Origin of the sequence: Glycomyces sp. YM15, from assembly GCF_016918015.1 — a bacterium.
Taxonomy (GTDB): Bacteria; Actinomycetota; Actinomycetes; order Mycobacteriales; family Micromonosporaceae; genus Glycomyces.
Window position 1 is genome coordinate 58,963 of the sequence record NZ_JAERMK010000018.1, and the last position, 57,671, is coordinate 116,633.

General features: G+C 70.2%; 48 protein-coding genes and 1 pseudogene (1 of these 49 running past the window's edge). 36 read left to right on the forward strand and 13 right to left on the reverse strand.

The features are described from left to right. Positions 1-78: 78 nt before the first annotated feature. Positions 79-1,770 carry an extracellular solute-binding protein gene (locus tag JHY01_RS19085; protein ID WP_205327268.1) on the reverse strand — a complete coding sequence of 564 codons (1,692 nt, stop codon included), beginning with the start codon at positions 1,768-1,770 and terminating at the stop codon, positions 79-81. 236 nt (positions 1,771-2,006) lie between these two features. Continuing rightward, the gene (locus tag JHY01_RS27855; RefSeq protein ID WP_205327269.1) at positions 2,007-4,073 is read right to left on the reverse strand and encodes a glycoside hydrolase family 36 protein; all 2,067 of its coding nucleotides are present in this window, start codon (positions 4,071-4,073) and stop codon (positions 2,007-2,009) included. Positions 4,074-4,512: 439 nt separating this feature from the next. Here JHY01_RS27855 and JHY01_RS19095 point away from each other — a divergent pair, with 439 nt between their 5' ends. Then, positions 4,513-6,201 (forward strand): cellulase family glycosylhydrolase, encoded by a 1,689-nt coding sequence (locus JHY01_RS19095; protein WP_205327270.1) that lies wholly within the window; start codon positions 4,513-4,515, stop codon positions 6,199-6,201. A 219-nt stretch (positions 6,202-6,420) separates the two neighbouring features. Next, positions 6,421-6,576, forward strand: a pseudogene (locus tag JHY01_RS28175) (endo-1,4-beta-xylanase); the annotation flags it as partial. Positions 6,577-6,628: 52 nt separating this feature from the next. Here JHY01_RS28175 and JHY01_RS19105 read toward each other — a convergent pair. Further along, on the reverse strand, positions 6,629-7,321 hold the full coding sequence (locus JHY01_RS19105; RefSeq protein WP_205327272.1) for a hypothetical protein: 693 nt from the start codon (positions 7,319-7,321) through the stop codon (positions 6,629-6,631). Positions 7,322-7,536: 215 nt separating this feature from the next. Between JHY01_RS19105 and JHY01_RS19110 the strand changes: the two genes are divergently transcribed. Then, on the forward strand, positions 7,537-9,339 hold the full coding sequence (locus JHY01_RS19110; RefSeq protein ID WP_205327273.1) for an RICIN domain-containing protein: 1,803 nt from the start codon (positions 7,537-7,539) through the stop codon (positions 9,337-9,339). On the opposite strand, the gene JHY01_RS19115 is transcribed toward JHY01_RS19110, so the two are convergent. Further along, on the reverse strand, positions 9,340-10,407 hold the full coding sequence (locus JHY01_RS19115; RefSeq protein ID WP_205327274.1) for a LacI family DNA-binding transcriptional regulator: 1,068 nt from the start codon (positions 10,405-10,407) through the stop codon (positions 9,340-9,342). A gap of 197 nt (positions 10,408-10,604) precedes the next feature. On the opposite strand from JHY01_RS19115, the gene JHY01_RS19120 reads away from it, so the two are divergent. The 3 genes from JHY01_RS19120 to JHY01_RS19130 all read left to right on the forward strand — a co-directional run bounded on the left by JHY01_RS19120 (position 10,605) and on the right by JHY01_RS19130 (position 13,960). Then, positions 10,605-11,243 carry an RICIN domain-containing protein gene (locus JHY01_RS19120; RefSeq protein ID WP_205327275.1) on the forward strand — a complete coding sequence of 213 codons (639 nt, stop codon included), beginning with the start codon at positions 10,605-10,607 and terminating at the stop codon, positions 11,241-11,243. A gap of 161 nt (positions 11,244-11,404) precedes the next feature. Beyond that, positions 11,405-13,030, forward strand: coding sequence for a glycoside hydrolase 43 family protein (locus JHY01_RS19125; protein ID WP_205327276.1), 1,626 nt, complete (start codon positions 11,405-11,407; stop codon positions 13,028-13,030). A gap of 114 nt (positions 13,031-13,144) precedes the next feature. After that, positions 13,145-13,960, forward strand: a complete 816-nt coding sequence (locus JHY01_RS19130) for an alpha/beta fold hydrolase (protein WP_307814500.1) — start codon at positions 13,145-13,147, stop codon at positions 13,958-13,960. 46 nt (positions 13,961-14,006) lie between these two features. Here JHY01_RS19130 and JHY01_RS19135 read toward each other — a convergent pair whose 3' ends face one another. Then, entirely contained in the window at positions 14,007-14,402 is a 396-nt protein-coding gene (locus JHY01_RS19135) for a RidA family protein (RefSeq protein WP_205327278.1), read from the reverse strand. 110 nt (positions 14,403-14,512) lie between these two features. Here JHY01_RS19135 and JHY01_RS19140 point away from each other — a divergent pair, with 110 nt between their 5' ends. Next, on the forward strand, positions 14,513-15,475 hold the full coding sequence (locus JHY01_RS19140) for a YafY family protein (RefSeq protein ID WP_205327279.1): 963 nt from the start codon (positions 14,513-14,515) through the stop codon (positions 15,473-15,475). A gap of 5 nt (positions 15,476-15,480) precedes the next feature. Here the strand turns inward: JHY01_RS19140 and JHY01_RS19145 are convergent, their stop codons facing one another. After that, positions 15,481-16,467 (reverse strand): NAD(P)-dependent oxidoreductase, encoded by a 987-nt coding sequence (locus JHY01_RS19145; protein ID WP_205327280.1) that lies wholly within the window; start codon positions 16,465-16,467, stop codon positions 15,481-15,483. A 67-nt stretch (positions 16,468-16,534) separates the two neighbouring features. After that, the gene (locus JHY01_RS19150) at positions 16,535-17,668 is read right to left on the reverse strand and encodes a PLP-dependent aspartate aminotransferase family protein (RefSeq protein WP_205327281.1); all 1,134 of its coding nucleotides are present in this window, start codon (positions 17,666-17,668) and stop codon (positions 16,535-16,537) included. Positions 17,669-17,808: 140 nt separating this feature from the next. Between JHY01_RS19150 and JHY01_RS19155 the strand changes: the two genes are divergently transcribed. The 9 genes from JHY01_RS19155 to JHY01_RS19195 all read left to right on the forward strand — a co-directional run bounded on the left by JHY01_RS19155 (position 17,809) and on the right by JHY01_RS19195 (position 26,618). After that, positions 17,809-19,530 (forward strand): dihydroxyacetone kinase family protein, encoded by a 1,722-nt coding sequence (locus JHY01_RS19155; protein ID WP_205327282.1) that lies wholly within the window; start codon positions 17,809-17,811, stop codon positions 19,528-19,530. Further along, entirely contained in the window at positions 19,527-19,982 is a 456-nt protein-coding gene (locus tag JHY01_RS19160; protein WP_205327283.1) for a ribose-5-phosphate isomerase, read from the forward strand. Before JHY01_RS19155 ends, JHY01_RS19160 begins: the two co-directional genes overlap by 4 nt. Before the next feature lies 1 nt (position 19,983). Next, positions 19,984-20,742 (forward strand): triose-phosphate isomerase family protein, encoded by a 759-nt coding sequence (locus JHY01_RS19165; RefSeq protein ID WP_205327284.1) that lies wholly within the window; start codon positions 19,984-19,986, stop codon positions 20,740-20,742. Positions 20,743-20,752: 10 nt separating this feature from the next. Beyond that, positions 20,753-21,463: a GntR family transcriptional regulator gene (locus JHY01_RS19170; RefSeq protein WP_205327285.1), complete on the forward strand. Its 711-nt coding sequence runs from the start codon at positions 20,753-20,755 to the stop codon at positions 21,461-21,463. 137 nt (positions 21,464-21,600) lie between these two features. Further along, positions 21,601-22,602, forward strand: coding sequence for a 4-hydroxythreonine-4-phosphate dehydrogenase PdxA (locus JHY01_RS19175; RefSeq protein ID WP_205327286.1), 1,002 nt, complete (start codon positions 21,601-21,603; stop codon positions 22,600-22,602). 44 nt (positions 22,603-22,646) lie between these two features. Next, positions 22,647-23,606: a tripartite tricarboxylate transporter substrate binding protein gene (locus JHY01_RS19180; RefSeq protein ID WP_205327287.1), complete on the forward strand. Its 960-nt coding sequence runs from the start codon at positions 22,647-22,649 to the stop codon at positions 23,604-23,606. Beyond that, on the forward strand, positions 23,603-24,172 hold the full coding sequence (locus JHY01_RS19185) for a tripartite tricarboxylate transporter TctB family protein (protein ID WP_205327288.1): 570 nt from the start codon (positions 23,603-23,605) through the stop codon (positions 24,170-24,172). Before JHY01_RS19180 ends, JHY01_RS19185 begins: the two co-directional genes overlap by 4 nt. After that, positions 24,172-25,677, forward strand: coding sequence for a tripartite tricarboxylate transporter permease (locus tag JHY01_RS19190; RefSeq protein WP_205327289.1), 1,506 nt, complete (start codon positions 24,172-24,174; stop codon positions 25,675-25,677). Before JHY01_RS19185 ends, JHY01_RS19190 begins: the two co-directional genes overlap by 1 nt. Further along, complete coding sequence (locus tag JHY01_RS19195) at positions 25,674-26,618, forward strand: sugar phosphate isomerase/epimerase (protein WP_205327290.1); 945 nt, start codon at positions 25,674-25,676, stop codon at positions 26,616-26,618. Before JHY01_RS19190 ends, JHY01_RS19195 begins: the two co-directional genes overlap by 4 nt. A 5-nt stretch (positions 26,619-26,623) precedes the next feature. Here the strand turns inward: JHY01_RS19195 and JHY01_RS19200 are convergent, their stop codons facing one another. Together JHY01_RS19200 and JHY01_RS19205 are read right to left on the reverse strand one after the other, a co-directional pair. Further along, positions 26,624-27,805, reverse strand: coding sequence for an ROK family transcriptional regulator (locus tag JHY01_RS19200; RefSeq protein WP_205327291.1), 1,182 nt, complete (start codon positions 27,803-27,805; stop codon positions 26,624-26,626). Between the two features lie 97 nt (positions 27,806-27,902). Next, a complete protein-coding gene (locus JHY01_RS19205) occupies positions 27,903-29,123 on the reverse strand; it encodes an ROK family transcriptional regulator (RefSeq protein ID WP_205327292.1) in 1,221 nt (406 codons plus the stop codon). Between the two features lie 147 nt (positions 29,124-29,270). Here JHY01_RS19205 and JHY01_RS19210 point away from each other — a divergent pair, with 147 nt between their 5' ends. The 7 genes from JHY01_RS19210 to JHY01_RS19240 are packed head-to-tail and all read left to right on the forward strand — an operon-like array spanning position 29,271 to position 39,424. After that, on the forward strand, positions 29,271-30,947 hold the full coding sequence (locus JHY01_RS19210) for an ABC transporter substrate-binding protein (protein ID WP_205327293.1): 1,677 nt from the start codon (positions 29,271-29,273) through the stop codon (positions 30,945-30,947). 31 nt (positions 30,948-30,978) lie between these two features. Next, the gene (locus JHY01_RS19215; RefSeq protein ID WP_205327294.1) at positions 30,979-31,968 is read left to right on the forward strand and encodes an ABC transporter permease; all 990 of its coding nucleotides are present in this window, start codon (positions 30,979-30,981) and stop codon (positions 31,966-31,968) included. Positions 31,969-31,981: 13 nt separating this feature from the next. Further along, positions 31,982-33,028: an ABC transporter permease gene (locus JHY01_RS19220; RefSeq protein ID WP_205327295.1), complete on the forward strand. Its 1,047-nt coding sequence runs from the start codon at positions 31,982-31,984 to the stop codon at positions 33,026-33,028. After that, complete coding sequence (locus JHY01_RS19225) at positions 33,025-33,912, forward strand: ABC transporter ATP-binding protein (protein WP_205327296.1); 888 nt, start codon at positions 33,025-33,027, stop codon at positions 33,910-33,912. The genes JHY01_RS19220 and JHY01_RS19225 overlap by 4 nt, the downstream gene beginning before the upstream one ends. Further along, positions 33,909-34,814 (forward strand): ABC transporter ATP-binding protein, encoded by a 906-nt coding sequence (locus tag JHY01_RS19230; protein ID WP_205327297.1) that lies wholly within the window; start codon positions 33,909-33,911, stop codon positions 34,812-34,814. The genes JHY01_RS19225 and JHY01_RS19230 overlap by 4 nt, the downstream gene beginning before the upstream one ends. Beyond that, positions 34,811-36,883, forward strand: coding sequence for a beta-galactosidase (locus JHY01_RS19235; protein ID WP_205327298.1), 2,073 nt, complete (start codon positions 34,811-34,813; stop codon positions 36,881-36,883). Before JHY01_RS19230 ends, JHY01_RS19235 begins: the two co-directional genes overlap by 4 nt. A gap of 24 nt (positions 36,884-36,907) precedes the next feature. After that, the gene (locus JHY01_RS19240) at positions 36,908-39,424 is read left to right on the forward strand and encodes a glycoside hydrolase family 2 protein (protein ID WP_205327299.1); all 2,517 of its coding nucleotides are present in this window, start codon (positions 36,908-36,910) and stop codon (positions 39,422-39,424) included. A gap of 232 nt (positions 39,425-39,656) precedes the next feature. On the opposite strand, the gene JHY01_RS19245 is transcribed toward JHY01_RS19240, so the two are convergent. Then, positions 39,657-40,871, reverse strand: coding sequence for a PLP-dependent aspartate aminotransferase family protein (locus tag JHY01_RS19245; RefSeq protein ID WP_205327300.1), 1,215 nt, complete (start codon positions 40,869-40,871; stop codon positions 39,657-39,659). A gap of 98 nt (positions 40,872-40,969) precedes the next feature. On the opposite strand from JHY01_RS19245, the gene JHY01_RS19250 reads away from it, so the two are divergent. Then, positions 40,970-41,536, forward strand: a complete 567-nt coding sequence (locus JHY01_RS19250) for an Lrp/AsnC family transcriptional regulator (RefSeq protein ID WP_205327301.1) — start codon at positions 40,970-40,972, stop codon at positions 41,534-41,536. Continuing rightward, positions 41,524-42,132, forward strand: a complete 609-nt coding sequence (locus tag JHY01_RS19255) for a dihydrofolate reductase family protein (protein WP_205327302.1) — start codon at positions 41,524-41,526, stop codon at positions 42,130-42,132. The genes JHY01_RS19250 and JHY01_RS19255 overlap by 13 nt, the downstream gene beginning before the upstream one ends. A 63-nt stretch (positions 42,133-42,195) precedes the next feature. On the opposite strand, the gene JHY01_RS19260 is transcribed toward JHY01_RS19255, so the two are convergent. The 3 genes from JHY01_RS19260 to JHY01_RS19270 form a co-directional block, all read right to left on the reverse strand. Continuing rightward, complete coding sequence (locus JHY01_RS19260; RefSeq protein ID WP_205327303.1) at positions 42,196-43,434, reverse strand: ROK family transcriptional regulator; 1,239 nt, start codon at positions 43,432-43,434, stop codon at positions 42,196-42,198. A 148-nt stretch (positions 43,435-43,582) separates the two neighbouring features. After that, positions 43,583-44,512 (reverse strand): serine/threonine dehydratase, encoded by a 930-nt coding sequence (locus JHY01_RS19265; protein ID WP_205327304.1) that lies wholly within the window; start codon positions 44,510-44,512, stop codon positions 43,583-43,585. A gap of 180 nt (positions 44,513-44,692) precedes the next feature. After that, positions 44,693-45,319 (reverse strand): histidine phosphatase family protein, encoded by a 627-nt coding sequence (locus JHY01_RS19270; RefSeq protein ID WP_205327305.1) that lies wholly within the window; start codon positions 45,317-45,319, stop codon positions 44,693-44,695. Between the two features lie 97 nt (positions 45,320-45,416). Between JHY01_RS19270 and JHY01_RS19275 the strand changes: the two genes are divergently transcribed. The 11 genes from JHY01_RS19275 to JHY01_RS19325 all read left to right on the forward strand — a co-directional run. Continuing rightward, positions 45,417-46,433 (forward strand): LacI family DNA-binding transcriptional regulator, encoded by a 1,017-nt coding sequence (locus JHY01_RS19275; protein ID WP_205327306.1) that lies wholly within the window; start codon positions 45,417-45,419, stop codon positions 46,431-46,433. 122 nt (positions 46,434-46,555) lie between these two features. Then, on the forward strand, positions 46,556-47,431 hold the full coding sequence (locus JHY01_RS19280) for an ROK family protein (RefSeq protein ID WP_205327307.1): 876 nt from the start codon (positions 46,556-46,558) through the stop codon (positions 47,429-47,431). Between the two features lie 10 nt (positions 47,432-47,441). Then, positions 47,442-49,259 carry a class I mannose-6-phosphate isomerase gene (locus JHY01_RS19285; protein ID WP_205327308.1) on the forward strand — a complete coding sequence of 606 codons (1,818 nt, stop codon included), beginning with the start codon at positions 47,442-47,444 and terminating at the stop codon, positions 49,257-49,259. 58 nt (positions 49,260-49,317) lie between these two features. Further along, positions 49,318-50,574, forward strand: coding sequence for an extracellular solute-binding protein (locus JHY01_RS19290; RefSeq protein WP_205327322.1), 1,257 nt, complete (start codon positions 49,318-49,320; stop codon positions 50,572-50,574). 12 nt (positions 50,575-50,586) lie between these two features. Then, a complete protein-coding gene (locus tag JHY01_RS19295; RefSeq protein ID WP_240192981.1) occupies positions 50,587-51,537 on the forward strand; it encodes a carbohydrate ABC transporter permease in 951 nt (316 codons plus the stop codon). A gap of 1 nt (position 51,538) precedes the next feature. Then, a complete protein-coding gene (locus JHY01_RS19300) occupies positions 51,539-52,351 on the forward strand; it encodes a carbohydrate ABC transporter permease (protein WP_205327309.1) in 813 nt (270 codons plus the stop codon). An 8-nt stretch (positions 52,352-52,359) separates the two neighbouring features. After that, the gene (locus tag JHY01_RS19305; RefSeq protein WP_205327310.1) at positions 52,360-54,480 is read left to right on the forward strand and encodes a hypothetical protein; all 2,121 of its coding nucleotides are present in this window, start codon (positions 52,360-52,362) and stop codon (positions 54,478-54,480) included. Beyond that, entirely contained in the window at positions 54,477-55,628 is a 1,152-nt protein-coding gene (locus tag JHY01_RS19310; protein WP_205327311.1) for a GDSL-type esterase/lipase family protein, read from the forward strand. The genes JHY01_RS19305 and JHY01_RS19310 overlap by 4 nt, the downstream gene beginning before the upstream one ends. A gap of 40 nt (positions 55,629-55,668) precedes the next feature. Next, a complete protein-coding gene (locus JHY01_RS19315; RefSeq protein WP_205327312.1) occupies positions 55,669-56,775 on the forward strand; it encodes a DUF4185 domain-containing protein in 1,107 nt (368 codons plus the stop codon). Between the two features lie 115 nt (positions 56,776-56,890). Next, positions 56,891-57,367: an SRPBCC family protein gene (locus JHY01_RS19320; RefSeq protein WP_205327313.1), complete on the forward strand. Its 477-nt coding sequence runs from the start codon at positions 56,891-56,893 to the stop codon at positions 57,365-57,367. A 66-nt stretch (positions 57,368-57,433) separates the two neighbouring features. Continuing rightward, a protein-coding gene (locus JHY01_RS19325) for a dihydrofolate reductase family protein (protein ID WP_205327314.1) crosses the window boundary here: on the forward strand, positions 57,434-57,671 show its beginning. It continues 392 nt past the right edge of the window; 238 of the gene's 630 nt are visible here — the first part of the coding sequence; its start codon is at positions 57,434-57,436; its stop codon lies beyond the right edge, outside the window.

A 57,671-nucleotide genomic window follows, 5' to 3' on the forward strand; every position in this document is an offset into this window, starting at 1 on the left:
TGGTAATTCCCGTCTTTGGGCGGGGGTGTGGGGGGGGGCGCGGCGGGGCCGCCCGCGTTGCGGGCGGCCCGGCACCCGTCACTTCTCGTTGAGGCTCTTGTAGACCTCGGTGTAGAACCCGCGGGCCTCTTCGCCGCCGTTCGCCATGAACGTCGCGACGATGTCCGGGACGGTGGAGAGCTCGGCGCGGCCGTAGGCGATGTCGTTCTGCTGGTCGTTCAGGACCTGGGCGGCGGACTTGGCCGCGGCCGGGGCTTCGATGCGGACCCCTTCGAAGAGGCTCGGCACGACGTACTCCTTGGCCATCTCGTTGAATTCGAAGTGTGCCTGGACGACTTCGGGGTCACCGGTGAGGAACTTCTGGACCTTGCCGGAGAACTGCTTGAGGTTGACCGGTGCCTGGACGATCTTGCTGCCGTGCTCGGTGTAGACCGGGTTCCCGGAGGCGTCGTACTCGAAGTGATCGCCCTCGACCCCGTACTCCATGAGCTCGTTCTCTCTGGTGCCGAAGGGAGCGGAGCACCAGTTGGCGACGTCGAGGATCTCCTCGACCTGTTCTTTGGAGAGGTCCTTGTTCAGGAAGGTCCAACCGTCGACCGTGGTGCTGGCCTTGAGGGTGGGCTTGCGCCCCTTCGCGCCGAGCGGCGGGAGCGGCGCGATCGCGCCTTCGGCCTTGCCGTCCTTGACCAGGGCGGCGTACTCGTACCAGCGGACCGGGTTCTCCTGGGAGAACAGCGTCGTCCCGGCCACCTGGAGCGCGTGGCCGTCCAGAGTCCCGGTCGGGGCGTCGGGGTGGATGAGCTTCTCGTCCCACAGGGTGCGGCGGAATTCCATCATCTCGGTGAACTCGGGCTTCTCGCAGTCATGGATGAGCTTGCCCTGCTCTTCGTCCCAGGACCAGCCGTCGTCGCCCATGAGACCGAACAGCTGCGGCACGATCCAGTCGACGCCGGCGAAGGCCCACTTGCCGTTCGCGTCGTCGGACCAGGTCCGGCAGGCCTCCAGGAGTTCTTCGACCGTGGTCGGCATCGCGATGCCCGCGGCCTCCATCAGGTCGATGCGCGTGAAGAGGGCGTTGCCCGTTCCACCGCTCATGGTGGAGGGGATGCCGTAGAGACGCGCGCTCTTGGCGTCCGCCGGATCCTCGGACCAGACCGACTGCGCCCACGACTGGGTGGGAAGCCCGGCCAGAAGCGGCCAGCGCTCCGAGATGTCGCCCTTGAGGATGTCCGTCAAGTCGTAGAAGGAATTGACGACGGTCTCGGGGAAACTGGTGTGCGAGCCGAGCATCCAGCCGAAGAGCAGGATGCCGTCGCCGTACTCGTTGGCGTTGAGCCACTGGACCGAGGTGTCGGCGTACGTGTTGCCGTCGGCCTGGCGGAGGTTCATGGTCGTGCCGCCCCAGGCGTCGCGGAGCGCCGCGAAGTAGGTGTCGTCGTTCGACGGGGCCTCGCCCCAGAACGGGACGGTGATCTCATAGGTGCCGGTGCCGGCGGGCACCTCCGTGATGCCCTCGACCGGTTCGGGGTACGAGGTGAATGCGGACGGACTGGCCGGGGGCTCGCCGACCAGGTCGGGCTCGGCCGGGAGGGGCCATTCCTTGTATTCGGGAAGGAAGTCGAAGCCCTCGGTGGCTTGGGTCGAGCCCTCGCCGGTCTTGAGGTCTGAGCAGGCGGCTGCGAAGGGCAGTCCGACGGCGCCGACGGCGCCGAGACCGGCGACCTTGAAGAGGGAGCGGCGCTGCATCGGTGCGGAGGAGGAGTCGGGCATCGTTGGCCTTTCGGTCGTGCTGCCGCGAGGGATGGCCCGGCAGCAAAGGGATCTCTAAATTTGGATATGCCTTCAAACAAACGTTAATGAGGTGAGGGGCCCAAGGCAAGACCCCGGGGTCATAAAGATCAGATGAATCCCAAGCAATATTGGATTGATGCCGATTCGTGACATTACAGGAACTGGGGAAACGCTTCCACACGTGCACCACCACGGAGGAGACATCGGATGCATCGTCACACCACGGTGAAGATCCGGGCGGCAGGGCCAGCGGGCACCTCGACCACCGGCGAACCGTCTTCGGCGCGGACCGTCCACTGCGACGACGCGACCGGGTAGACCTGCTCCACGGTCCGCCCGCGCAGCTCCGGCAGCGCGATCTCGGCCGCCTTGCCCCGCGACCACAGCGCCAGCAGCGACTCGTCGCCCGTGTCCAGGCGCAGCGCGATCACCTCGTCCTCCCAACCGGGAAGCCCGAGCGGCCACGACGGCGTCGAAGCGGCGATCCGGTGCCGCCAGTCCTTGTGGAGCGCAACGGCCTCACACACCAGCGCGGACTGCTCCCCGTTCAGCTCGTTCAGGAACCCCGAGAGGTACAGCCGACCCATGACGCCCGCCGTCATCGCGAACGCCGTCTCCTCCAAACCCATCGACGCGGCCGGATACGCCCAGTTCCCCGCCTGCTCGGGAAGCACGCTCGCCGGCGCCGCCGCCGCGATCGGCGCGTACTTCCGGCAGTCCTGCTGGTCGCTCGTCGACTGCAGGTGCGCCACGGCGAGGATGTTGTAGTCCATGCGCATCGCGCCCGAACCGCAGTTCTCGAACAGCACGTTCGGATGCCGCGCCTGCGCGTCGCTCAACCAGTCGCGGAAGGCCCGCGTATGCCCCAGGAGCCCCGCCCCCGGCGCGGTCGCGTCCACATCGGTGCCCACACCGGAGTTCCTGTTGTAGTCGAGTTTGAAGAACCCGAGCCCGAACTCGTCCACCAGCCGATCCACCGTCCCGTCCAGGTGGGCGCGCGCCGCCGGATGCCGCAGATCGAGCTGGAAGTTCCCCGCCTCGACCACTCGCTCACCGAACCGCCGGAAGAACGCCTCCTCCGGCAACCGCTGCGCCATCGCCGACTCGACCCCCACGGCCTCCGGCTCCAACCACAGTCCCGGCCGCATCCCGTTGGCGCGGATGACATCGATGACCGACAAGAGACCCCCGGCGAACCGCTCGGGAGCCTCGAGCCACTCGCCCGCACTGGTCCACCAGTGGCCGTCCAACGCGGCGAACCAACCCGCGTCGATGCAGAAGTACTCCGCTCCCGTCTCGGCCGCCGACTCGATGAGCGGCAGCAGCCGCTCCGTCGTCGGCCGGCCCATGAGCGTGTTCATGAAGTCGTTGTAGACCACCGGAAGCCGCGCATCGACCGTCCGCAGCTCCCGGATCGCGCGCCGGTACCCGGTGAGCGCCGAGAAGGCCGCATCCCTGCCGCCATCGGCGACGCAGAGACCGGCCGTCACCGAGGTGAACTCCTCGCCCGGAGCCAGCCGCGCGGCGAACTGGTGGTACATGTCGGTCGCGCCGTGCACGCCCACCGTCACCGTGCTCCCGGTCTGCGCCACCTCCCAGTGCCAGCCCGCACTCGTCTCGACCTGCCACGCGATGGAGGGCCCGCCCTCGGCCGCGAGCATGCCCGTCGGAAGGAACGAACCGGTCGACCAGCTTCCGTGGCTCGTCAGCGAGAAGAGCCCGCGCGAGTACTGGCCCCCGTGCATCGCCGGATCGATATCGGGCAGCAGCTCGGCCAGCGGGCGCTGCCGCCAGCGTCCCTCGGCCAGCCATTCGCTCTCGCCCCAGAGAAGATCCTGCGCGCCGTCGGCGGGCACGGCCACGAGCGCGGAGCTCACCGAGAGCAGCACCAGGTCCCGCCCCGACGCGTTGCGCACGGTGTGCCGGATCTGGAGGCCCGGTCCCGCGACGCGGAAGACGCTGATGACCTCGAGGCCGGACTCCGGTGCGCTCTGGCGGATCCGCAGCTCGGTGTCGTCCGATTCGTGACCGGCGTAGCGGAGCCGCTGCCCGGTCCCGGAGTTCATGAGGGTCTGGTGGTTGCGGGCGCGATGCTCGCCGCCGGCGGTGATGACGTCGACGATCGCCCAGGGTGCGGCCGCTGACGGCGCCTCTGGTCCGGTCGCCAGGCGTACGAGCCGCACGGGCCGGTCATCGCGGTGGTCGAACTTCAGGTGGAGCCCGGGGAGGGACCACTCGAAGGCCGGATCCTCGTCGCGATGCAGCGGGGCGGTCGATCCCACTTGTTGCTCCACTCTGGATAAATGTTGATTGATGCGTCAACGAATCAAGCTAGCCGCATGACCGGATGATCACAAGGGGTGAGCACGGAAAAGGCAGATGAATCTGTCCGGCGAGGTGCCGCACCGCAAAGGTCTCAATGCAAAATGTACGGATAAAGCGGAAATATCGGACATACTTTGGCACGCGATTGCCATGAGAGATCCGATGTATCAACGGTTCTCGGGCAGTCGACCAAAGGTCACAGATGAATAAATTAAGTTGTAACGGTTGCCCAAACATTTGACAACCTCCACTGAGATATAGCAGTCTTTCCATATCTCGCTCTCCGGCGACGACACGGAGGCGAGCCGGCATCTACCCACCCCGCACCTACCCGCGGCGCGACCGCGGACCGTCCCAGGTGCGCTGAAAGGGGAACTTCCTTTGATACGCAAGACCATGAGATTGCTCTTGGCGGCCCCGCTCGCCCTCTCCCCGCTGGCCCTCCCGGCCACCTCCCAGGCCCAAGACGCCGAGCCGCAGACCGCCGAGGAGATCGTCGCGGCCATGCAGCCCGGCTGGAACCTCGGCAACTCCTTCGACTCCATGTGCTGCGGCGACGAAGACGCCGACGAGACCACCTGGGGCAACCCCCGGCCCGACGAGCGCTTCTTCGAGTCGCTTCGGGCCGAAGGCTTCAATTCGATCCGCATGCCCGTCAGCTGGAACACCCACACCGGCCCGGCACCCGACTACGAGATCGACCCTAAGGTCATGGCCCGCGTCCAAGAGGTCGTCGACCTGGCGCTCGCCGAGGGCTTCTACGTCATGATCAATACGCACCACGACTCGTGGCAGTACCTCCACAAGCTCTCCGACCCCGAGCAGCACGACGCGGTCATGGCCCAGTTCGACGCCACCTGGGTGCAGATCTCGGAGACCTTCGAGGACTACCCGCAGCAGCTCGTGTTCGAGGCCATGAACGAGGTCGGCTGGGGCGACACCGCCACCACTGAACAGAGCCACGTCCTCATGGCCGAGCTGAACCGCTCGTTCCACGAGATCGTGCGCGGCTCGGGTGGCGGCAACGACGACCGCCTCCTCGTCCTGGAGACGATCTACACCTCCGCCGACCAGGTCCACCTGGACGCCCTCGCCGCCGAGATCGAGGCGCTGGACGACCCGATGCTGGCCGCGACCACGCACAATTACGGCTACTGGCCCTTCAGCGTCAACATCGCCGGAGGCACCAAGTACACCGAGGAGTACCAGGGCTACCTGGAGGAGAACTTCCAGACCCAGGTGGACACCTTCGTCTCCCGAGGCATCCCGGTCATCATCGGCGAGTACGGCCTCCTCGACGGATACGGCCGCAGCGTGGAGCGCGGCGAGTACCTGAAGTTCTTCGAGCACTTCGGCTACCTCGCCCGCACCAGCGGCATCACCACCATGTGGTGGGACAACGGCACGCACTACGACCGTTTCAAGCGCGAATGGCGCGACCAGGAGCAGTTCGACTACATCTCGAGCAGCTGGACCACCCGCTCGGGCACGGCCTCGTCGGACCTCGTGTTCGTCGATTCCACCGACAAGGTCACCGACAAGTCCGTGACCCTGAACCGCAACGGTCTCGACTTCACCGGCCTGTACTTCGGCAACATCGAGCTGAAGGAGGGCAAGGACTTCACGCTGGAGGGCGACACGCTGACCGTCAAGGCGAAGGTCCTCAAATACATCCTCGGCGACCGGGCGGTCGGGACCAAGGCGCAGCTGCAGGTCCGCTTCTCCGCGGGCATGCCGTGGAAGCTCAACGTGATCAGCTACGAGAACCCGGTGCAGGAGGACGCGACCGGCACCGCCGAGTCGGTGCTGATCCCCACCCGGTTCAACGGCGACCAGCTGGCCACGATGGAGGCCGTCTACGCCGACGGCACCGCCGCCGGGCCCCATGACTGGACCACCTACAAGGCGTTCTGGGAGGCCTTCCGGCCGAACTACAAGAACAACACGATCCAGCTGACCAAGGCGCTGCTGGACGAGTTCGACGAGGGCGCCCCCGTGACCCTGAGGTTCCACTTCTGGAGCGGCGCGGTCCTCGAGTACACCGTGACCAAGAACGGTGACGTCGTCACCGGCACCGTCGCGTAACCGCAGTGAACGGACAGGGGCGGCGCTCTCGCGCCGCCCCTGGGCCACGACGAGTACATCTGGGGCGACGCGAACCCCGACGCCACAGTGGCGACCTATCTGGACTGGATGCGCCGGAGCCTGCACGGCGACAACGCCGCCCGCGACCGCTGCCGCCGGTCTGGCCGCGACGGGGGCGATGCTGTTCGCCGGCAACGCAGGCGGAGGTCTTCCGGACGAGCGTGCCTGAACGTCGACCGCTGCATCGGCATCACCGTCTGGGGCATCACCGACAAGTACTCGTGGCGCGGCGAGGAGACCCCGCTGCTCTTCGACGGGAACTACCAGAAGAAGGAGGCCTACCAGGCCGTCCTCGACGCACTCAACGCCGCCTGACCACGCAAGACCCAGGGGCGCAGTTTATCCCGGGCTGCGTCCCCTGTGGCGTTCAAACCTTCGGCTCCCACGGCACGGCGGCGCTGAAGGACGTGCCGAGGAGGCGGGTCAGGTTCCAGTAGTCGTCGTCCGCGGCCGCGTGCTCGCCGAGGAGCAGGTGCGCCGGTGGGAAGGGCCGCCGGGCCCGCAGCTGGGCGATCTCGATGAGGTTGGCGCGCTCCGATTCCGGGTCGACAACGGCCTCCATGGAGGCCAGTGCGCTGCGGAGCGCGGGCTGGAAGGCGTGCTCCTCCCAGAGTCCTTCGATCTCGTCGAGTTCGATCGTGACGAACCCGCCCGGCGCGTCCTCGACGGCTCGCCGCAGCATCGCGGCGTGGTCGTCAAGGGGCCCTTCCGAGGCGAAGAGCCGGTTGAGCATCGGCAGGGCGGCGTCGAGCTGGGCGAGCGCCCGGTCCTTGGCGACCAGCGGTGCGACGGCCTCCACGATCTCGTCCTCTTCGTCGCCCGGCACTTCGACGAAGTCGCCCGTCTCCTCGTCGAACTCGGCGTAGACGGCGTCCGGGTCGGCCTCGATGAGAATCGTCTGGGTGCTGAGGTCGGCCGGGCGGAATAGGGCGAGCCAGAGCAGCGGCACACAGCTGGCGTCGCAGGCGACGACGTCGGTCGCGGGGGCGAAGCCCTCCACCGTGGTCGAGGGGTAGAGGGAGTCCCGGTCGGCGGTGCAGAGGTATGAGGAGTTCGGCATGGCCGGAGCGTATCCGGTGGGTCCGACGCCGCGGCTTGACCTGATATCGACAACTGTCTATGGTGAGTGGAGCGAAACGATCGTCCTCAGTGTCGAAAATTTCGCAACGGGTGCGGTCCGGTCCCCGCCGCGCCCACGCGCCGCCGCCTGCCGTCGCGGCGCGTCCCGGCTCCGGCCGCTCCCTCCATCCGTGAAAACCCGAATCTGGAGTTCGCATGAGACTGAGAGCGCTCACATCCCGAGGTCGCGGCGCCGCCGCGCTCCTCCTCGCCTTCCTGATGGTCCTTTCCGCCCAGCTTCTCGCCCCGCAAGCGGCCCAGGCGCAGACGGGGCTCACCGTGAACCTCGCCTCGAACGCCGGACCCTCCACCGGCGTGGGGCTCGGCTTCCTTTACGGCGTCAACGCGGACGGGTCGCAGCCGCCCGCCTCGCTGCTCGATCCCCTTCGCATGAACGCCTTCCGCGGCGGCGGCCACGTCTCGCGCGGTTGGATCGAGGACGGCTACCACGACGGCCAGGCCACCCAGGCCGTGCTCTCCTCGATCACGTCCCAGGCGCGGCGCTTCACCGCCGCCCCGTACAACGCCCAGTACCAGGCGATTCTCAGCGACATGTACGGCGCTTACGGCGGCCAGGGCGCGAACACCATGTACCCCTGCGACAACGGCGACTGCTCGAACTGGGTGACCTTCCTCGAGACCGTCGTCGGACAGCTCCGCGACACCGGCCTGCCGATCAGCTACGACATCTGGAACGAGCCCGACATCGACATCTTCTGGACGCGCGGGGTCAACAGCCCGCAGTACTTCCAGATGTGGGACACCGCGGTGCGCACCATCCAGCGCGTCGACCCCGACGCCGAGATCGTCGGACCGTCCTTCGCGTACACGCCCGACCGCCGCCCTGAGCAGTGGCAGACCTTCCTCTCCCACGTCAAGGCCGCCGGGACCCTGCCGGACATGATCGCCAATCACACCCTCGGCAACATCGACGACCCGGTGACCGTGGGGCAGTCCACCCTCGCCGCGCTGTCCGCCAACGGCATCCCGGCGCTTCCGATGTCCGCCAACGAATACCAGCCGCAGAACATGCAGACCGCCAACGTCACCGCCTGGTACCTGGCCCGATTCGCCCAGTCCGACTACGACAACGCGATCCGCGGCAACTGGTTCTGCTGCCTCACCCCGAACCTGACCGGGCTGCTGACGCAGACCGGGGGCACCTGGTCGCCCACCGGCAACTGGTGGGTGATGAAGTCCTATGCGGACATGACCGGCACCCTCGTCCAGACCTCCGGCCAGGTGAACGGCACCGCCGTCTCCGCTTCGAAGGACGAGGCCGCCCGCCGGGCGGTGGCCGTCCTGGGGAACATCAACGGCGCCACGGGATCCACTTCGGTCACCTTCAACGGTTTGGCCTCCGTGCCGTGGCTCACCGAGGGCGGGAACGTCCACGTCACCGTCAACCGCATCCCCGAGGCGGCCCCGCTGAGCGCGCCGCAGGTCGTGTACAGCCAGGACGTCAGCACCGCGAGCGGCTCCGTCACCGTGCCGCTCACGATCCAGGACGCCCGCGACGCGTACTCGGTCTACCTCACCCCCGCGACCGGCGGCGGTGGCGGCGACACCGGGCAGCTCCGCTCGGCGGACTCGGGCCGGTGCCTCGACGTGCCGAACTCGACGACCACCGCCGGGACCCAGGTCCAGATCTGGGACTGCCACAGCGGCACGAACCAGCAGTGGACGCTCAGCGACTCCGGTGAACTCTCCGTCTACAGCGGAACGTCGCGGCGGTGCCTGGACGCGTATGAGAACCAGACCACCGCGGGCACGCCGGTGATCATCTGGTCCTGCCACGGCGGCGCGAACCAGCGCTGGTCGCTCCAAGCCGACGGCACGGTCAGGAACTCGCTGTCGGGCCTGTGCCTCGACGTGAACGGCGCGGCCACGGCCAACGGGACGCAAGCGGTGCTGTGGACCTGCCACGGCCGATCCAACCAGCAGTGGACCCTCGGCTGATCAGGCGCTCCGCCCGCCCGCGATGCCGCGGGCGGGCGGAGCGGTGCTGTCGCGCAGGACGAGCTCGGTGGCGATCTCGACGCGGCGCTTGGCCGGCGGGCGGCCCGCCGCCATGTCGAGGAGCGTTGCGGCGGCGGTGGCGGCCATGTCGTGCAGCGGCTGGCGGACCGAGGTGAGCGGCGGGATCATCCACTTCGCCTTCGGCAGGTCGTCGAAGCCGACCACGCTGAGCGCCTCGGGCACGCGGACGCCGAGTTCGGCGGCGGCGTGGTAGACGCCGAGCGCCGATCCGTCGTTGCACGCGAAGATCGCCGTGGGCGGGTCGGGGAGTCGCAGCAGGGTCTTGGCGTGGTCGCGGCCGTCCTCGATCTGGAAGTCGCCCACGCACACCAGGGCCGGGTCGACGGGTACGCCGGCGAGGTCCATCGCGGCGCGGAAGCCGTCGAGCCGGGCACGTCCGGCGAGGACCCGTTCGGGGCCGGTGATGACGGCGATGCGGCGGTGCCCGAGTTCGAGGAGGTGCCGGGTGGCCTCCAGGCCGCCGTTCCAGTTGCTGGTGCCCACCGACGGGTCGTCGTGCCCGGGCTCGCCGGTGGGGTCGACGGCGACGATCGGGATGTCCCTGGCGCGCAAGCGCTCCCGCTGGTCTTCGGTGACGCCGCAGAAGACGGGGATGACACCGACCGGTCGCCGGGCCAGGACGTCCTCGACCCAGCCGCGGCCGGGCACATGGCTGCCGCCGAGTTCGGAGACCACGACGCCGAGGCCGTTCGCTCGCGCGACGGCGCTGACGCCGTTGATGACCTCGACCGGGTAGAGCCCGCGGACCTCGTGGAAGACCAGCTCGATGAGCGGGGCGGGGCGCGAGGCGCGCTTCTGGCGGCGGTATCCGTACTGGCGGATGAGGGTCTCGACGAGTTCCCGGGTCTCGGGCGCGACGTCGAGGCGCCCGTTCACGACCTTGGAGACGGTGGCCACGGAGACACCGGCGCGCGCGGCGAGCTGCGCGATCGTGAACGGCTCGTCGTGCGGCGCCGGGTCGGCGGGAGTGTCGGGGGAGGAGGTCATTCGAGGATTCTAGCTGCGATGGGGCCGAATACTCCGAGTCGTTCCCCGTTCCACTCTTGACAGACATTGAGGGTTATCGATAACTTGTATTCGGAAGTTTCGATTCATCGATCGAAAGTTTCGTCCCTCGGATCGAGCCCCGGCAAGCGAGTGCCCGCCGCGCAGCGGCGGCCCTCAGTACTCGAACAGGAAATCCAATGACGCTGAAATCCGCGCGCCGCCTCATGGCCACCTCCGAATCCCCCGACCTCGCGGTCCTCACCCGGTGGTCCCGCATGCTGACCGCCCTCGCGGTCGCGGTCGTGCTCGCCACGGCCGGGCTGATCGGTCTCGGCGCCGACCGCGCCGAAGCCCAGCCGACCGCCAGCGACTGGTACACCGTGCAGTCGCGCCACTCCGGTCTCGTCCTCGACATCGAGGGCGCCTCGACCGCGACCGGCGCGATCCTCACCCAGTACACCGACTGGAACGGCACGAACCAGCAGTTCCGGTTCATCGACGTCGGCAACGGCTACTACAAGATCCAGGTGCGGAATTCCGGTCTGGTGCTCGACGTCTGGAACTTCAGCACCGCCGACGGCGCCACGATCGCCCAGTACACCGATGTCGGCGGCACCAACCAGCAGTGGCGGGTCACCAGGGACTCGGCGGGCTACTACTCGATCGTCAGCCGCCACTCCGGCAAAGCGCTCGACGTCTACAACTGGTCGACCAGCGCGGGATCCCCGATCGTGCAGTACACCCCGACCGGCGCCACCAACCAGCAGTGGTCGCTGAACCCCGTCGGCTCCACCTGCGGCGCCGACACCGTCCTCGCCGACATCGCCGAGGCCTGAAGCCGATCCCCATGGGGCGGTCGGCGCCGACGAGCGATACCGACCGACCGCCCCGCCCTTCTGCGACGGAAATCTGCGCAGCGCAGCACCACCGGCCTCGCCGCCGACACCTCCGGCGGCGGCATCGCCCGGGAAGCCGACCTCGACTGAGGAGTACCACCGTGAACTGGATCGACGACGCCCTCGAACACCAAGCCAACCGGCGCCGCCTGCTCATCGCGGGCGCTGGACTCGCCGCCGGAGCCGCAGCCGCCGTGTACGCGCCCTACACCCTCGGCCAGGCCGAGGCCCAGCAGACCAGCTACGCGAACCCCGTAGTGTGGCAGGACTTCGCCGACGTCGAGGTCATCCGCGTCGGCGCCGACTTCTACATGACCGCCTCCACGATGCACTACTCTCCCGGAGCGCCCGTCCTGCACTCAAAGGACCTGGTGAACTGGGAGTTCATCGGGCATTCGGTGCCCTCGCTCGACTTCGGGTCGAAGTACGACCTGAGCGGCGGCCGCGGCTACGTGCGCGGCATCTGGGCCTCCACCCTCAGCCACCGCCCCAGCGAGAACCGCTTCTACTGGCTCGGGCAGATCGACTTCGCCCGCTCCTACATGTACACCGCGACCAACCCGGCCGGACCCTGGACCCGCCACGCCGAACTGAGCCGCGCCTACTACGACGCCGGGATGCTCGTCGACTCCGACAACACGATGTACGTCGCCTACGGCAACACCCAGATCTCCGTCGCCCAGCTCTCCGCCGACGGCAGGACCGAGGTCCGCAACCAGCAGGTCTTCTCCACGCCCTCGAACATCGGCACCCTCGAAGGCGCCCGCTTCTACAAGATCAACGGCTCCTACTACATCTTCCTCACCCGCCCGGCCAACGGACAGTACATCCTCAAAGCCTCGTCCCCTTGGGGCCCTTACACACTCCGGCAGGTCCTGCTCGACATGCCCGGCCCCATCGCGGGCGGCGGCGTCCCCCACCAGGGCGGTCTCGTCTCCACGCCCGGCGGCGCCTGGTACTACATGGCCTTCGTCGACGCCTACCCCGGCGGCCGGATGCCCGCCCTCGCGCCCATCACCTGGACCTCCGACGGCTGGCCGCAGGTCCAGACGGTGAACGGCGCCTGGGGGAGCACCTATCCGTTCCCGAGCCTCACCCCGCACCCGGTCCCGCCGCTCACCGGCACCGACACCTTCACCGCCGCGACCCTGGCGGCGAAGTGGGAATGGAACCACAACCCCGACAACACGAAATGGACCACCGGCAACGGCCTCCGCCTCCAGACCGCGACCGTCACCAACGACCTCTACTCGGCCCGCAACACCCTCACCCACCGCATCCAGGGACCGAGCTCCACCGCCACCGTCGAACTCGACCTCGCGTCCATGAGGGACGGCGACCGTACCGGCCTGGCGATGCTGCGCGACGCCTCCGCCTGGATCGGCGTCCGCCGCGACAACGGCGTCCTCCGGGCGGTCATGTGGGACGGCCTGACCATGGACTCGAACTGGAACACCACCGGCACCGGCACCGAACGCGCCACCGCCGACCTCTGCGACACCCGGATCTGGCTGCGCGTCAAAGCCGACATCCGGCCCGGCTCGGGCCGACAAGCCCAGTTCTCGTACAGCACCGACGGCGCCGACTTCGTTCCCCTCGGTTCGAACTTCACGCTGGGCAGCAGCTGGACCTTCTTCATGGGCTACCGCTTCGCCGTCTTCAACCACGCCACCCAGGCCCTCGGCGGCGCCGTCACCGTCAAACGCTTCGAGGTCGCGACGCCCTGATACGCGCGGCGCCGCAGCCGCCGTCGCACCCGGCATCGGCGGCGAACCCCGCCCGGTCGCACATGCTCGAAGCCGCACGCGGCACCGGGCGGGGTTCGCCGTGCCCACGTCACCGTGAGCGCTCACATTTCGGGAGGGCCGTCGACCGAGGAAGCGATCCCATCGCAGCCTGTTACGTTGCGATGCATGGAACCCCTGAACGTTCACCACGAAGGCCGCACCCTCCGCGGCACCCTGCACCTCCCGCAGTCGGGCCCGGCCCCCGCGGTCGTGCTGTGCCACGGCTTCTCCGGCACCCGCACCGAATTCGGGCACATGTTCGTGCGCCTCGGCAAGCGACTGGCCGAACGCGGCATCGCCGCCTACCGCTTCGACTTCGCCGGCGGCGGCGAATCCGACGGCGACTACGCCGACATCACCGTCTCCGACCAGGTCGCCCAGGCGCTGGCCGCGCTCGACGCGGTCGGCCGACACCCGGGCGTCGACCCCGAGCGGCTCTCCCTGCTGGGCATGAGCCTCGGCGGCCTCACCGCCTCGCTCGCCGCCGCGAAGCGCCCGGTCCGCTCCCTCGCCCTCTGGGCCCCCGCCGCCGTCGCGGTCGACGCCGAGGTCAACCGGCGCCGCCAGGCGATCATCGCCGAGCACGGCTACGACGACTTCGGCGGCACGCCGATCTTCAAGCGCTACGCCGATGACGCCGAGACCATCGACGCCTTCGCCGACGCCAAGGGCCACACCGGTCCCGTGCTCCTCGCCGCCGGCACGGAGGACCACGTCTTCGGCGACCACGTCTTCGACGGCTACCAGGACCTCTACGCCGACCGGCTCGAATACCACCGCCTCGACGGTGTCGGCCACGGCTTCGAGACCGTCCCGGCCCGCGAACACCTGCTCGACCTGACCGAGTCCTTCCTCCTCCGCCACGCGTGAACCCGTTCCTCGTGCCGGGTGCGCCCGGCACGAGGAACGGCGGCCGTCACGCGACGGCAGTGCCCTCGAGCTCGACCATCTGGCCCGAGACCGCCAACCGCGCCACCCCGAGCATCGTCGTCGCGGGCGACACCCGCGCGGCACCGAGCCGCGCCGCCAGCACCCCGTAATGCGGGAACAGCAGGTCCACATCCGTCGTGTACACGTTGAGCCGCACCAGGTTCGCCAGCGACATCCCCGCCGCCGCGAGCACCGCCTCCAGATTGTCGAGGCTCAACGCGAGCTGCCCCGCCATGTCGCACTCGTGCCGCGGCTTGCCGTCCGCGTCCATCGCGGTCTGCCCCGAGCAGTACAGGGTCCGGGTGTGCCCGGACACGAGCTCGCCCTGGTTGAACCCCAGCTCGAGCGACCAGTCCACCGGGTTGACCGCGGTTCGTTCCATCGCCACAACGGCTCCATTCCATGCGCATCGGGCGGCCCCTTGCCGCCACCGGAACGAGCTTCGCAGCGAATCACGACATCCTGTGTCAGATATTCCCGTAGAGTCTCCCCATGCGCGCCGACCGACTGGTCTCCCTCGTCCTCCTCCTGCGCCAGCGCGGCCGGATGACCGCTGAAACCCTCGCCCGCGAGTTGGAGGTCTCCACCCGCACCGTGCTGCGCGACATCGAAGCGCTCGCTTCCGCGGGCGTCCCCGTCTACGCCGAACGCGGCCGCCACGGCGGTTTCGCGCTCCTGCCCGGCTTCCGGACCGAGCTCACCGGGCTCAACCACGAAGAGGTCCTTGCGCTCCTGACGGCCGGGTCGGGGCGCGGCGAGCGGGCGTTCGGCCTCGGCCCGGCGCTGGCCTCGGCGCTGCGGAAGGTGGTGGACGCCTTGCCCGAGAGTCACCAGGCGAGCGTGGGCGATGCGGCGAGCCGGTTCCTCGTTGAGCCGGAGACGGATCTGCTCTCGCGGCGGCCGTCCACGGAGGCGGTGCCCGAGGCCGTGATGCACGAGGTCAGGCGGGCGGTGCTCGCCGGGCGGCGGCTCCGCCTCCATTACGCGGCCGCCGGTGAGGCGCCTGAATGGCGCATTGTGGACCCGCTCGGCCTGGTCACCGTACGGGACCGCGCCTACCTGCTGGCCACGCGCTCAGGCGAGGACCGCACCTACCGGCTCTCGCGTTGCCTCGCGGCAGCGGTGCTTCCTGAACCGGCCGAGCGGCCCGACCGGGTCGATCTGGACCGGATCTGGCAGGAGCGGTGCGCGGGTTTCCTGTCCGAGGGCCATCTCATCGTGCAGGTCCGCGTGTCCTCAGAGCGCCGGGACGATCTCTTGAATGCCGCGGTGGCCGTCCGCGCGGAGACGCCGGAGCCGGACGGTCGACTACGGCTGGAGGTCACCTATCAGGACGCGGAGCACGCCGAATGGGCGCTGTGGCAGCTCGGCGCGGACGCGGAGGCCCTTGCCCCGCAGTCTTTGCGCGCCGCACTGCACACCCGTGCGGCGGCTCTCGCGGCCCGGTACCGGTGATCGGGTCATCGAGGCGGAGCGGGCATCGGGACGGGCAGGTCGAGCTCGCCGTTGTCGACGAGCCAGCGGAGCGATTCGAGGACGGCCTGCTCCGGTTCGTACGCGGGGGCGTAGCCCAAGCGGGACTTGGCCTTCTCGATGGTGAAGCACTGGCTGCGGTCGAGGTGGCCCCATGAGGCGTCGGCGTGCCCGGGCTCGGTGCTCGCGCGGAACTCGTCCCAGGTCACGGATTCGAGGGTCGCGGTCTGGCCGAACCAGGCGGCGGCGATGCCTGCGTAGCCGCGGACGCTGAGGGCGGTGGGGGCGACGATGTTGAAGTCCTCGCCCGCGGCCGCGTCGCGGTTCGCGATGGCCAGTTCGAAGGCCTGGGCGAGGTCGTCGGCGTGGACGTGGTGCATCATCTCGGTGCCGCTGCCGGGCACGCGGAGGGTCTGCCCGTTCGCGATGGCGGTCCAGACGGCCGGGTCGAGGTTGCCGAGCGGGCCGATCGGGTGCCAGCCGGGGCCGACGATGTGCCCGGGGTGGATGGTGGTGGTGACCAGGCCGCCCGAGGCGGTCTCCTGCTTGAGCATCCGCGCGATGCGGTCCTTCTCGACGCCGTACTCGTCGAGGGGCGGTTCGGTGGAGTCGGCGCCTTCGGCGATGGGGAGCTTGCGGCTCCTGCCGTACCGCCAGATGGAGCCGCAGTGGAGGAGGTGCGCGACGCGGCCGCGCAGCGCCTCGACGAGCGCGGTCGCGGATTCGAGGGTGAAGCAGACGAGGTCGACGACGACGTCCGGTTCGAGGTCGAGGACCGTGGCGCCGAAGGCGCCTTCCGCGTCCTGCCGCTCGCGGTCGGCGACGACCTGCCGGACCTGTTGCCATTCGGGCGCGTCGACGTAGGCGCTGCTGGTGCCGCGGCTGATGTTGACGACTTCGTGCCCGGCGCGCACGAGGCGCGGTACGAGGAAGGTGCCGATGTGGCCGGAGCCGCCGATGACGACGATGCGCATGCTGTGGTTCTCCTATCGGGTCGCGACGCGGCGAAGTGTACCGGCGACGCGAGAGCCCTGCCAGGTTCTAGTCGCCGAGCGCCTGCGCGAAGTCCGCGACCAGGTCTTCGGCCGCTTCGATACCGGCCGAGAACCTGATGTCGGCCTCGGACGGGCCCGGCTCGCCGAGCGGGGCATGGCCGGCCGCCGCCGGGCGGGTGACGAGCGATTCGACGCCGCCGAGGCTCGATGCCGCGTACGGCAGCCGCAGCGATTTGACGAGCACCTCGGCCGCCGCGGCGCCGCCGTGTGGACGGAACGACAGCACCGAACCGTACCCGTCGAACCACGCGGCGGCACGCTCGTGGTCGGGGTGCGACGCCAGCCCGGGGTAGCTGACCTGCGCGATCCTGTCATGCGCCGCGAGGTATTCGGCGACGGCCATGGCGTTGGCGTTCTGCTGGCGGACCCGCAGCGCGAGTGTCTTGAGCCCGCGCGAGAGCAGGAACGCCGCGTGGGGGTCGAGGGCGGACCCGTAGGCGTTGAGCACCGAGGCGACGCGCTCGATTCGTGCGCGCGACCCGGTCACGGCCCCGGCGGAGAGGTCGGAATGCCCGTTGAGGGCCTTGGTCGCCGAGTGGCAGACGAGGTCGAAGCCGATCGTGTGCGGCTGGAAGACCACCGGTGTCGCGAGCGTGTTGTCGATGATCGAGGTCAGGCCGTGCTCGCGCGCGAAGCCCGCCGCGCCCGCGAGGTCGCCGACCCTGATGTCCGGGTTGGTGATGGTCTCGGTGAGGAACGCCTTCGTATTGGGGCGCAGGACTTCCCGCCACGCGTCGGCGTCGCCGGGGTCGACGAGGTCGAAGGCCCAGCCGAGCCGTTCGGTGTGCTCGGCGAGGAACTGCCGAGTGCCGCCGTAGAAGGCCCCGGCGGCGATGAGGTGGTCGCCGGCGCCGAGCGCACTGTGGAGCGCCGCGGTGATCGCGGCCATCCCCGACGCGGTGGCGACCGCGGCCTCCGCGCCCTCGAGCGCCGCGAGCCTGCCGTGCAGGTGCCGCTGCGAAGGGTTGGTGCCGAGCCGGATGTACGGCATCCCGCCGCTGGTATCGGCCTCGAACACCGTCCCCTGGTAGATCGGGAAGACCACCGAGCCGCCGCGGCCCGGCCGCGGTTCACCGCCGTGCACCGCGAGGGTCTCGAACCGGGTTCGCCTGTCGCTCATAGGGCTGACGCTACGGTGGCGCCCAAGCGCGATCAACGAAATGTCCTTAACTTTCGCTTACGTTCCGCCCAGCGACCGGACCCGAGGAAATCTGCGATAGCATGTATAATATATTAAATATTGAAACTCGAGGAGGCGCGATGACGCGACTGTTCAACGACCCGGCGGTGTTCGCCGACGAGATGATCGAGGGGTTCGCCGCCGCCGCGGCCGCCTGGGTCCAGCCCGTGCCCGGCGGGGTGGTCCGATCCACCCGCGCGGCAACGCCTTCCGTCGCCGTCGTGATCGGCGGCGGTTCCGGCCACTACCCGGCGTTCGGCGGGCTCGTCGGCTCGGGGCTGGCGCACGGCGCCGCCATGGGCAACCTCTTCGCCTCCCCGTCCGCCCAGCAGGTCCACTCGGTCGCGAAGGCCGCCGACCAGGGCCGCGGCATCCTGCTGGCCTACGGCAACTACGCGGGCGACGTGCTCAACTTCGATGAGGCCGAGGCGCGGCTCACCGCCGAAGGACACGACGTGCGCACCGTCGTCGTCACCGACGACATCTGGAGCGCCCCGAGCGAACGCAGACACCAGCGCCGCGGCATCGCCGGCGACCTCGCGGTCTTCAAGATCGCCGGAGCCGCCGCCGAGGCAGGATACGACCTCGACGAGGTCGAACGGGTCGCGACGCTCGCGAACGAGCGCACCCGCTCCTTCGGCGTCGCCTTTTCCGGCTGCACCCTCCCCGGCGCGAGCGCACCGCTTTTCACCGTGCCGCAGGGAAAGATGGCCGTGGGGCTCGGCATCCACGGCGAACCCGGCATCGACGAGATCCCCGTGCCCACTGCGGACGAACTCGCCGCCATGTTCGTCGCACGGCTCCTCGAAGAGACGCCCGAAGGCGCCGGCACCCGCGTGGTCCCGCTCCTCAACGGCCTCGGCGGCGTCAAGTACGAAGAGCTCTTCGTCGTCTACCGCGCGGTGAACCGCCTCCTCGCCGAGCGGGGCCTGCACGTCCTCGAACCCGAGGTCGGCGAGCTCTGCACCAGCTTCGATATGGCCGGATGCTCGCTCACCCTGCTGTGGCCCGACGTCGAACTCGAACGCCTCTGGACCGCACCCGCCGACGCCCCCGCCTACCGCAAAGGCATAGCGCCGCAACACGAACGCGTCATCGTGCCGACCCATGCCGCCGACCCCGACGCCATCCCCGTGGGCAGCCCCGAATCCCAGCGCACCGCCGCCATCGTAGGCGCCGCCCTCGACGCCATGGCCGAGGCGATCGACGCCGCCGCCGACGAACTCGGCCGCCTCGACTCGGTCGCCGGGGACGGCGACCACGGCATCGGGATGCGGCGCGGCGTGAACGCCGGCCGCGACGCCGCCCGGGCCGCCATCGCCGCCGGAGCGGGAGCGGGCACCGCCCTCACCCGCTGCGCCGACGCCTGGAGCGCCCGCGCGGGCGGCACCTCCGGTGCGATCTGGGCCGCCATGCTCCGCGAACTCGGCGGGAGCCTCGGCGACGACACCGCCCCCACCCGCACCGACGTCGCCGCGGGCTGCTCCCGTGCCCGCGATGCCGTCATGGCCTTCGGCAAGGCGCGCGTAGGGGACAAGACCATGGTCGACGCCATCGTGCCCTTCGCTGAAACCCTCAACGCCGCCGTCGCCGACGGCCGCCCCCTCGCCGACGCCTGGTCGCACGCCGCCCGGGCGGCCCAGACCGCCGCCGACCGCACCGCCGATCTGGCCGCTTCGCTCGGCCGCGCCCGCTCGCACGGCGAGCGGTCCATCGGCACCCCCGACCCGGGCGCGATCTCCTTCGCGCTGCTCACCCGGACCGTCCACACGGTCCTCGCCGAACCCCAGGAGGAACAATGACGTGGCGCTTGATCGTCGGCAGCGACGACGCCGGCTTCGAATTCAAGGAGGCCGTCAAACACGACCTCGGACAGAACGGCCTCGTCTCGAGCGTCCTCGACGTCGGCGTCGTCTCGGACGACCACACACCTTACCCGCAGGTCGCCGTCGAAGCCGCCGAACGCGTGGCCCGCGGCGAAGCCGACCGCGCGATCCTCTTCTGCGGCACCGGACTCGGCGTCGCCATCGCCGCCAACAAGGTCCCCGGCATCCGCGCCGTCACCGCCCACGACTCCTTTTCGGTCGAGCGATCGATTCTCTCCAACGACGCCCAGATCCTCTGCATGGGCCAGCGCGTCGTCGGCATTGAGCTCGCCCGCCGCCTCGCCCGCGAATGGCTCACCTACACCTTCGACGAGACCAGCCACTCCAAGGCCAAGGTCGACCGCATCCGCGCCTACGAGAGCCGCTGACGTGCCCCTCCTCATCGGTACCAGCCTCAAGCTCTACTTCGGACGCGAACGCACCAGGGAGTGGAGCTGCGCCGTGATCGAGGCCTGCCGGACCCACCCGGCCGTCGTCGCCGAATGCGTGGAGCCGTTCATCGTGCCGAGTTTCCTGTCGATCCCCGAGGTCGCGGCGCTGGCCGAGGGCACGCCGGTGCGCGTGGGCGCGCAGGACGTGCACTGGGAGGAAGGCCCCTATACCGGCGAGGTGTCGGCCCCGCAGCTGCGGGACTTCGGCGTCGAGCTGGTGGAGATCGGCCACGCCGAGCGCCGCCGCCTCTTCGGCGAAACCGACGAGACGGTCGCGAAGAAGGTGCGGGCCGTGCTCGCCGAGGGCCTGGTGCCGCTGCTGTGCATCGGCGAGGCCGAGCGCTGCTCGGCGGCCGAGGCGGCGCTCCGATGCGTCTCGCAGCTCAAGGCCTCGCTCGGCCCGGCGCTGAGGGAGGGGTTGCGGGGCCGCGTGGTCGTGGCGTACGAGCCGGTGTGGGCGATCGGCGCGGCCGAGCCCGCGCCAGAGGCGCACATCAGGGCGGTCTGCACGGCGCTGCGAATCGAGCTCGACCGGTCGGGGCCCGCCCCCGACTCGGCCGTGATCTACGGCGGCAGCGCGGGCCCGGGCCTGCTCGGTCGGATCGTTCCTGCGGCCCAAGGCCTCTTCCTGGGCCGCTCGGCACATGACCCGCGGGCGATGGGCCGTATCCTCGATGAAGCACTGGAACTGACATAGGAGGCCGTACGTGACGAGTCTGCCGCTCGGACGCGTCGTCGAGCGCGAACGGCGCGCCCTGCGCGACCGGGTCTACGACCGCATCCTCGAGATGCTCCTCAAGGGAGAGGTCGAATCCGGGACGCGGCTCTCGCCCGAGTCCATGGCCAAGCTGCTCGACGTCTCGCCGACGCCGGTGCGCGAGGCGATGGTGCAGCTCGAACGCACCGGACTGGTCACGCGCGAGGCGCTGCGCGGCTACCGCGTCGCCCCGCCGCTCGACGAGCGGCAGCTCGCGGAGCTCTACGAGGCCCGGATCATGCTGGAGACGGCGGCGACGCGCGGCGCGGCCGCCGAGGCCGCGAAGGTCGTGCCGGCGCTGAGACGGGCCCATGAGCGGCACCGCCTCGCTAGCGAGGCGGTGGTCGAGGCGCACGGGTACGGCGACGTGCCGATCGAGCTGACGCACGACTACTTCCGGGCCGACACGGATTTCCACCTGGTTCCCTTGGAACACTTGGGGAACCGCTACATTCGCGGGATGTACGACGATCTCGGCGCGCTCACCCACCGGATGCGGCAGCTGGCGCTGCGCGGCCCGGACGACGTGCACGAGGCCGTGGCCGAGCACGCCGCGATCCTCGCGGCGTTCGAGAGCGGTGACGAGGAGGCGTGCGTCCACGCGATGCGCGCCCATATCGAGAACGCGCGGGACCGTTCCCTGCGCCACGGCACCGACTGAAACAGAAGCCTCGCCCGTTACGAAATCGTTTCGAGCAAGGTTTGTCTTCACTCACTATAGAATATATTATCTTTGTTATCGCATACGATGGCTTCCGGCACAACGACGTGGCCCACCTGGGCAGAGAGCAGGAAATCATGCCTGATCCGCTACCCCGGATCGCACTCACACTCGGCGATCCCGGCGGCATCGGACCCGAGCTCGTCGCGCGACAGCTCGCTCGGCCCGACACTACCTCCCGGGCCGAGATCTACCTCGTCGGCGACGAGCGGGAGCTCCGCGACGCCCAGGCCGACGCCGGCGTCGCGTTCGACTGGACCACCGACCCCGGCCGGGGTCTCCCTGTCCTCGTCGACAACGGCGCCGCCCGCCCCGCCGAAGCGTTCGAGCGCAAGGCCGCGACCCGCGAAGGCGGGCAGTGGGCGATGGCGAACCTGCGCCGCGCGCTCGAACTCTCCAAGCAGGGCACGGTCGACGCGATCGTCTTCGCGCCGCTCAACAAGGCCTCGCTCCACCTCGCCGGGATGACCGAGAATGACGAGATGAGCTGGTTCGAGACCGTCCTCGACGACGGCACCCGCGCCACCGAGCTCAACATCCTCCCCGAACTCACCACCGGCCGCGTCACCTCCCACTGCCCGCTGTCCGAGGTCGCCGCCGGGATCACGCGCGAACTGATCCTCGAGCGCTACCGGCTCCTCGAAGGGGTCCTGCGGGCCCGCGGCATCGAGCACCCGAGGATCGGCGTCTGCGCCCTCAACCCGCACGCTGGGGAGAACGGCGCATTCGGCCGCGAGGAGATTGACGTCATCCGGCCCGCCGTCGCCGAACTCAAAGCCGCCGGGCATGCCGCCGAAGGGCCCTTCCCGAGCGACACCATCTTCGTGCTGGCCCGCCGCGGCGATTTCGACGGCGTCCTCACGATGTACCACGACCAAGGCCAGATCGCCATGAAGCTCATGGGCTTCGACCGGGGCGTGACGATGGCGGGCGGCCTCTCCGTCCCCGTCTGCACGCCCGCGCACGGCACCGCGTTCGACCTCGTCGGCACCCGGTCCGCCAACACCGGCGCGTACGAGCACGCCTTCGACGCCGCCGTCGGCGTCGGCGCCCAGGCCCGGGCCGCGGCCCTCGCCTGACCCGCGCAACCCCATCAGATCCCCTCCGCATGAAGGAAATGACAATGAAGTCGAGCAAGATCCTCGCCGCGTCCCTCGCCGGCGTCGCCGCACTCTCCCTCGCCGCCTGCTCGGAAACGAGCGCCAGCGGCGGCTCGTTCCGCGCCGCCAATACGACCATGGTCGTCCCGTTCGCCGCCGGGGGCGGCTCCGACGTCTCCGGCCGCACCGTCGCCCAGGGCCTCGAGGCCGCCACGGGCGTCAACATCACCGCCGAGAACCGCGAAGGCGGCAACGGCGCAGTCGGCTACTCATATTTCCTCGGCCAGCAGGGCAACGGCAACACCCTCCTGGCCGCCGAGACTTCGCTCCTGACGCTCCCCATCGCGCAGGACGTCGAGTTCGACTACACCTCGTTCACTCCGATCATGAAGCTCGGCGACGACTACACGCTCATGGTCGTCCGCGCCGACTCGCCGTACACCACTTGCGACCAGGTCGTCGAGGCCGCGCGCACCGAACGCGTCGTCGCGGCCGTCTCCGGCGCGGTGAGCCTCGACGAGGTCGTGTTCTCCTTGGTCGAGCAGGACCAGGGCGTCGAATTCGACCGCGTCCCCTACGAAAGCGGCGGCGAGGTCGTCGCAGGCCTGCTCGGCGAGCAGGTCGACATCGCCTCGCTCAACCCGAGCGAAGTGGTCGGCCAGCTCGAATCCGGGGACATGCGCGCCCTGTGCGCCTTCTCCGAAGAGCGCTACGCCTACGAAGAACTCGCCGATATCCCCACCGCGGGCGAGCAGGGCATCAACGTGGCCTTCGCCCAGTTCCGCGGCTTCATCGCCCCCGGCGGCATCCCCGAGGACGCGACGACCTTCTGGATCGACGCGGCCGAGGACTTCGCCGAATCCGAGGAGTACAAGGCCTACATCGAGGACAACTACATGCAGCCCAACGTCGCGTACGGCGACGAGTTCGCCGACTACCTCGGCACCGCGTCCACCGAGCTCGAAGCGGTGTTCGCCAAGTGACCCGCACCCTTCGCAACGCCAGGATCGCGGCCTCCGCGGTCCTGGCGGCCCTCGGCGCCGCCGCCTGCGTCGGCGGCCTCGGCTACGGCCTCGAAAACGAGGACGGCGCGGTCGGCACGGGCCTCCTGCCCGCCGCCTCCGGCGCGCTCATCGCCGTCCTCGCCCTCGTCGACCTCGCACAGCAGCTGCTCGCGGCCCGCCGCGCCCCTGCTTCGGCCGATGCAGACATCAACGCCGCCAACGGGTCCGGCGTCGCTCTGCTCATCGCCGACGGCGAGACCGGCGGTCCGACCGACGGCATCGACGTCCTCGGCCGCACGCCCCGCCAGCGCAACCGCAACCTCGTGGTCGTCCTGGCGCTCGTGTTCGCCGCCGCACTGCTCGTGCCCTTCTCCGGCCTCCTCATCGCCATGGGCCTGCTGATACTCGCGATCACGATCGGCGTGGAGCGGATGCGGCCCCTGTCGGCCGTCGCCGTCACCGCCGTGGCGCTGGCGTGCGTGTGGCTGGTCTTCGCCCAAGGGCTCCGGGTGCCCTTCCCGACCGGAATGCTGGGGCTCATCTGATGCTCGACAACCTCCTCCTCGGCTTCCAGACCGCGATGACCTGGGAGAACCTCGTCTGGTGCCTTGTCGGCGTGCTGCTCGGGACGGTGATCGGCCTGCTGCCCGGCCTCGGTTCGACCACCGGTGTGGCGGTGCTGCTGCCGCTGACGTTCACGTTCGAGCCCGTCACGGCGCTCATCATGCTCGCGGGCATCTACTACGGCGCGCAGTACGGCGGCACGATCACCTCGGTGCTCATCGCGACGCCAGGTGAGGCCGCCAGCGTGGTGACCACACTGGACGGCTACCAGATGGCGAAGCAGGGCAGAGCCGGTGCGGCCCTGGCCATCGCCGCCATCGGCTCGTTCATCGCCGCGATCATCTCGCTCGCCCTGCTCATGGGCCTGGCGCCGCCACTCGCGGGCCTCGCCCTGGAGTTCGGTCCGGCCGAGAACCTGGCGATCATGATCCTCGGCCTGGTCATCGTGGTGTCCTTCCAGGGCGGCGCGTTCGTGCGCGGCGCCCTCATGGCCGCGGCCGGCCTGCTGCTCGCCACTGTGGGCATCGCCGCCGGCTCCGGCGAGGCGCGCTTCACCTTCGGCAACGTGGACCTGCTCTCGGGCATCCCGTTCGTGGAGGTCATGATCGGCCTGTTCGCATTGGGCGAGGTGTTCCACCAGATCCGCATGGGCGCGGAGAAGCCCATCCGGGCGCGCTTCAAGGACATGGTCATCCGGCCCCGCGAGGTCGCCAAGAGCATGCCCTCGATCCTGCGCGGATCCGGCATCGGGTTCTTCCTCGGGATGCTGCCGGGTGCTGGATCCACATTGGCCTCGTTCATTTCCTACGGCATCGAGCGCCGCGTGAGCCGCAACCGCGATAACTTCGGCAAGGGCGCCATCGAAGGCGTCGCGAGCCCGGAATCGGCAAACAACGCGGCGGCGAACGCCAACTTCGTGCCGACCCTCGCGCTCGGCATCCCCGGCGGCGCGACCACCGCGGTCCTGCTGGGCGCCTTCACGATCTACGGCCTCCAGCCCGGCCCGCTCCTGTTCGAGCAGCAGCCGGACCTGGTGTGGGGCCTCCTGGTGTCGTTCTTCGTAGGCAATGTGCTGCTCCTGGTCCTCAACCTGCCGCTCGCGCCGGTGTTCGCCCAGATGCTGCGCATCCCATACGGCTACCTGTACCCGCTCATCATCCTCACCTCGTGCATCGGCGCGTATTCGGTGAGCAACAACATGTTCAGCGTCTGGGTGGTGCTCATCTTCGGCGTCATCGGGTTCGTCCTCAAGGAACTCGACCTGCCGATCGCGCCGCTCGTGCTCGGCCTGGTGCTGGGCCCGCTGTTCGAGAAGGCGCTGGTGCAGACGAGTGCGGTCGGCGACGGCAGCCTCGCCGTCCTGTTCACCCGCCCGATCGCGCTCGGCATCCTGGTGTGCGCCGCCGCGCTGATCGCGGTGCCCCGCATCACCGGGGCCCTCCTCAAGGGCCGCAAGGAGAACCAGAAGGAAAGCGTGACGCAGTGACCCACCAAGCGGCCCCGCGCTACCTCGCGGACACCTGGCCGATCGCCACCTGCATGCACGGCTTCCCCGTCGCGGGCCCGGACGGCATCGCGTTCCAGGACGCGCCCGCCGAGGTCTGGGACGACGTCTTCGCGCAGATCGCCGACGTCGGCTTCACTCTCGCCGAGATCCCGGACGACCGGATCCGCCCCGCGGAGCTCGACCCGTCCCGCCGCGACGAGTTCCTGGCGATCGCGGCCTCGCACGGGGTGCGCATCCCGAGCGTCCACGTGCAGCGCCGCAGCGTCATCTGGCCCGGTCGCGGGGAGGAGAACCTCGCATACGCGCACAAAACGATCGACGCGGCGGCCGAGTGGGGCGTCGAGGTCTTCTCGACCGGCCTGCACCGGCCCTTCACCGAGGCGCAGCGCAACGCCCTGTGGTTCTGGACGGCCCAGGGCCCGAAGGACCCCGACGACCCGGAGGTGTGGCGGACCGCCGTCGAGCGCCTGCGCGACCTCGGCCGCCACGCCGCCGAGGTAGGGCTGCAGATGTCCCTGGAGATGTACGAGGACACGTACCTCGGAACGGCCGACAGTGCGGTGCGCCTGATCGAGGAGATCGGGCTCGACAACGTGGGCCTCAATCCCGACGTCGGCAACCTGGTGCGCCTGCACCGCCCGGTCGAGGACTGGCGCGAGCTGTACGCGAAGACGCTGCCGTACACCAACTACTGGCACGTCAAGAACTACACGCGCGACGAGTCGGCCGACGGGGCCTTCCACAGCGCCGTGCCCACCTCGCTCGAACTCGGCCTCATCAACTACCGCCAGGTAGTGCGCGACGCCGTCCGGCAGGGTTTCCGCGGCATCTTCCTCATGGAGCACTACGGCGGCGACTCGCTCGGCGTCTGCGCCACGAACCAGCGCTACCTGCGGACCCTCCTCCCCAAGCGGCGCTGAGGGTCTCACCCGGCGTCGCGGTCCCGCAGGCCCGAGGATTCGAGGAAGTTCCGCAGGACCATCGCCGCGCCGCCGATGGCCGGGGCCTGGGAGACGTCGGCGGCGAGTTCGACGCGGACGCTGTGGACCTGCCGCATGAACACGGACCGGTCGAGCACCTCCTGGATCGCGTCCCGGTAGCGCGGGCCGAGGTCCTCGAAGGCCCGCCCGGCGAGCACGACGCGGCCGACGTCGAACATGTTCACCAGCGAGACGGTGGCGACGGCGAGCATCTGCGCCGAGTCGTCGATGAGCGCCGCGGCGTCAGGGTCGCCCGCGAGCGCCGCCCGGCCGAGGAGCATGAACGCGTCGAGCTGGTCGCCTCCAAGGTCGAGCCGCCCGCTCAGCTCCGGGTGCTCTTTCGCATTGCGCACCACCGCGTTCGGGCCGCCGACGATCTCCAGGCAACCGCGGTTGCCGCAGCCGCAGACCTCGCCGAGGGCGTCCACCGAGATGTGCCCGAGCTCGACGCCGTTCGAGGTCACGCCCCGGTAGGGGAACCCGTCGAGGATGACGCCGGAGCCGATGCCGCCGGACATGAACACGACCGCGAAGCTCGACGCCGCGCCGTCCTGCGCCTGCACGCCGAGCCCGGCGGCGGTGGCGTCGTTCTCGATCCGCACCGGCAGGCCCGCGGCCGCCGAGAGCTCGGCCGCGAGCGGGTAGCCGCGCCACGCGGGCGCCGGGTACTCGGTCAGCAGCACGCCCGCGTCCCGGTCCTGCGGCCCGTGGGTGGCGACCCCGATGCCGAGCACGCCCTCGCGCGGCACCCCCGAATCCTCAAGCAGCGCTTCGATCCTCGCGGCGTAGTCGGCGATCACGGCCCCCGGGTCGCGGTCGCCGGAACCCGGCATCGCCCGCTGCGCCACGACATGCCCGGCGAGGTCGACGACGACGCCGAGCGCCGTGTACCGGTCGAACTGGAGGCCGACCATGTGGCGGGCGTCGGGCTGGAGCTCGAGGAGCCGCCGCGGCGTGCCCCGGGCCGAGCGGGCCGTGCCCACTTCGTGCACCATGCCGAGCGCGATCAGCCGGCGCACCGCGTGCGTCATGGTCGCCTGCGTCAGGCCGGTGGCCTCGGCGAGCTCCACGCGGCTGACGGTGGTGCGCTCCCGGATGAGGTCGAGCACCACGGACAGCGTGGACATCCGCGTGTCCGAGCCGAACGACCTCAATGCGACCTCCTGAGCCTGGCCCGGCCTCCTGCACGAGACCGATCCGCACCACCATACTTGCCCCGCCTGCTCACCCCGATCCGATGACCGCCGGGGTCCGGCGCACGTCCCACGGCATGGTGCGCAGCACGTGGAGCGCCCCGCCGATGGCCGCGGCGGTCTCCACATCGGCGGCGAGGTGCACGGCGGGGCGGCTCAGCGCCCTGGTGAGCGCGCGCCGCTCCAGCTCGGCGGCCACCTGCCGCCGGTACAGCGGCCCGGAGGTGGCGAACGCGGGTCCGGCGAGCACGACCGTGTCGAGGTCGAAGAGGTTGACGAGGGTGACCGCGGCCCGACCGATCCAGCCCGCGGACCGCTCCAGCAGGGCCGCGGCCTCCCGGTCGCCGGTGCGCCAGGCGCGGGCGAGCCGTTCGAAGTCGGCGAGGGTGTCCTCCGGGTCGCCCCGGATGCCGAGCCGCGCCGTGAGCGCGGTGTCGGCGAGGGCCTGCGCGACCACGGCCCCCGGGCTCGCCTCGGCCTGGGCGCAGCCGTTGTTGCCGCAGAGGCAGGGAGCGCGGCCCCCGCCGAGCGCGACGTGCCCGATCTCGACGGCGTTCGAGGTCCGGCCCCGGTAGCTCTCGCCGTCGACGATCACGCCGCCGCCGATGCCGGAGGCCATGTAGATCAGCCCGAACGTGTCGGCCGGGACGGCCCCGGCCCACTGCTCGCCGAACGCCGCCGCCGTGGCGTCGTTCTCCAGCAGGACCGGGATGCCGAGTCCCTCGGCGAGCGTGCGGGTGAGCGGGAATTCGAGCCAGGCCGGGTCGGGTTGCGCGGTGAGCAGCATCCCGCGCTCGCGGTCCTGCGGCCCGTGCGTCACCAGCCCGGCGCCCAGCACCCGCTCGGGCGCGATGCCGCTGTGCCGCAGCAGTTCCGTGACGTGCTCGACGAGGGCGGCGATGGTCGTCTCGGGGCTCTCGCCCCCTGAGCCGCGGAGGCTGGCATCGGCGACGCGGGTTCCGGCGAAGTCGAGTACCACGATCGTGGTGGTGGTGCGGTCGACCTGGATGCCGACGGCGTGCCAGGCGTTCGGGTCGAGTTCGAGGAGGCGCCGGGGCTGGCCTCGCCCGCTCTGGTGCCCGCGGCCGATCTCGTGGACGAGCCCGGCGTCGATGAGGCGGCGCACGGTGTTGGTGATCGTCGCCGGGGTCAGGCCGGTCCGCTCGGCGAGCTCGACGCGGCTCAAGGTGCCCTGCGTGCGCAGCAGGTCGAGCATGCGTCCGGCTGTGGCGGCGCGGCCGGTGGCGGCCATGCGGTGCTCCCTCCGGGCCCGTTCACTGAACCGAAACTTCTTCTTGACACGTTTAATTTAACGCGTTAATAATAAACACGGCGCCCGGAGCGGACGCCACCCCTCCCGTCCCGTGGGAGATCCCCCCACGGTCCTGAAAGGACAATGATGTCTCTCAACATCCGAAGGCGAAGTGCCGCGGCGCTGCTCGCGGGCGCGGCCGCGATCGGCCTGCTCGCGACGGGCTGCTCCTCAGGCGGCTCCGGCGGCAGCGGCGACCCGGCCACCCTCATCGCCTACACCGGCCAGGCCGGTGACTACCAGATCAACTTCAACCCCTTCTCGCCCTCCCGGATCGGCGCCCTCGGCACGATCTACGAGCCGCTCTTCTTCCACAACAAGGCCGAGGTCTCCGACCCCGTGCCGCTGCTGGGCACCGAGTCGGCGTGGAACGAGGACGGCACCGTGCTCTCGGTGACGCTGCGCGAAGGCGTCGAGTGGAGCGACGGCGAGGCGTTCACCGCCGAGGACGTGGCGTTCACGTTCGACATGATCAAAGCGAACCCCGCCATCAACACGGGCGGTTTCGACGGCGAGGTCGCGGCCGTCGACGACACCCACGTCACCCTCACGTTCGCCGAGCCCGCGTTCGTGCGCGGACCGGACCTGCTGAGCACGCCGATCGTGCCCGAGCACCTCTGGAAGGACGTCAACCCCGCTGAGGACGTGATGGAGGAGCCCGTCGGCACCGGCGCGTACCTCCTCGACGACTTCAAGCCGCAGGCGTTCACCTACAAGGCCAACCCCGACTACTGGGGCGGCGAGCCGAAGGTGCAGCAGATCCGCTTCCTCGCGCTCTCGGGCAACCAGGCGGGCGCCGACGCGATCGCCGCGGGCACCATCGACTGGCAGACCGGCCCGATCCCGGACATCCAGAACACGCACGAGAACTTCCCGAACTACGACGCCTACACGCAGGCGCAGAACCAGATGGTCCTCGCCTCGTGCTCGAGCGCGGACATGGGCTGCGAAGGGCCGCAGACCGACCCGGCCGTGCGCCAGGCGCTCTACTACGCGATGGACCGCGCGCAGATCAACAGCCTCGCGTTCATGGACACCGCCAGCGACATGTCGCCGACCTTCGCGCTGACCCCGAGCCAGGACTCCTTCGTCTCGGCCGCCGTCACCGAGAAGACCGTGCCGACCGAGCCCGACACCGCGAAGGCCGCCCAGCTCCTCGAAGGCGCCGGCTGGACCAAGGGCGACGACGGCATCTACGAGCAGGACGGCGAGCGGCTCTCGCTGACCATCGAGGTCGTCACCGGCTGGACCGACTACATCACCGCCGTGGACACGATCGCCTCGCAGGCCGCCGCGGCCGGCATCGAGGTCAAGGCCGCGCAGTCCTCCTGGAACGAGTGGACCGACAAGAAGGGCAAGGGCAACTTCCAGCTCGCCATCGACTCGCTGTGGCAGGGCCCCACGGCCGACCCGTACTACCTCTACAACTACTTCTTCGACTCCAGTTCGGGAGCGGCAGTGGGCGAGGCCGCGGGCAACAACTACTCGCGCTACAGCAACCCCGCGGTCGACGAGGCGATGGACGCCCTCGTGCAGATGCCGCTCGACGACGCGGCCGCCCGGCAGCCGTACTTCGACACCATCCAGGGCGAGATCGTGCGCGACATGCCGTACATCCCGATCCTGACCGGTGGCACGACGAGCGTCTGGAACACCTCGAAGTTCTCCGGCTGGCCCTCCGACGACGACCTGTACGCCTTCCCGGCGGTCTGGTCGGCGTTCGACGCCGCCGAGATCTTCAAGCACCTCGAGCCGCAGGGCTGACGCGCCCCCGTCGCCCCCGAAGGAGAACCGCATGAGCTACTTCCTGCGCAAGATCGGCTTCTACGCCGTCGCCCTGTGGGCCGCGCTGACGCTGAACTTCGCGATCCCCCGCATGCTCCCGGGCAACCCGGTCGACATTCTGCTGGCGAAGCTCCAGCAGCGCGGCGGCACGGTCACGCCCGAGACCAGGGAGGCCTATGCGCTGCTCCTCGGGGGCGACGACTCCCTGCCGCTGTGGCGGCAGTACATCGACTACCTCGGCAACCTGTTCCAAGGCGACCTCGGCGTCTCGGTGAGCTACTACCCGGCGCCGGTGAGCGAGGTGATCGCCCAGTCGCTGCCGTGGACCGTCGTCCTCGTCGGCCTGGCGACGGTCATCGCCGCCGTGCTCGGCGTGGCCCTCGGCGCCTTCGTCGGCTGGAAACCGGGCACCTGGCTCGACTCGCTCATCCCCGCGACCACATTGCTCGCGGCCGTCCCGTACTTCTGGCTGGCGCTGCTGCTCACGTACCTGCTCGCCCGCGTGCTCGGCTGGTTCCCGCTGCAAGGGGGCTACGACGTCGTGCTCACCCCCGGGTGGAACGCGGAGTTCATCGGCTCGGCGATCACGTACGGGTTCCTGCCCGCGCTCACCATCGTGCTCGCCTCGATCGGCGGCTGGCTGCTCGGGATGCGCAACATGATGGTCTCGACGCTCTCTGAGGACTACATCCTCACCGCCGAGGCGAAGGGCCTCTCGCCGCGGAAGATCCTGCGCTCCTACGCGTCCCGCAACGCCGTCCTGCCGTCGGTGGCCGGATTCGCGATCTCGCTCGGCTTCGTGGTCTCCGGCTCGGTGATCACGGAGCAGGTGTTCTCGTACCCCGGCATCGGCGGGCGGCTGCTCGGCGCGGTGTCGAACAACGACTACGCGCTCATGCAGGGTCTCTTCCTGTTCATCACCCTCGCCGTGCTCGGCGCCAACCTCGTGGTCGACCTGCTGTACGGCCTGATCGACCCGCGCACCCGCGCCCGGTCCTGACGGGAGACCCGCAATGACGAATCTGAAACCCTCCAGCGAGCCCTCGGTCGCCGACAGCGCCGAACTGCTCGCCGAGACCTCCACCGAGACCGGCCGCCGTCCGCGCGCGGGCTGGCGGATGCTCCTGCCCACCATGACGCCCTGGCTGGCCATCGGTCTCGGCCTCATCATCGCCATCGCCCTGTTCGGCCTGATCGGACCGCACCTGGTCGGCGACCCGCGGGCCATCCGCGACATGGGCCTGACCGGGCCCTCCGCGGAGTTCTGGCTCGGCACCACCCAGACCGGCCAGGACGTTCTGGCCCAACTCGCTTACGCCACCCGGGGATCACTCCAGATCGGCGTCATCGTCGGCCTGCTCGCCACCGCGCTCTCGGCGTTCTTCGGCATCTACGGCGCCTACCGCGGCCGCGTCGTCGACGAGGCGTTCTCCCTGTTCACCAACGTGTTCCTGGTGATCCCCGGGCTCCCGCTGGTCATCGTTATCTCCGGGTTCGTGCCCGCCGAGAGCCGCGGGCTGTGGACGATCGCCATCGTCCTGGCCATCACCAGCTGGGCCGGCTCGGCCCGCGTGCTGCGCGCCCAGACCCTCTCGGTGCGCAACCGCGACTATGTGGCCGCCTCGCAGGTCTCCGGCGAACGCCCCTGGCGGGTCATCGTCGTGGAGATCCTGCCGAACCTGCTCCCCGTGATCGCCTCCCAGTTCGTGTTCGCCGTGATCGCGGCGATCCTCGGTGAGGCCGGCCTGTCCTTCATCGGCCTCGGCGCCTCCAACTCCTCCACCCTCGGCACGATGCTGTTCTACGCCCAGAACGGGTTCGCCCTGTCGCTCGGCGCCTGGTGGTGGTTCATCCCGCCGGGCCTCATCATCGCGCTGTTCGGCACCGGTCTCTCCCTCGTCAACTTCTCCATCGACGAGATCATCAACCCCAAGCTCAAGAACCTGCGCCTGCACCGCAAGCGCGCCCGCCGCGCGGCCCGCCTCGAACGCGAACTCGCCCAGGCGACCCGCCGGAACGGCGGCGTGCCGACCCAGACCGCGAAGGAGTCCGCGCGATGACCACCGCCGACCGACGCCGCACGGAACCCGTGCTCACCCTCGAAGACCTCACCGTCGTCTACGAGACCGAGCACCCCGTCACCGCCGTCAAGCACGCCGACCTCACGCTCCACCGCGGTGAGATCCTCGGCCTCGCAGGCGAATCCGGGTGCGGCAAGACCACCCTCGCGTACGCGATCAACCGTCTCCACCGCCCGCCCGCCCGCATCGCCTCCGGCCGCATCACCTTCCACGGCGACGACGGCGACATCGACATCCTCGCCCTCGAGGACCGCGAGCTCCGCGCCTTCCGCTGGGAACGCCTCTCCATGGTCTTCCAAGGCGCCATGAACGCCCTCAACCCCGTCACCACGGTCCGCGCGCAACTCAAGGACACCCTCCTCGCCCACCGGCCCCGCATGTCCCGCAAGGAGATCCGCGAACGCTCCGAGGACGTCCTCAATCGCGTCGGCGTCGACCCGCGCCGCCTCGGCTCCTATCCGCACGAACTCTCCGGAGGCATGCGGCAGCGGGTCATGATCGCCATGGCCATGCTCCTCGAACCGCAGATCATGATCATGGACGAGCCCACCACCGCGCTCGACGTGGTCGTGCAGCGCGACATCCTCCGCGAGATCGTGCGCCTGAGGGACGAACTCGACTTCGCCGTCGTCTTCATCACCCACGACCTGCCGCTGCTGCTGGAGATCAGCGACCGCATCGCCGTGATGCTCGAAGGCGAGATCGTCGAACTCGAAGCCGCCGACCGCCTCTACCGCGACGCGCGGCACCCCTACACCCGCAGACTCCTCGGCTCCTTCCCGAGCCTCTCAGGAGAGCGGGGCGCGTTCATCCGCACCGGCGTCGACGAGACCACCCCGACCCCGACCGAGGAGCGAGCATGACCAGCGTCAAGATCACCGATCTCGTCAAGGACTACACGCTGCGGGCCGGACTCACACGCACCCGCCTGCGCGCCGTCGACCATGTGAGCCTCGAGCTCATCCCCGGCCGCACGGTCGCCCTCGTCGGCGAGTCCGGCTCCGGCAAGTCGACCATCGCGAAGATCCTCACCCGCATGGAACGGCCCACCTCCGGCACCGTGGACGTGCGCCTCGACGACGGCACCGCAGTCGCGGGCGCCCGCTACCGCCGCGAAGTGCAGATGGTCTTCCAAGACCCCTTCGCCTCCCTCAACCCCTTCCACTCCATCGAGCACCACATCGCCCGGCCTCTGCGCCTCCACAGGCGCACCAGCACCAACCGGGAAACGCACGAGCGGGTGATCGAAATGCTCGAACGCGTCAACCTCACCCCGGCCGAAGCGATCGCGACCCGCCGCCCGCACGAGCTCTCCGGCGGCCAGCGCCAACGCGTAGCGATCGCGCGGGCCCTCGCCCCGGGCGCGCAGGTCCTCATCGCCGACGAACCGGTGTCCATGCTGGACGTCTCGATCCGCCTCGGCGTCCTCAACCTACTCGGCCGCCTGCAACGGGAGGATCAGCTCGCCGTCCTCTACATCACCCACGACCTCGCCACCGCACGCCACTTCTCGGACGAGATCGTCGTGCTCTACCGCGGACGCGTGGTCGAACGCGGCCCCTCCGACGCGGTCATCCTCGATCCCCACCACGACTACACGAGACTCCTCGCGCTGGCCGCTCCCGACCCCGAACGCCCCGGCCGGGTGACCTCGGAGGCCGGTGTGGACCGCGAGGCGATCGACAACAGCCGCTGCTACGACCACTTCGCGGGCGCATGGCGGGAAGCGGGCGTCTCGGCCGCGGAAGCGAGGATCGACGCATGACCGCGAGCCCTTGGCACAGCGGCGAGCCCGGCAGCGCGGTCCGAGTGAGCGTGCCGCCCCCGTCCCCGCGGCCGCCCGCGCGCCTTGCCGACGGCCTGGCCTTCGGCGGCGACTACAACCCGGAGCAGTGGCCGCGCGAGGTCTGGGACGAGGACGTCAAGCTCATGCGCGAAGCGGGCGTCAACCTCGTGTCGCTCGGCGTCTTCGCCTGGGGCACGGTCGAGACCGCGGCCGGCGTCCGCGACTGGTCCTGGCTGGACGACATCGTCGAGCTGCTGCACCAGGGCGGGATCGGCATCGGCCTCGCGACCCCGACCGCGGCCCCGCCGAGCTGGCTCCTGGCCGCCCATCCCGAGATCGCGCCGGTCCTCGCGGACGGCTTCCGGGAGCCGCCCGGCGGGCGCCTCGCCTGGTGCGCGGCGTCACCGGTCTTCCGCCGCTACGCGCTCCGCCATGTCGAGGCGCTGGCCGAGCGGTACGGCCGCCATCCGGCGGTTCGACTGTGGCACATCGGGAACGAGTTCGGCGGCGGGAACGCCCGCTGCTACTGCGACCTTTCGGCCGAGGCGTTCCGCGACTGGCTGCGCGACCGCCACGGCGGCCTCGACGCGGTGAACGCCGCCTGGGGGACGCAGCAGTGGGGGCACCGCTTCGGCGCGTGGGAGGAGATCCTGCCGCCGCGCGGCCGCCACGGCGCCCCGAATCCGGGCCTGTACCTCGATTACGAGCGCTTCTCCTCTGACGCGCTGCTCTCGCAGTACCTGGCCGAGAAGGCCGTGGTCGAGCGGCACTCGGCCGCGCCGGTCACGACCAACCTCATGGTCGGCGCCGGAGCGCAGGTCGTGGACTACGCGACCTGGGCCCCGCACACCGCGATCGCCGCCAACGACCATTACACCCTTGTGGACGATCCGCTCCGCGAACAGGACCTGGCCTTCGCCGCCGACCGGATGCGCGGCCTGTTCCCGGACCGGCGCCCGTGGCTGCTCATGGAGAGCTCCACCGGTTCGCCGAGCTGGCAGCGGCGGAACCGCGCGAAGGACCCCGGGGAGATCGCCCGACACTCCCTCGGGCATGTCGCCCGCGGCTCGGACGGCGCGATGTTCTTCCAGTGGCGGGCCTCTCCGGCGGGAGCCGAGCAGTTCCACTCGGCGATGCTGCCGCACAGCGGGAGCCGTTCCCGCGTCTGGCGGGAGGTGCTCGAACTCGGCCGAAGCCTGAAGGCCCTCAGGGAGGTCCAGGGCACGCGTGTGGAGCGCGCCCGGGCCGCGATCGTCGTCGACGACCCGGCCGGTTGGGCGCTGCAACACGGCCTCAAACCGCACCGGTCACTGTCGTACGGTCGAGAGCTCCGCGAGTGGCACCGGGCCCTGTGGCAACGGAACCTTCTGTGCGACGTGGTCCCGCCGTCGGCCGACTTCGACGGCTACGACCTGGTCATGGTCCCGACCCTGCTCACCGTCGCCGAACCGGTCGCCGCCCGCCTGCGCGCGGTCCCCGAACGCGGCGGCACGCTCCTGGTCACCTACCTCTCCGGTGTCTGCGACGCGGACGGCCGGGTGATCACGGGCGGCTTCCCCGGCGCGTTCCGGGAGGTGCTCGGCGCGTGGACTGACGAGTTCTACCCGCTGCAAGAGCACGAGACGGTCGCATTGGACGACGGTGGGACCGTGACGGAATGGACCGAACGCGTGCATCTCGAGGACGCCGAGTCCATCGTCGGCTACGCCTCCGGCACGCTCGCCGGCGCTCCGGCCGTGACCCGCCGCCCGGTCGGCGACGGCGCGGCCTGGTACGTCTCGGCGCACCTGCCTCCCGACTCGATCGACCGCATCGCCGACCGCTTGACCGCCGAGACCGGACTGGTTCCGGCGGCCGAGGCCGATCCGGGCGTCGAAGCGGTGCGCCGCGTCGGCGACGGTTCCTCGTTCCTGTTCCTGCTCAACCACACCGATGCCGACCGCAACGCCGAAGCCTCGGGCCTCGACCTGCTCACAGGCGAAGCCTTCGACCCCATCGTCACGATTCCCGCGAACGGCGTCCGCGTCCTGCGCGAGACGCCCGTCTGACCTCCATCCTTGAGGAGCCTCCCCATGTACTACCCGCCCCACTTCCATGCCCTCCACGAGGGATGGACGCTCACCGCCGCCGACCTGGCCGCCGACGCCCCCGGGGGAGTGGCGGCGCCGCTCGCCGAGGGCATCGCGGCCGTCGTCCCCGGCGAAGCGCACCTCGACCTGCTGCGGGCCGGACTGATCGAGGATCCGTTCGACGGTGACAACGAGGCCGCGCAGCAGTGGATCGGCGACACCGCCTGGACCTTCAGGACCGTGTTCGACTGGACCGACGACGGCTCGGCCCGCCACGACCTGGTCGCGCACGGCCTCGACACCGTGGCCGCCGTGACGCTCAACGGCATCGCGATCGGCCGCACGGAGAACCAGCACCGCTCCTACCGCTGGGACGTCCGGGAGGCGCTGCGCGAGGGCGAGAACACGCTCACCGTCGAGTTCGCGGCGCCGGTCCCCGAGACCGAAGCCCGCGCCGAGCGCGACGGGGTGCTGCCGAGCACCAATCACCACGAGTACAACCAGCTGCGGAAGATGGCCTGCTCCTTCGGGTGGGACTGGGGCATCGACGTCGCGGGCGCGGGGATCTGGAAGCCCATCGGCCTCGAATCCTGGTCGGGCACACGGGTCGCCGCCGTCCGGCCCCTCGTCGACGTGGTCGCGAACGGCGACGGCCACGACGGCGTCCTCACCGTTCATCTCGAGATCGAACGCGCGGCGGGCGACGACGATGTGGAAGTCCTGGTGATCGTCGTCGGTCCCGATGGCCGTCCATTGGAGACCTCCGCTGCCGTGGCCTCGGGCACGAACTCCACTGTGGTCGTAATGGACGTGCCTGACGTGCGCCGGTGGTGGCCGGTCGGCTACGGCGACCAGCCGCTGTACGACGTGAGCATCGAAGCGGGGGACGGGCACTGGCGCGGGCGGGTCGGATTCCGCACCGTCGAACTCGACACCGCACCGGACGAAGCGGGTGCGCCGTTCCACCTGAAGGTCAACGGTGAGCGGATCCTCGTGCGCGGCGCGAACTGGATTCCCGACCACGCGTTCCTCACCGAGATCGACCGCGACCGGTACGCGCAGCGCGTCGAAGACGCCCTCGAGGCGAACATCAACCTGCTGCGCGTGTGGGGCGGCGGCATCTACGAGTCCGACGACCTCTACGACCTCGCCGACGAGCACGGCCTGCTCATGTGGCAGGACTTCCTCTTCGCCTGCGCCGCGTACAGCGAGGACGAACCGCTGCGAACCGAGATCGAGGCCGAGGTCCGCGAGAACGTCACCCGCCTCAGCCCGCACCCCTCGCTCGTCCTGTGGAACGGCAACAACGAGAACACCTGGGGCTCGGTCGACTGGGGCTGGGCCCACCGCCTCGGCGGGCGCGGCTGGGGCGACGCCTACTACCGCGAGCTGCTGCCCGCGCTCTGCGCCGAACTCGACTCCACCCGCCCGTACTCGCCCGCGAGCCCGTACTCCTACGGCGACTACCGCTACCCCAACGACGAACGCTACGGGACCATGCACGTCTGGGACGTCTGGAACCAGGTCGACTACAAGGTCTACGCGGACTATCGGCCCCGGTTCGTGTCCGAGTTCGGCTTCCAGGCCCCGCCCGCCTGGTCGACGCTCGTCTCGGTGGTGCACGACGAACCGCTCGACCCGTTCGGCGCCGAAATGCTCGTGCACCAGAAGGCGCACCGCGGCAACGAGAAACTGCAGCGCGGCTGGCAGGGCCACCTGCCCGATCCGCAGTCCATCGAGGACTGGCACTGGACGACCCAGCTCAACCAGGCGCATGCCATCCGCTTCGGCGTCGAGCACTACCGCTCGCTCACCCCGCACTGCACGGGCACGATCCTGTGGCAGCTCAACGACAACTGGCCCGTGGTCTCCTGGGCGGCCGTGGACTTCGCCGGCCACCGCAAGCCGCTGTGGCACACGCTGCGCGACGCCTACGCGCCGCGCCTGGCGACCTTCCAGCCGCGCCCGTCAGCGGAGAGCCGCGCGAACGCCTGGGAAGGACTCGTCCCCGAGTTCGACCTGATCGCGCTGGTCCTCGTCAACGACACCGGCGAGTCCTACTCCGGGTCGTTCACCGTGACCCGTGAGGCGTTCGACGGCACGGTGCTCGCCAAGGCCGTGGTCGAGGCCCGAGTGGACGCTCGCGACGGTGCGACGATCGCCGTCCCGGCCGAGGTCGCGACGTTCCACGACGCGGCCGACGAGTACCTCCGGGCCGAAGGCGAGGGCTTCGCTCCGGCGTTCCACTATGGTGCCGAGGTCGTCGACCAGCGCCTCGCCCCGCGACCGTTCGAGGTCGAGGCCGAAGCCGCCGAGGGCGGTTGCGTGCTGCACGTGACCGCGACCGGCCTGGTGCGGGACCTGTTCTGCCACGCGGACAAGGTCGACCCGGCGGCCCGGGCCGAGCAGGGCATGCTGACGCTGCGCGCGGGGGAGACGGCGGCGATCAAGATCCACTCGTCCGCCGGCGACCCGGCCGCTTTCGCCGCGGTGCTGCGCTGCGCGAACGACCTGCGTTGAGTGAACTGCGGTCGGCATGCGAAGCACCGCTTCGCATGCCGACCGACCTCACGGCCTACCAGGAGGTCAAGGCCCACCAGGCTCCCCGGCAGCCCCGAAATCGCCCGGCTGCGGACGGCACCGCGGGCACACCAACCCGAGGGCACTCCACCGTCCGCGCACGATCGGTGCGGGCGAACCTGCAGGCCTCGGCGCCGTCACGCAGCTGGGTGAACCTTGTGGCACAGGGCGTTCATGCGGCCGTCGGTCGTACGGCATCTCGCGAAGCCACGGCAGTGGACATCGGCGGCGTCATCGCCCGATCCAGATCGGCGATCAGATCCTCCGGCGCTTCGAGGCCGATCGAGAGCCTGACCAGGCTGTCCGCCGGCTTCGCCGCGGCGGCGACGGGCCGGTGGGTCAACGCCGCCGGATGCTGCATCAGCGAGTCGACACCGCCCAGCGACACCGCATGCGTGAACAGCCGCACCGCAGACGTCACGTGCGCCGCCTGCTCGAACCCTCCCCGCAGATCGACCGAGATCATCGCCCCGGTGCCCCGCATCTGGCGCCCGAGCAGTCCCCCCGGGTCCCCGTCGCGCCCCGGATAGTGAACGCGGGCCACGCCCGGGTGGCGTTCGAGCCAGGCGGCGACGCGCTGCGCGGTCGCCTGCTGCGCCCGCACCCTGATCGGCAGCGTCGTCAGCCCCCTGTGGAGCAGGTACGCCCCGAGGGGATGCAGCAGTCCGCCCGTCACCGCGCGGACCCGCCGCAGCGCGGCAGCGGTCTCCTCGCCGCAGGCGATGACCCCGGCGACCACATCGCCGTGCCCGCCCAGATACTTCGTCGCGCTGTGCAGGACCATCGAGGCGCCGAAGTCGATCGGGTTCTGCAGCACCGGCGTGGCGAACGTGTTGTCCACGAGCACCGGCACACCCTGCGCCGCCGCAACGACCGCGCCGATGTCGACCAACTCGAGGGTCGGGTTCGCCGGAGTCTCGAGCACGACCATCGCCGTGTCGGACCGGATCGCGCCCGCGACCTCCTCGGCCGCGCAGAACTGGGTCTCCGTCCCGAGCAGCCCCGAGGACAGGAGGTGGTCGGTCCCGCCGTACAGCGGGCGGACCGCCACGACGTGACGACCGGTCCCGGCCGCGAGGATAGCGGCCGTCATCGCCGCCATGCCCGAGGAGAACGCCACCGCCGCCTCAGCGTGCTCGAGCCGCGCCAGCGCCGACTCGAACCGCGCCACGGTCGGATTCCACAGCCGCGCGTACACCGAGCCGCCCTCGGCGGTCGGCGTCCCGCCGTTCGCCATGGCCTCATAGGAGAGGCCGCCGGCCTCGATGCCGGGCAGGGGATTGGTCGACGAGAGGTCGATCGGCAGTGCGTGCACGCCGAGCTCCGCGAGGTCCTCGCGGCCCGCGTGTACCGCGACGGTGTCGAATTGCAGGTGAGGCGCATTCATGACCAGAATCTAAGCCGAACCGCAACAACCTGCAATACTTACTGCGGAAACCCGCATGAAATGCAGAAATCCATGAAGATTCTCCGGAAGGAGCCGATATGGCGGACGAGCGGTCGAAGAAAACACAACCCCCGCCGCTGGACGGCACCGACCTGGCCATCCTCGCCGCCCTCGCCGAGGACGGCCGGATGACGAACGCCGCGCTCGCGGCCCGCGCGGGCGTCGCCGAATCGACCTGCGCGTACCGCCTCCGCGCGCTGCGCGAGTCCGGCGTCCTCACCGGCATCGCCGCCCGCCTCAACCCCGAGGCCTTCGGCCGCCCCCTCCACGCGATCATCAAGGTGCGCTTGGGCAGCCACAGTCGCGAACACGTGCACAACCTCTACGACCGCCTCGTCGAGCTGCCCGGGGTGATGACCGTCTTCCACGTCGGCGGCGACGACGACTTCCTCCTCCACGTCGCCGTGGCCGGACCCGAAGCGCTGCGCGACCTCATCCTGGAGCACGTGACCGCCCACGCCGTCGTGCGCCAGACCGAGACCCAGCTCGTGTTCGAAGTCCGCGACGGGCGCGGCGTCCTGCCCCGCTTACCCACTGAGTCGTCGGCCCCGGATGCGAAGCTGGACCTCCAGTCATCAACGAGGAGGCGCGCATGGGCAAGGTGATCTGTGGCATCACGATCTCGGCCGACGGCTACGCGGCCGGGCCCAACCAGACCGAGGAACGCCCGTTCGGCGACGACGGCGGCAACGGGAGGGGCGAGGGGCTGCACGCCTGGATGTTCGCGACCCCCGAAGAGAACCCCGCCGAGATCGCCCAGATGACCGCCGCCAAGGCGTTCATCATGGGACGCAACATGTTCGGACCCGTTCGCGGCCCCTGGGACCGCGAATGGAACGGCTGGTGGGGCGACAACCCGCCGTACCACGCCCCGGTCTTCGTGCTCACCCACCACGCGCGCGAGACCGTCAGGATGGACGGCGGCACCACCTACACCTTCGTGACCGACGGCATCGAATCCGCGCTGGCGCAGGCCCGCGAGGCGGCCGGCGACGGCGAGATCGCCGTCATGGGCGGCGCGACCACCGTGAACCAGTACCTCGCCGCCGGACTGATCGACGAACTGCGGCTTCACATCGCGCCCATCACCATCGGCGCCGGGAGCCGCCTCTTCGAAGGCGTCCCGCCGCTCAAGCTCGAGCAGGTGAGCGTCCGCGGCGCGACAGCGGTCACCCACGTGACCTACCGCGTCCTCAAGTGAACCGGTCCGTGCGCCGACGTCATCGCGAGGCCGCGGCCGCACCGACGGGCAACGTTCCGTAGCTCAGAGCGCCGGAATCACTCGGGTGGTGACCAGGCCGAGGTCGCGCATGAATCGTTCGAGCGCGATCGCGGCGATGCCCTCCATCCCGCACGTGGGGGAGAGCTCGATCGCGAGATCGGCCGCGGCGTCCCCGGGAGAGTCATCGAGGACGCGGCGCCGGACGATCGGTGCGACCCGCTCCCGCCATACCGGCCACCCGGCCCAGCCCTTCAGGGCGATGACCTCGGGGTTGAGGATGGCGACGATATCGGCGAGCGCGGCGCCGAGGTAATGGGCGCTGCGCTCGATCGTCGCGACGGCGGCCCGGTCCCCGTCCTTCGCGGCGTCGGCGAGGGCCGCGACGAGGTCGAAGCCCTCGGGACCTTCGGCCGGGGCCGCTACGAGGTCGACGCCTTCGGCAAGAGGGTGGCCGGGAGCGATCTCGGCCAGGGTCCTTCGGATGCCCGGGATGCCGACATAGGCCTCGACGCAGCCCTTGCGTTCGCACTGGCACCGACGCCCGTCGAAGACCAGGAGGCTGTGGCCCCATTCGCCCGCCGCATTCGTGGCGCCGCGAACGACCGCGCCGTTCTGGATGATCCCCGCGCCCACCCCGAATCCGAGGCTGACGGCGACCACGTTCGCGACGCGCCTCCCGGCGCCGAGCCAGAGCTCCGCGGTTGCGATGGCCTTCAGGGGGTTGTCGACCACGACCGGGAGGCCGAGCGTGTCGCGCAGGCGGTCGAGATGGAGCCAGATGGCGTCGGGCGTCGTCGCGGCCTTCACCGGGCGCTGCATGCCGCCGGGCAGCAGGATCCCGATGCCGAAGACGTCCTCGCGCTTCGCTTGCGCCCGTTCAAGAACGGTGTCGAGGGTGCGGACGATCCAGTCGATGACCTCGTCGGCCTCCGCAACGGATTCGTCAGAGGTCGCCTCGACTGTCGCGAGCTCCCCGAGCGCCGCGTCGAACACCGTCGCCTCCAGGTACCGGTCCTCCACGTAGACGCCGACCACGCGGCCCCGGTCGGCGTTGAGCCGCAGGCCGGTCGTGGGCCTCCCGATGCCGGTGCTCAGCAGCCCGGTCTCCGCGACGATCCCGTGCTTGAGCAGGTCTTGCACGATCGTGGAGACCGTTCCGAGGCTCAAGCCCGTGGCCTCCGCGAGTTCGCCGCGGGTCGACTCGCCCGCCGCGAGCAGGGAACGCACGACCACGAGCCGCGATTCGCTGCGGATGTCGCGTGACGTAAGCCTGCCGGACACGAGCCCTCCCGGATCCTGCGGAATGTTCGGACTCGAAGACTAACAAAGCGATCCGTCCATATTCATCCTCAATGACGCCCGCCACCGCACCCGCATCCGGCCCGACCGCGGCCGGGCGGAGCGCCCGCGGCCGTCTGCCACGGGAACCTCATGCGGGCGCGACCAGGCTGCCCGGGTCGGTGTTCGCTCCGCACAGCACGACGGCGACCGTTGCCGCGGCATCGATCCCGGAACGTCCGCTGAGGACTCCGGCCAGGGCGGTCGCCGCGCCGTGCTCGACGACCAGACGCCGCTGATCCCACAGCGATTGGCGCGCGGCGATGATGTCCTCGTCGCCGACGAGGATCGAGTTCACCGAGGCGCGCTGAGCGGCCGCGAACGCGATGTCACCGACCCGCTTGGCCCCCAGAGCGTCGGCGGCGACGCCGGAAACCTCCACATCGACCGGTGCTCCGGCCCGCAGGGCCTCGTGCAGGGTCGGTGCCCGTTCGGGTTCGACGGCGACGACGCGGACGCCGTGCTCGGCCGCGACCGTGGCGATCCCGGCGAAGAGTCCGCCGCCGCCCACGGCGACGACGATGTGCGTGACGTTCGGCAGGTCGCGCAGGATCTCGAGTGCGACGGTCCCGGCCCCGGCCGCGACGGCGGGCTGGTCGTAGGCGTGGACGAACGTCGCTCCGTTCTCGGCCACATGGCGCCCGGCGGCTTCGTAAGCCTCGGCGTACTGGTCGCCGATCTGGTGCACCCGGGCCCCGAGGGCGCGGAGCTCGGCCACCTTCATCGCCGGGGCGGTGGTCGGGACGAAGACCGTGGCGGGCACGCCGAGCGTCGAGGCGGCGTAGGCGGCCGCGAGGCCGGCGTTGCCGCCGCTCGCGCAGACCACGCCGACCTCGGGGTCGAGTTCTCCTGCCTCGCGGGCGGTCAGGAGCCGGTTGAAGGATCCGCGCGGCTTGAAACTCCCGGTGTGCTGCGTGAACTCCGCCTTGAAGTACCGGCCGTCGGCCTTGAACAGCGGGGTGTCGCGGACGAAGGGAGCGATCCTCTCGGCGGCCTCCAGCACGTCCTTGAGATTGATCATCGGTCGCTCCTTCCGTGGTTTCGATCGGTCGGCACGACTGTATCCACCGGCTCGCCGGGGGAGCGCGCGAACGGGCCGGGAGGGACGACGCTCCCGGCCCCGCTGCCGGTCTTACTCCCAGTCCTCGATGACGTCGTCGATGGCGCTGTTGAAGTCGGCCGGGCTGAGCCGTCGAAGTGCTCAGCCGTCGAGGTGCTCGGTCGCGGCGAGGCGCAGGACCAGGCGACCGCGGTACCGGTCGTCCTCGTGCAGCGTGGTGATGCTGCCCGAGCGGGCCTTGAAGAGCGCGTAGCCGAGCGTTTCGATCGGCATCCGGATCCAGGCGGCGACCACGAACGTGAACGCGAAGCCGTGGGTCACGATGATCTGGTGCTCGCACGGGCTCCGGGTGATCTCGTCCATGATCGCGTAGACGCGCTGCGCGACTTGGGTCCTCGATTCGGAGCCCGGGACGGGGAAGTGCCCCATCCGGTCGCCCTCCACCGGCGGCGGCGTGAAGAGCTCGTCCCATCGTGACTGCGGGTGCCCCTCGGCCTCGCCGAACGACGACTCCCGCAACCGGGCGTCGAGGACCGGCTCCAGCCCGAACCGCTTGCCGATCACATCGGCGGTCTGGCTGGTGCGCTGGAGATCCGAGGAGTAAAGCTCCACTTGCGACTCACTCGGGACGGCCGCCCGCAGGGCTTCGGCGATGCGTCCGGCGGCTTCGACGCCCGCAGGAGTGAGGTCGGAGTCGTGCCAACCGCCGACGCGCCCTTCGACGTGGTGGGTGGCCTGCGGATGGGTGACGACGTGGAGCGTGCGCATGGGTCTGGGCCTCTCTGAGCGGGGGAGTGCTCGACTCTAGACCGATGGGCCGTCGAGCATTCGCATAGGATTGGCGCCGACGCAGAGGAGGGCGGGCATGTCGACATCGCGTGGCGCGCGCCAGCCGACGATCAAAGAGGTCGCCACGCGCGCCGGAGTCAGCCCCATGACGGTGTCCCGCACGCTCGCGGGCGGCGTCAACGTGCGGCCCGACCTCCAGGAGCGCGTGATGGCCGCGGTGCGCGAACTCGGCTACTACCGCAACGAGAACGCGCGCAGCCTGCGGCCCGGCCAGCCCAGCGGGCTCGTCGGCGTCGCGATCACCAACCTCGCCAACCCCTACTACGGGAACTTCGCGCTCGGCGTCGAAGAGGTCGCCGCCGAGCACGGGCGGCGCATCATCCTCGGCAACACCGGCGAGGACGACGCGCGCGAGCGCCAGCTCGTGAGCGACTTCATCGGGCGACAGGTCGACGGGCTCATCCTGGTGCCGACCAGCGGCGACGCCGAGCACCTGCAGCCCGAGCGGCTCGGCGACGTGCCGCTCGTGCTCGCCTCCCGCCGCGTTCCCGGCCTGGACGTCGACACGGTCCTGCTCGACGACGTGGGCGGCGCCTATCGCGGCACGATCTCGATGCTCGACGCCGGGCACACCCGCATCGGCTTCCTCGGGAACCGCAGTTCCGTGTTCACCGGCGAGCGCCGGTTCCGCGGCTACGAGCAGGCGATGACCGAGCGCGGCGCGCCGATCGACACGTCGATCATCGCCCGCGACCAGCAGGACGTGGACGCGGCGAGTCGGGCCGCGCGGGCGATGCTCGACCACCCCGAACCGCCGACCGCGATCTTCAGCGCCAACAACCGCAACACGATCGGCGCACTGCGCGAGATCGGGCGGCGCATCCGCGACGGCGTTCCCGGGCCCCGCCCGGCGATCGTGAGCTTCGACGACTTCGAGCTCTCCGAGCTCATGCCGGTGCCCGTCACCGTGATCGACCACGACGCGCGGCTGCTCGGCCGCGAGGCCGCGACCCTCCTGTTCGCCCGGCTCGACGGCACCGCCGAGGAGCAGGCGATCACTGTCGAACTGCCCGTCACCATCAAGCATCCCTGAGGTTTCAAGCCATCTGAGCTGCATGTTTGCCAAAACTCGCCCCTCGTTGGTAACGTTACCAATCGCAAGGAGCATCCCGGCGCATCTTGCGAGCCTTGCACGAGTTGGGAAGGAGACGGGCGATGGAGCTCTGCATCGACTTCGGCGGATCCGAGATCAAACTCGGCGTCCTCGACCGCGGCGAACCCGTGCACACCACGACCGTCCCCACCGGTCCCCGCGACCTCGAACAGGTCCGCGACGCCGCGCTGGCGCTGCTCGCCGAGAACGGCCCCGCTCAGGCCGTCGGCATCGCCGTCCCCGGCGTCGTCGACCGCGACGCGGGCCGCCTCGTCAAGGCCCACGACAAGCACCCGCGCCTCGACGGGCTCGACCTGATCGGCTGGGCCCGAGAGTCCTACGGGCTCCCCGCGGCGATCGAGAACGACGCCCGCGCGGCGCTCGTCGGCGAGACCGCGGCCGGTTCCGCCGCCGGGGCTCGCGACGCCGTCCTCATGACCCTCGGCACCGGCATCGGCACCGCCGCGATCATCGACGGCGTGCTCCTGCGCGGCGCCCACGACCACGCTGGCATCCTCGGCGGCCACTTCACCGTCGACTTCGCCGGCGCCCGCTGCAACTGCGGCAACATCGGCTGCGCCGAGTCGATCGCCGGCGCCTGGGCCCTCCGCCGCGACCTCGCCGTGCGCGGCGACGCCGTCACGGACGTCAAGGAGCTGTTCGAGACCGACGACGACGCCGCACTCGCCTTGCGGGACAGGGCCATCTGCGCCTGGGGCGCCACCGCCGTATCCCTCTGCCACGCCTACGACCCCGAGGTCGTGATCCTCTCCGGCGGCGTCATGCGCGCCGGAACCGCCGTCGCCGCGCCGATCGAGGCGTACGTCCGCGAGCACCTCTGGACCAGCTCGCACCGGCCCGCCTTCGTCGTCCCCGACCGCCCCGACCTCTCGGTGCTGCGCGGCCTCGCCGTCCTCGCCGCCGAAACCCGAAACTGAAGGAGCGCCAGTGTCCCCCGACCCCGTCCCGATCGGACAGTACGAGAAGCGGCCGACCGTCCCGCTGCCGGACGGCGCCCGCGTGCACCACGGCGATCCGGCCTGGGCGCTCGCCGCGGCGACCGCCGCCGCGAAAGCGGGCGATCACGCCCCGCGGCTCGTCGTCGACGCCTACCCCGGGGCCGACCTCCCCTTGATCGCCAAACTGATCGCCGACGCCCTCCCGGACTGGCGCGTCGTCGACGTCGAGGAGGCCGCCGCGCTCCCCAACGAGCTGATCGAAGCGCGCTTCGCCGACAACCTCACCGAGGACCGCGTCTTCGGCGTCCTCTCGCACGCCACAGTGGACTCTTTCTATGACGCCGAGCGCCTCGACAAGCTCGCCGTCGAAGCCGACGGCGACGACCGCCCGGTCGTGCTCCTCGGCTGGGGCGCCGACCTCGTGGCCAGGCGGCTCACCTCCCCGTACGCGCTCGTCCTGGCCGACATGGCCCGCTGGGAGATCCAGCAGCGCCAGCGCGCGGGCGCCACCAACTGGCGCGCCCGGAACCCCGACGAGGACCGGCTGCGCAAGTACAAGCGCGGCTTCTTCGTGGAGTGGCGGGTGGCCGACCGGCACAAGCGGACCCTGTTCGACCGCATCGACTTCCTGTTGGACGCCAACGCGATCGGTGGCGCCGGGACCGTCTCGCGCGATCCGGGGATGATCACCGGCGAGGCCTTCCGGGCCGCGCTGGCGAACGCCGCCGAAGCGCCGCTGCGCGTCGTCCCGTTCTTCGACCCCGGCGTGTGGGGCGGCCAGTGGATGAAGGAGAAGCTCGACCTCGACCCCTCGCAGCCGAACTACGCCTGGTGCTTCGACTGCGTGCCCGAAGAGAACTCACTGCTGCTCGAAGACGCCGAGGGTGCGATCGTGGAGATCCCGTCGCTCGACCTCGTGCTCTCGCAACCGAAGGCGCTCCTGGGCGAACGCACTTACGCGCGGTTCGGGGCCGAGTTCCCGATCCGGTTCGACTTCCTCGACACCATGGACGGCGGCAACCTCTCCCTGCAGGTGCATCCGCTCACCGACTACATCCACCAGACGTTCGGCATGCAGTACACGCAGGACGAGTCGTACTACATGCTCGACGCCGGAGAGGGCGCCGTGGTCTACCTCGGCACGAAGGACGGCGTGGACCGGGAGGCGATGCTCGCCGACCTCCGGGCCGCCGAGACCGGCGACCGGCCCTTCCCCGCCGAGCGGTACGTGAACGCCTTCCCCGCCAAGAAGCACGACCACTTCCTGATCCCGGCGGGCACCATCCACAGCTCGGGCGCGAACTCGATGGTCCTGGAGATCTCCGCCACCCCGTTCATCTTCACCTTCAAGCTCTGGGACTGGGGCCGCCTCGGTCTCGACGGCATCCCGCGGCCCGTGCACCTCGACCACGGCGAACGCAACCTCGCCTGGGAACGGGGAACACAGTGGACGGAGGCGAACCTCGTCAACCGCATCGAAGTCCTCTCCGAGGACGGCGATGTGGTGGAGGAGCGCACCGGCCTGCACGAACTCGAGTACATCGAGGTGCGCCGCCACTGGTTCCCGCAGGAGGCCGCCCACGACACCGAGGGCACCGTGAACGTGCTCAACCTCGTGGAAGGGGACGAAGTCGAGATCGTCAGCCCTACCGGCGCTTTCGAGCCCTACATCATCCACTACGCCGAGACGTTCATCGTCCCGGCCGCCGTCGGCCCCTATGTCATCCGCCGCACGGCCCGCTCCCGCAGCGAAGGCTTCGGGACCGTCAAGGCCTCGGTCCGAGGCACCCGGACCGGCGAGGCCTGAACCGCCCGCAACCCCACCCCCTTACCGGACAAAGGAGTTCACGATGGATCGCAAGACAGTGAGATCCCGGAGGATCCCGCTCACCATCGCCGCTGCGACGGCCGCCTCGATGCTGCTCGCCTCGTGCGGCGGCGGCGGGGAAGACGACGGCGCGACCACCGGCACCCTCGACTTCTACACCAACAAGGCCGCCTGGGAACCCGACTTCGACGAGCTCAACGCGCAGAGCGAGAGCGATGTCGACATCAGCCTCGACACCACCGGCTACTCCGATGCGGCGCAGTACGACGCGTTCATCAAGCAGTCCTTCCGCACCGACAAGAGCCCCGGCCTGTTCACCTGGCAGACCGGACCCTCCCTCGCCGAACTCGTCGACGAGGGCCTCGTCGCCGAGACCACCGACATCTGGACCGAGGCCGTCGACGAAGGCTGGATCGGCGAAGACCTCAAGGACGCCTACACCTTCGACGGCGAGCAGTACTGCGTCCCGATGAACATCGCCTACTGGGTCATGTACTACAACAAGACCGTCTTCGAAGCGCAGGGCATCGCCGAGCCCACCACCTGGGCCGAGCTCGACGCCGCCGCCGCGAAGCTCAAGGGCGCCGGGATCACCCCGTACTACCAGACCAGCACGCTGTTCACGTTCCCGTGGTTCCAGCAGCTCGTCGCGGGCACCGACCCCGAGCTCTACAACGGACTCGCCACCGGCGAGGTCGAGTACACCGACCCGCGCATCGTCGAGATCATGGAGACCTGGCGCGCACAGCAAGACGCGGGCTGGTTCAGCGACGCGGGCGCCACCGTCGATCCCGCCGTCGGCCTCAAACAGGGCGACTTCGCGATGATCAACTTCGGGTCGTTCTTCAACGGCTCCCTGGACGGGGCCGGCATGGTCTCCGGCGAGGACTACGACATGTTCGTCATCCCCGCCGTGAACCCCGATCTCGAGAAGACGCCCGTCGCCGTCGAATCCGGGCCGCTCTGCGTCGCCGAGAACTCCTCCCAGAAGACCCTCGGCCTCGAGTACTCCGAGTGGTGGATGTCCCCTGACGCGCAGACCGCGTGGAGCGCCGCCCGCGGCGACGTCGCGTTCAACCCGCAGGCAACGGTCGCCGACCCGATGCTCGAGGAGCTCGGCACCACCGTCGCCGGGGACGGCTACGAAGCCTACGACCGCTACTACGAGGCCACGCCCACGCCGATCCTCACCGTCGCGCTCGAGCAGTTCGGCGCCTTCATCGCGAACCCCGGCGACCCCCTACCGTTCCTGGAGACCATCCAGGCCGAGGCCGACGACTACTGGGCGAACTAGGGGCAGCACCGCATGACGTCCGACCAGACCACCCTGAAGCGCCCCGAGGAGCGGCTCCGCCGGTCCTCGGGGCCCGATCAGACGACCCCGACGCGCCGGGGCGACCAGTACCGCTGGTCCGCCCTGGGGTTCATCGCGCCCGGCGTGCTCCTCGTGGCGGTCCTCCTGTACCTGCCGCTGCTGTGGACCACGTTCCTCAGCCTCACCGAGTACAACGGGCTCGGCGACCCCGAATGGGTCGGCTTCGAGAACTACGTGGAGATGCTCGACGACCCCGCATTCCTCGGCTCCGTGCTCAACACGCTGCTGTGGGTCGCCGGGACCCTCCTCGTCCCGGTCGGGATCGGACTCGGCGTCGCCCTGCTCACCTGGAACCTCAAGGGCGGCATCTGGCTCCGCCTGCCGTTCCTCATCCCGTACGCCCTCTCGGGCATCGGAGTGGGCGTGATCTGGTCGTTCATCCTCTCCGGCGACGGCGCCCTCGACCAGGCGCTCGCCGCCTTCGGCGTCGACGACACGCCGCGCTGGCTCGTCGACGCCCCGCTCAACACGGTCGTGATGATCCTCGCGACCGCATGGCAGGGCGTCGGCGTGAACGCGCTGCTGTTCACGATCGGCCTCCAGTCGATCCCGAAGGAACCGCTGGAGGCGGCGCGCGTCGACGGTGCCAACGGGCTCCGTCTCTTCAGGAGCATCCTGTGGCCGATGCTGCGCCCGCTCACCGCGGTCGTGGTCGGCCTCTCGATCGTCGCCTCCCTGAAGACCTTCGACATCGTGCAGGGCATGACGAAGGGCGGGCCCGGCCGAGCTTCCGAGACGCTCGCCCTCACGATGTACAAGGAGACCTTCGTGAACAGCGAATACGGCCTCGGCTCGGCGATCGCCGTGTTCCTCACGGTCGTCACGCTCGTGGCCTCGATCCTCTACCTGCGCCGGCAGCTCTCCACCAAGCACGGGGTCTGATATGTCTCGCATCGTTCGCACCACCGTCCTGGCCGTCCTCGGCGCGCTCTGGCTCCTGCCCGTCTACCTGCTGTTCGTGAACGCCGCGAAGGCACCGGAGACGTTCACCAGCAAGGAGTCGTGGATGCCCACGGACTTCTCGCTGTTCGCGAACATGGCCGAGGCGGTGCGCCTCTCCGGTCTCGCCGAGAGCGCCGCGAGCACCCTGCTCTACGCGGTCGTCTCGCCCGCCATCGCGGTGGTCGTGGGCGCCGCGGCCGGATTCGCGATCGTCGCGCTCCGGCTGCGGCACGGCTTCGCGTGGTTCGTCGCGATCTTCGGCGGCACCGTGTTCCCGCTCCAGATGATCCTGCTGCCGCTGTTCGACGCGTACTCGCGCGTCGGCCTGTTCGACTCGCGGCTCGGTATGATCGTGGTCTACACGGCCATCTCGATCCCGTTCTCGGCGTTCGTGATGCGCAACTTCTTCACCGGCATCGCGCACTCGGTCTTCGAGGCGGCCGTGCTCGACGGCGCGTCGACCTGGCGGATCTTCTACCGCGTCTACCTGCCGATGGCCTCGAGCGCGCTCGTGGCGGTGTTCATCCTGCAGGCCACGTTCATCTGGAACGACTTCCTCCTCGGCCTGGTCCTCAGCCAGTCCGACACCGTACGGCCCATCGTGACCAGCCTCGCCGGGATGCAGAGCACCTACGGCGGCGCGCAGATGTCCACCGTGCTCGCCGGCGGCCTGCTCGTCTCACTGCCCACAGTGGTCCTCTTCCTGTTCACGCAGCAGTTCTTCGCCCGGGGCCTCGCCCTCGGGCAGTACTAGGAGCTCCCATGCGACGCATACCGAACGTCGACGATCTCGCGGCCGACCCGGTCACGCACCACTACGACGACATGATCGCGCCGAGCGGCCTCACCAACTTCCTCGGCACCGCCCGCGTCGACCACGACCTCACCGCGATCAGCGCCGTCACCTTCCCACCGGTGTCACAGGGCCTCACCCGCACCGCCGCGTGCTTCGTCGACGGGCGCCTCGTCGAGTCCTACGGCGCCCCCATCACACACGAATGGCGCCCGGACCGCGTGCGCCGCAGCGTCGCTCTCCCCGGGCTCGACCTGTCCACGCTCACCGTGTGCGCGCCGGGCGAGACCGCCGTCGCGATCGACGTCAGCGTCACCAACACCGGCGACCGGGCCCGGACCGTGCCGATCACACTGACCCTCGCCGCCGGAGCCGCGCATTCCGAGGAGGCCTGGCTCGACGCGGTGACCCCTGAGGAACGCAACCGCGCCGCCCGAGGCGAGCACCGCCTGGTCTTCACGAACGGGGCCGGCACCGCCTGGAGCGTCCAAGGCGTCGACACCGATGCCGAAGTCCGCCTCTCGGGCATCGCGCCGACGGCGGGGGATCACGAGGTCGGCATCGGCGGCATCGAACGCGGCGGGGAGGTCACCGTGCACCTCGACATCGCACCCGGCGCGACCGCCCGATTCGGGTACGCGCACGCCCTGGCCGCCACCGAAGAAGCCGCCAACGCGACCTTCGAGCGCGTCACCGCCGACCTCCCCGGCATCGTGAGCGCCGCCGAAACCTTCTGGAACGAGCAGCTCGACGCCGCCTTCACACCCGGCAACGGCCAGTTCTCCGGAAACCTGCCCACATTGGAGACCAGCTCCGAAGCGCTGCGCCGCCTCTACTGGTGGGGCGCCCTCGGCACCATCTGGTTCCGCCGCGACTTCGCGGGCAACGTGCTCGGCCGCAGCTACGACACCCTCATGCCCAACTACTGGGCCACCACCACCTTCATCTGGGACTACAGCCTCAGCTCCATCACCCACGCCCTCCTCGACCCCGAGCCGATGAAAGCCCAACTGCGGCATTGGATCGCCTCGGACGTCCACACCCACTTCGGGACCTCCTCGCTCACCGGCGGACCCGTCGGACGCTGGTACTCCGTCAACGACTACGCGATGACCCGCCTCGTCCACGACTACCTGAGGTTCACCGGCGACACCGCGCTCCTCGACGAGGCCCCGGGCGACCGCCCGGTCCGCGAGCACCTGCGCGACTGGGCGCTGGCCTGGCAGTCGCTGCGCGGCACCGGGCCGCTCGCCGACTACGGCGAGATCGACAACCTCCTCGAATGCGTCAGCTCCTACACCCACGAGGTCGCCGGTCTCAACGCGGCGAACGTCTGGAACCTGCGCACCGTCGCGGAGATCCTCGCCGCCCAAGGCGACACCGACGGCGCCGCCGCGCTCGCCGCGGAAGCGGACGCGCTCGTCAAGGCCGTCACCGACCTCTACCTGCCGGGCACCGGCCATTTCGCCGCCCGCCAGCCGGACGGCACCCGCGTGCCGGTGCGCCACGTCTACGACTTCAGCGTCGTCGGCACCACGATCGCCGCCGACCTCGATCCGGGGACGCGCGGCGAGATGGTCGACTTCTACCGGCGCGAACTCCAGACCGGAGTCTGGCTCCGCTCACTGTCCCCATGGGACCCCGACGCGAGCTTCAGTCCGCGCCCGGACCACCAGTGGAACGGCGCGTACCCGGCCTGGCCCGCCGACGCGGCGCGCGCCCTCGTCGCGCTCGGCGCGCCGGAGGTCGCGATCGACTGGCTGCCGGGCCTCGCCCGCTCCGCCAACCAGGGCCCGCCCGGTCAGGCGCACTTCACCGAGGAGGCCGTGCCCGCCGTGAACGGCGGCGCGCGCAAGGCGCCGCCGCAGCTGCCGTACATCATCGACTGGGCCTGCTCCTCCGCCGGAGCCTATGTGGCCCTGGTGATCGAGTCGTTCTTCGGCGTCGACCCGAAGGCCGGATCGGGAGCGCTCGACACGTCGCGGGGATGCATCGCCGACCTCGATCCCGACGCGGTCCTGCGCGGCCTGCGCCTCGGGGACCGCCTCGTGGACGTGCGCGCCGACGGCACCGTCAGCGATGCCGCATGAGTATGCAGCCCTTCATGATCGACCCGCTCAGCGTCCGAGGCGCCGTCGAGGTCGAGACCACCGAGCGCGGCCTGATCCCGCATCGCCTGCCGCAGTGGGCGAGGCGCCAGATCCCGGACCGCTTCATGGCCCAGACCAGCGCCGAGAGCGCCGGAGTCCGACTCGCGATCCGCACCGCCGCGGACGTGGTCGAGCTCGACGTGCAGGGCCGACGGATCGCCGCCGACGCGACGGCGCCCATGCCGCCCAGCACCTACGAGGTCACCGAAGGCGGCGCGCTCGTCGCCACGGCCGGCGCGCCGGTCGGATCCCGATTCGTGTTCACCTTCGAGCGGCCCGACGGCGCGATCGTTCCCGGTCCTGATGCGACGGTGCGCTTCACGGGCCTCGGCACCGGCGCCGAACGCGACCTCGAACTGTGGCTGCCGTACTACGACCACGTCGAACTGCTCGCGCTTCGCGCCGACGCACCGGTCACGGCCCCGCCGGAAGGGGCCGCGCTCCGCTGGGTGCACCACGGCAGCTCGATCAGCCACGGCTACCGGGCCGAGACCACCACGGGCACCTGGCCGGTGGTCGCCGCGCTGCGATCGGGCGTGCACCTCACGAACCTCGCGTTCAGCGGCAACGCCATGCTCGACCCGTTCACGGCCAGGACGATCCGCGACACGGCGGCCGACCTCATCAGCCTGAAGCTCGGCATCAACCTCGTCAACGGCGACGTGATGCGGGTGCGCGCCTTCCGCCCCGCGGTCGACGGCTTCCTCGACACGATCCGCGAGGGCCATCCCGACACGCCGATCGTGCTCGTCTCCCCGATCTGGTGCGAGCCCGTCGAAGCCTCGGCCGGACCCACCATGCAGGACCCCGGCCGGGCCGAGGAGTGGTCGATCGCGGCGGGCAGCGAAGCCGAGGTCGCGACCGGCAAGCTCTCACTGAGCGTCATCCGCGCCGAACTCGCCTCCATCGTGGACCGACGCCGCGCCGACGGCGACCGCCGACTGCGCTACCTCGACGGCCTGTCGCTCTACGGCGCGCGCGACGCCGCCGCCATGCCACTGCCGGACAACCTGCATCCCGGACCGGACGTGCAGCGCCTCATCGGCGCACGCTTCGCCGACCGCGTGCTCGCCGAGCACGCCATCTGACCGATCCTCCTCCGTCCATGCACCTGTAAAGGAGCAGTCCATGACCCACCGATCGCTCACCCTCGCGATGGCCGCCGGCCTCGCGGCCGCCACCATCCCGATCACCGCCGCCGCGGCGGCCCCGACCGCTTGCCCCGCAAGCATCTCCACCGAGATCAACACCGAACTCACCGAACGCTTCGGCACCTACGCCGACACCGCCGGGCGCTGGACCGGCGCCGACTCCGCGTACAGCGTCGACCTCCCGGACGGCGCCACCGCGTGGATCTACTCCGACACGTTCATGGGCGAGGTCGACGAGAACGGCGGCAGGCCAGCCGACTCGCCGTTCCTCCACAACTCGATCATCGTCGACGACGGCGGCCGACTCACGACCTTCACGGGCGGTACCGAGTCCGCCCCCGAATCCCTCGTCGAAGTGGCCGGCGCCGACGAGACCCAGCGCTGGTACTGGTTCGGGGACGCCACGGTCGAGGACGGCATGCTCCGCGTGATGCTCCTCGAGTTCATCAAGACCGGCAGCGGCGTGTTCGACTTCGAGTTCACCGGCAACGCCGTCGCGACCCTCGACCCGGCCGACATGAGCCTCGTCTCGGTCACCGACCTGCCGGACTCGGAGATCAACTGGGGTTCGGCGATATACGAGGACGCCGAAGACGGCTACACCTACGTCTTCGGTGTCGAGGACAACCAGGCCCAGAAGTACGCCCACCTCGCCCGCGTCCCCACCGGCTCGCTGACCACCGCGGGCTGGGAGTACTTCAACGCGGGGGCGTGGGTCGCCGACCCGAACGGGTCGAGCCGCATCCTCGAGGGCGTCTCCAACGAGTTCAGCGTCTCACGTTTCCAAGGCGAGTTCACGCTCGTCACCGGTGATGCGACCGAACCGCTCAGCGCCGAGATCGTGATGTACCGCAGCAGCGACATCACGGGCCCCTACACCGGTAAGACCGAGCTGTACACCACCCCGGAGACCGGCGGGAACGTCTTCACCTACAACGCGAAGGCCCACCCGAACCTCGGCGACCGCGACACCCTCGTCATCACCTACAACGTGAACAGCTTCGAAGGCGGCGACCACTACTCGGACGCCCGCCTCTACCGTCCCCGCTACGTCGACGTGCACGCGCAGCGCTCGCGCCGCTAGACCGAACACCGCAACACCCCCGGGCCAGAGGCCACCAGCCTCTGGCCCGGTTGCGTCCCCCCGAGCGCTCGAGCCGCCTAGGCTGGTCCGGGACGCCAACGGGAGGAGACCGGCCATGGACGACACCGCGTTCGTCTACTTGTCGCGCATCAAGACCACGCCGGAGCGGCTGTGGCGGGCACTGACCGAACCCGCGTTCACCGAACGGTACTGGGAGCTCTCCTTCGACACCGACTGGAAGCCCGGCTCGCCCATGACCTGGCGCGAACGAGGCGGCAGCATCGCCGACCCCGGCCAGAAGGTGCTCGAAGCCGACCGGCCGCGGCGGCTCGCCTACACCTGGCACTCGTTCACGCCCGTCTGGGCCGAGCGGGCCGGCGTCGGCGACGACGTGCTCGCGGTGATCGCGGCCGAGCCGCGCTCCAAGGTCGCGTTCGACCTCGAGCCCGGGAGGGCCACCGTCCGCCTCAAGGTCACCCACGACGGGTTCGAACCCGGCAGCACCGTCCTGGAGATGATCAGCGAAGGCTGGCCCGAACTGGTCTCGAGCCTCAAGACCCTCCTCGAGACCGGCGAACCGCTGCCGTCCTGAACCGATGCGTTTCGGCCTTCGGCATCGTCGGTATACCTGAGGATCCCCGAACCAGAGGAGCAGCACATGGGCAAGCTCATCGTCACCGAGTTCATGTCCGTCGACGGTGTGGGCCAGGCCCCCGGCGCGCCGGAGGAGGACCCCGAAGGCGGTTTCGCGTACGGCGGCTGGCAGGCGCCGCTCATCGACCGCGATGAGGAGCACTTCATCTTCGAGCAGGCGAAGGGCATGGACGCGCTCCTGCTCGGCCGCCGCACGTACGAGATCTTCGCGGGCTACTGGCCCACGGCCCCCGCCGAGTTCG

Coding starts and splice junctions, on each gene's coding strand:
- JHY01_RS19085 (WP_205327268.1), bottom strand. CDS start 1,770: ATGCCCGACTCCTCCTCCGCACCGATGCAGCGCCGCTCCCTCTTCAAG.
- JHY01_RS19095 (WP_205327270.1), top strand. CDS start 4,513: ATGAGATTGCTCTTGGCGGCCCCGCTCGCCCTCTCCCCGCTGGCCCTC.
- JHY01_RS19105 (WP_205327272.1), bottom strand. CDS start 7,321: ATGCCGAACTCCTCATACCTCTGCACCGCCGACCGGGACTCCCTCTAC.
- JHY01_RS19110 (WP_205327273.1), top strand. CDS start 7,537: ATGAGACTGAGAGCGCTCACATCCCGAGGTCGCGGCGCCGCCGCGCTC.
- JHY01_RS19115 (WP_205327274.1), bottom strand. CDS start 10,407: ATGACCTCCTCCCCCGACACTCCCGCCGACCCGGCGCCGCACGACGAG.
- JHY01_RS19120 (WP_205327275.1), top strand. CDS start 10,605: ATGACGCTGAAATCCGCGCGCCGCCTCATGGCCACCTCCGAATCCCCC.
- JHY01_RS19135 (WP_205327278.1), bottom strand. CDS start 14,402: ATGGAACGAACCGCGGTCAACCCGGTGGACTGGTCGCTCGAGCTGGGG.
- JHY01_RS19140 (WP_205327279.1), top strand. CDS start 14,513: ATGCGCGCCGACCGACTGGTCTCCCTCGTCCTCCTCCTGCGCCAGCGC.
- JHY01_RS19145 (WP_205327280.1), bottom strand. CDS start 16,467: ATGCGCATCGTCGTCATCGGCGGCTCCGGCCACATCGGCACCTTCCTC.
- JHY01_RS19150 (WP_205327281.1), bottom strand. CDS start 17,668: ATGAGCGACAGGCGAACCCGGTTCGAGACCCTCGCGGTGCACGGCGGT.
- JHY01_RS19155 (WP_205327282.1), top strand. CDS start 17,809: ATGACGCGACTGTTCAACGACCCGGCGGTGTTCGCCGACGAGATGATC.
- JHY01_RS19160 (WP_205327283.1), top strand. CDS start 19,527: ATGACGTGGCGCTTGATCGTCGGCAGCGACGACGCCGGCTTCGAATTC.
- JHY01_RS19175 (WP_205327286.1), top strand. CDS start 21,601: ATGCCTGATCCGCTACCCCGGATCGCACTCACACTCGGCGATCCCGGC.
- JHY01_RS19180 (WP_205327287.1), top strand. CDS start 22,647: ATGAAGTCGAGCAAGATCCTCGCCGCGTCCCTCGCCGGCGTCGCCGCA.
- JHY01_RS19190 (WP_205327289.1), top strand. CDS start 24,172: ATGCTCGACAACCTCCTCCTCGGCTTCCAGACCGCGATGACCTGGGAG.
- JHY01_RS19200 (WP_205327291.1), bottom strand. CDS start 27,805: ATGTCCACGCTGTCCGTGGTGCTCGACCTCATCCGGGAGCGCACCACC.
- JHY01_RS19205 (WP_205327292.1), bottom strand. CDS start 29,123: ATGGCCGCCACCGGCCGCGCCGCCACAGCCGGACGCATGCTCGACCTG.
- JHY01_RS19210 (WP_205327293.1), top strand. CDS start 29,271: ATGTCTCTCAACATCCGAAGGCGAAGTGCCGCGGCGCTGCTCGCGGGC.
- JHY01_RS19215 (WP_205327294.1), top strand. CDS start 30,979: ATGAGCTACTTCCTGCGCAAGATCGGCTTCTACGCCGTCGCCCTGTGG.
- JHY01_RS19220 (WP_205327295.1), top strand. CDS start 31,982: ATGACGAATCTGAAACCCTCCAGCGAGCCCTCGGTCGCCGACAGCGCC.
- JHY01_RS19225 (WP_205327296.1), top strand. CDS start 33,025: ATGACCACCGCCGACCGACGCCGCACGGAACCCGTGCTCACCCTCGAA.
- JHY01_RS19230 (WP_205327297.1), top strand. CDS start 33,909: ATGACCAGCGTCAAGATCACCGATCTCGTCAAGGACTACACGCTGCGG.
- JHY01_RS19235 (WP_205327298.1), top strand. CDS start 34,811: ATGACCGCGAGCCCTTGGCACAGCGGCGAGCCCGGCAGCGCGGTCCGA.
- JHY01_RS19240 (WP_205327299.1), top strand. CDS start 36,908: ATGTACTACCCGCCCCACTTCCATGCCCTCCACGAGGGATGGACGCTC.
- JHY01_RS19245 (WP_205327300.1), bottom strand. CDS start 40,871: ATGAATGCGCCTCACCTGCAATTCGACACCGTCGCGGTACACGCGGGC.
- JHY01_RS19250 (WP_205327301.1), top strand. CDS start 40,970: ATGGCGGACGAGCGGTCGAAGAAAACACAACCCCCGCCGCTGGACGGC.
- JHY01_RS19255 (WP_205327302.1), top strand. CDS start 41,524: ATGGGCAAGGTGATCTGTGGCATCACGATCTCGGCCGACGGCTACGCG.
- JHY01_RS19265 (WP_205327304.1), bottom strand. CDS start 44,512: ATGATCAATCTCAAGGACGTGCTGGAGGCCGCCGAGAGGATCGCTCCC.
- JHY01_RS19270 (WP_205327305.1), bottom strand. CDS start 45,319: ATGCGCACGCTCCACGTCGTCACCCATCCGCAGGCCACCCACCACGTC.
- JHY01_RS19275 (WP_205327306.1), top strand. CDS start 45,417: ATGTCGACATCGCGTGGCGCGCGCCAGCCGACGATCAAAGAGGTCGCC.
- JHY01_RS19280 (WP_205327307.1), top strand. CDS start 46,556: ATGGAGCTCTGCATCGACTTCGGCGGATCCGAGATCAAACTCGGCGTC.
- JHY01_RS19295 (WP_240192981.1), top strand. CDS start 50,587: ATGACGTCCGACCAGACCACCCTGAAGCGCCCCGAGGAGCGGCTCCGC.
- JHY01_RS19300 (WP_205327309.1), top strand. CDS start 51,539: ATGTCTCGCATCGTTCGCACCACCGTCCTGGCCGTCCTCGGCGCGCTC.
- JHY01_RS19305 (WP_205327310.1), top strand. CDS start 52,360: ATGCGACGCATACCGAACGTCGACGATCTCGCGGCCGACCCGGTCACG.
- JHY01_RS19310 (WP_205327311.1), top strand. CDS start 54,477: ATGAGTATGCAGCCCTTCATGATCGACCCGCTCAGCGTCCGAGGCGCC.
- JHY01_RS19315 (WP_205327312.1), top strand. CDS start 55,669: ATGACCCACCGATCGCTCACCCTCGCGATGGCCGCCGGCCTCGCGGCC.
- JHY01_RS19320 (WP_205327313.1), top strand. CDS start 56,891: ATGGACGACACCGCGTTCGTCTACTTGTCGCGCATCAAGACCACGCCG.